Below are 57,671 nucleotides of genomic sequence, written 5' to 3'. Positions count from 1 at the left end.
CGACATGACCAGGTGCGGGCCGCCGCTGCGGGTGACCCGCTTGGCGATCTGCGGCGCCGTCAGGGAGACGAACGCGATGGGACCGGCCACGCTCACCGCCCCCGCCGAGAGGACGATCGACAGCACGACCGCCGCGGTCGCCGTCCGCCCGGGACGGGCGCCCAGGCCGGTGGAGAGGTCGTCGCCCATCTCACCGATGCTCAGGGGCCTGGCCAGAAGGGCCGCGAACGGCAGCGCGAGGATCAGCACCGTCCAGATGGTCGTCGCGTCCTCCCAGGAGCGGGCGGAGAGACTGCCGTTGATGTAGGCGGTCAGGGCGCTGGCCTTGTCGCGCTCGACCGCGTACACCACGTACTGCGTCAGCGCCGTCGCCATCGCGGCCACGCCGATGCCGGCCACCACGAGCCGGCCCGGGCTGCGGAAGCCGGTGCCGGTGGCGAGGAACACGACGGCCATCGCGACGACCGCTCCGAGCAGGGCGCCGACGGCCACCGGCAGGACGTCGGGCAGGAACAGGGCCGCGGCCGCTGCGCCCGCCCCCGCGCCGGCGCCGAGCCCGATCACGTCGGGACTGCCCAGCGGATTGCGGGTGACGGACTGGAACAGGGCCCCCGAGAGGCCGAAGGCCGCGCCGGTGGCGATGGCCACCACGAGCCTCGGGCCGCGCAGCCGGTTCAGGACGAAGGCGTTCTTGCCCGTGGCGTCGCCGGCGAGGGCCGACGGCAGGTCGGGCAGGGCGATGCCGAGCCTGCCCATCGACAGGGTGGCCACGGCGGCCCCGCAGAGCAGCAGCAGCGTCACGACGGCCGCGATCACTGACGCGCGGCGGACGGGCACGGCGACCCAGGGGCCGATCCGCAGGACCCCACGGCCCGCGCGCCGTGCCCCGCGCCTCGGCGCCACGGGGCCGTCCGCGCCGTCGGCGCTGGTCGTGGTGGCGGTCCGGTCGGCGGTCTTCATGCCGCTCCCCTCATACGACGAACGGCGAAGAGCAGGGCCGGGGCTCCGACGAAGGCGGTGACCACGCCGACCATGAGCTCCTGCGGGCGCAGCAGGACCCGGCCGATGACATCGGCGAAGAGCAGCAGCGCGGGACCCGCGAGCGCGGTGAACAGGATCTGGGCCCGGAAGTCGGCGCCCACGAGCGCCCGCACCACGTGCGGGACGGCGAGGCCGACGAAGGCGATGGGTCCGACGGCCGCCGTGGCGGCGGCGGCCAGCAGGGTCGCGGCGAGCAGTCCCGCCCCCTTGACGCGGGCCGGGCTGATGCCGAGGGAGGCCGCCTTGTCGTCGCCCATCGCCATGGCGTTGAGCCCGGGCGCGAGCAGCAGGGCGAGGAGCAGACCCGCCGCGGCGAACGGCGCGACCGCCCAGAAGGCGTCGAAGCCGCGCCCGCCGAGCGCGCCCACCACCCAGTAGCGGTAGGTGTCGAAGACCCGGGGGTTGGACAGCGCGACGGCCTGGATGAACGCGGCGAGGACGGCGGAGAGCACCGCACCGGCGAGCACCAGGCGCACCGGTCCGCCGCCGCCGCCCGCGGTGCCGACGACATGCACGACGACTCCGGTCGCGAGGGCGCCGAGGAGTGCCCACCAGATGGTCTGCTGCTGCCCCGCGGCACCGAGGAACGCGGTGGCGGCGACGATGCTCGCGGACGCGCCCGCGTTGATGCCGAGGAGTCCCGGCTCGGCGAGCGGATTGCGCGTGATGCCCTGCATCAGAGTTCCGGCGACACCGAGACAGAGGCCCGCGAGGACGCCGAGGGCGGTGCGCGGGTAGCGGCTCTCGACGACGGTACGGGTGTAGCTGTCGCCGTCACCGGTGATCACCCGCAGGACGTCGCCGAGGGACGTCGGCTTGCTGCCGAACATCACGCTGGCGAGCAGCGCGAGAGCGAGCAGGACGAGACACAGGACGGCGGCCATGACATGCCGGGCAAGGCCCCGCCGTACGACGGCGGGGCCTTGGCCGATCCGGGAGAGAGTGGTCACGCTGGGGACCCGTTGTTACTTCCCGGCCTTGGCGACGGCCTTGTCGATCATCGGGAGGTAGCGCTCGATGCTGTACGGCACCGTCAGCGGGTTGATCATCGACGAGGCGGTGACGAACGGCTGGTCGTTGCTGTAGACGAGCGCGCCCTTCTTCACGGCCGGGATCGCCGCGTACAGGGGCTGCGCCTCGATCTCCTTGCGGGACTTGTCGTCCATGTAGAAGGTGAAGGCGATGTCGCTCTTGGCGAGCTTGTTGGCGTTCTCCAGGCCGATGAGCGCCGAGTCGGTGCCGTCGGTCTCCTTGAACGTGTTCACGATCGGGTCGACCTTGAGGCCCAGCTTCGAGACCATGGACACGCGCTGCTCCTCGGGCTTGAAGATGCCGAGGGTGCCGGGGCCGGTGTTGTAGATGTACGAGAACGTGACGTTCTTGTAGTTCGGACGGGTCGCGGCGGCGTCCGCGAGCTGCTTGTCGATCTTCGACGTCAGCTCCTTGGCCTTCTCCGGCTGGCCCAGCGCCTTCGAGATGATCTCGATCTGCTGGTCCCAGTTGGTGCTCCACGCCTTGTCGGGGTAGGCGACGGTCGGCGCGATGTCCCTGAGGATGTCGTACTGCTTCTGCGTGATGCCGGACCACGGGGCGAGGATGACGTCGGGCTCGAGCTCGGTGATGGCCTCGATGTCGAGCTCCTCACCACCGTTGAACTGCTTCGGCAGCGTGGCGCCGGACTTCTTCACGGCGTCGTGGATCCAGGGCAGGTAGCCCGTCTTGTCGCTGCCCCACGGGTAGCTCTCGATGCCGACCGGGACGTTGCCGAGGGCGATGGCGGTCTCGGCGGAGCCCTGACCGAGGGTCACCACGCGCTTGGGCTTGTCCTTGATGACGGCTTCACCGAGGGCGCTCTTGATGGTGACGGGGAAAGCGCCTGCCGGGGCCTTGGTCTCCGAGCCTGCCGCGTCGTCTTTCTTCTCGTCCGAGCCGCAACCGGTCACCATCAGGCCGAGCGAGACCGCGGCGGCGCCCGCCACGAGGACGCGACGACGAAGGGGGGTGAACACAGAAGGCATGGTGGATCCTTGTCTCCGGGCAGGGATGTACTGAGGCCCCGACCGGCCCGCCCCGAACAGGGGCAGCGGCCATCGCGGCTCTTGTTAGGTGAGCCTAACCTATTAATTCCCGGGTTCGATCACCGGGAGGTCACGGTTGTGATCAGGGGCGCCGGCGCGCCTGCCCGGACGGCGCCCTTTCCAGGTGGCCGTGCACGCGACGCAGCAACGAGGCCAGTTGCTCGCGCTCCCCGGTGTCGAGCGGGGCCAGGATCTCGTCGTCCGTGGACGCGATCTCCGCGCTGAGGCTGCGGAGGGCCGCCTCGCCCTCCGGGGTGAGCCGCACGACGACACGGCGCCGGTCCGCCCGGTCGCGGACGCAGTGCGCGTGGCCGAGACGCACCAGATCGTCGACGATCTTCACCAGGTCGCTGGGGTTGATGGCGAGCCTGGTCGCGAGGGCCGTCTTCATCTGCGGGCCGAGCTCCGCGAGCAGCGTCATCACGGTGAGGTGCCAGAGGCGTAACCCCCGGGCCTCCAGCTTCTCCGCCAGTCTGCGGCGCGCGGCCCTGCCGACCGTGTACATGAGGTAGGCGTTGAGATCCAGCACGCTGGGAGGCGTCGTGCCGGGGGAGGGCGTCACGCCGGGGGAGGACGGCGTGACGCCCCGGGCGGGCGGGGCCGGCGGGGCCGCGCCCGTGAGCGGGTCGAGTGTCAGGCCGGCGTTCGCGAGCGACCGGAATACCTGCGCCCAGTCGGTCGGCATGGTCGAGATGCCGACGACGGCGAGCGTCGCCCCCGAGAGGTCGTGCGCGACACCGGAGACGACGGGCCGGTCCATCGGCTGTTCCTCGCTCACGCGGTCGTCAGGGACGGCTGGTGAGGTAGCCGCCCATGGAGGTGAAGTACTCGGTGGCCGGCAACTCGCGGCCGTCCTCCGTCCGGACGCGGGTGAGGGCGAGGCCGTGGTTGCGGCCGGTGCGGGCGTCGGCCCCGGCGACGATCACGACGCCGTCCCCCTCACGGTAGAAGACGCGCCCCGGGGTGCCGCCGTAGCGTCCCTCGGAGACCACGGCGGAGAGGACTTCGAGGCGCTTGCCCCGGTGGAAGGTGAAGGCGCTCGGGTACGGCGCGGACTGGGCACGGACGAGGCGCTCCAGGACCTCGGCGGGCCAGGTCCAGTCGATGCGGATGTCCTCCTCGGCCCGCTTGTGGAAGAAGCTGGCCTGCGACCGGTCCTGGCGGGTGAACTCGGCCTTCCCTGAGGCGATCTGGTCGAGTGCGCCGATCGTGACCGGGGCGATGAGGTCGACCGTCTTGTGGAACAGGTCGGTCGCCGTGTCCTTCGGTCCGACGGGCACCGCGCGCTGCTGGACGATGTCGCCGGCGTCGAGGACCTCGTCCATCATGTGGGCCGTGACGCCGACTTCCTGCTCGCCGTTGATGAGGGCCCAGATCAGCGGGGAGAAGCCGGCGTACTTGGGCAGCAGCGAGTCGTGGATGTTCAGCGTCCCGTGGCGCGGCAGGGTGTAGACGTGCGGCGGGATCCACGTGCGCCAGTTGTTCGCCACGATGATGTCCGCGTCCGCCTCCTTGAGGCGGGCGAACAGCTCCTCGTCGTCGGGCCTGTTGCGGATGACGACGGGGACGCCGTGCTCCGCCGCGAGGTCGGCGACCGAGTCGCTCCAGATCTTCTCGTACGCGTGCTCGCTCTTGGGGTGCGTCACGACGAGCACCACGTCGTGTTCGGAGTCCAGGAGCGCTTGGAGGGTGCGATGGCCCCAGGTCTGATAACCGAACATGACGACCCGCATCGGGTTTCCTCCTCGGAAGGCGACTGACCGTCAGCAAGTAAAGCAAGCCTTACCTAACAGTGCAACTACCTTGATTCATTTGGCTGTTGCAACTCCCTACACTTCGTCAGGTCCGTTTTGTCCGGTCGACAGCGCCGTCAGATCAGGTTAGCTTTACCTAAGTTCTGCGCGGCTGCCGCGACGTCGGCGTGCCCGATGCCCGTTCCCCCTCAGCCTCTTTCCCGCACGATGGGAGTGACATGTCGCAGGTTCTTCCTGGTGACGCACCTCTGGTCCACGACCTCATAGGCATCGGCTTCGGGCCGTCCAATGTGGCCATGGCGATAGCGCTCAGCGAGCACAACGCCCGCGTCGGAAGGCAGGAAGCGGTCACCGCCCACTTCTTCGAGCGCCAGCCCCGGTTCGGCTGGCACCGCGGCATGCTGATCGACGACGCGACCATGCAGGTGTCCTTCCTCAAGGACCTGGTGACGCTGCGCAACCCGACCAGCGAATACAGCTTCCTCTGCTACCTGCAGAGCAAGGGCCGGCTGATCGACTTCGTCAACCACAAGAACCTCTTCCCGCTCCGCGTCGAGTTCCACGACTACTTCGAGTGGGCCGCGTCCAAGGTCGACGACATGGTCTCCTACGGACACGAGATCATCTCCGTCGAACCGGTCGAGCGCGACGGCGTCGTGGAGTACCTCGACGTCACCGCCCGGTCCGGCTCCGAGACCGTGGTGCACCGCGCCCGGAACCTCGTCCTCGGTACGGGACTTCGCCCGCGCATGCCGGAAGGCGTCGAGCGCAGCGACCGGGTCTGGCACAACTCCGACCTGCTCGCCAAGGTGGAGGGCCTCGAAGGCACCTCTCCCGAGCGCTTCGTCGTCGTCGGCGCCGGACAGAGCGCCGCCGAGAACGTGGCCTACCTGCACCGCAGGTTCCCCGGGGCCGAGATCTGCGCCGTCTTCTCCCGCTACGGCTACAGCCCCGCCGACGACAGCGCCTTCGCCAACCGGATCTTCGACCCGGACGCCGTCGACGAGTACTTCACGGCCCCCGACGACACCAAGCGCAAGCTGATGGAGTACCACGGGAACACCAACTACTCCGTGGTGGACATCGACCTCATCGACGACCTGTACCGGCAGGCGTACCAGGAGAAGGTCCTCGGCACCGAGCGGCTGCGTTTCATCAACATCTCCCGGCTCACCGGCGTCGAGGACGGCCCGGACAAGGTCCGCGCCTTCGTCACCTCGCTCGTCACCGGAGAGGAGAGCACGCTCGACGCCGACGTCGTCGTCTACGCCACCGGATACGACCCCGCCGAACCGCTCGGCCTCCTCGGCCCGGTCGCCGACCGCTGCCACCGCGACGACCAGGGACGGGTCCGCGTCGAGCGGGACTACCGGCTCGCCACCGACCCCGAACTGCGGTGTGGCATCTACCTCCAGGGCGGCACCGAGCACACCCACGGCATCACCTCGTCCCTGCTCTCCAACACCGCGATCAGGGTCGGCGAGATCCTCGCCTCGGTCCTCGACCGGGCCCCGGCCACCCCCGCCGAGGCCTCCACGGCCGCCGGAGCGGTGCGGCCGATGGCCGACGGCGTCGGCACGGCGCGATAGCGCCTCTCCGCCCCACCCCCCCCCACGTACGAATGCCATTCCCGCCGGCCGGCCCTGTCGTCCCGGCGGGCGTGGCACGCACTGTGAATCCCCCGAAAGGAACGTCCGTGTCCGCTGGTGCACGTCCCGCTCTGGCGCGGTTCGCCAGATCTGCCCCCCGTGTGGCCGTCGTCGCGGTGGCGGCACTCGCCCTCGCCGCCTGCGGCGCCGGGTCGGAGAAGTCCGAGTCGCCCTCCGCCGCCACCCCGACGGCATCGGCCGACGGCGGCGGCAAGCCCGCCGCGTTCCCCGTCACGGTCGAGCACAAGTACGGCTCCACGACGATCGACAAGGAGCCGAAGATCGTCGTCACCCTGGGCCTCTCCGACCAGGACGCGGTGCTCGCGCTCGGCGTCAAGCCGGCCGGCGCGGTCGACTGGTTCAAGGAGAAGCCGTACGGCAAGTGGCCCTGGGCCAAGGAGAAGTGGGGCTCCACCCAGCCGCAGATCGTGGGTGAGCGCGACGAGTACAACATCGAGAAGATCGCGGCGCTCAAGCCCGACCTCGTCATCGCCCAGTACTCGGGGATGAAGAAGGAGCAGTACGACACGCTCTCCAAGTTCACCGAGGTGGTCGCCCAGCCCAAGGACCACCCCGACTACGGGGCTCCCTGGCAGCTGATGACCCAGCAGATCGGCAAGGCGCTGGGCAAGGACGCCGAGGCCGGGAAGCTGATCACGGACATCGACGCCCGCTTCAAGGCCGTCCGCGACAAGCACCCCGAGTTCGCCACCAAGACCCTGGCGGTCGCCGACAGCTTCGAGGCCGGCAAGTACTCGCCGTTCACGAAGACCGACCCCAAGTCGATCTTCTTCGCCGGACTGGGCTTCAAGCTGAAGCCGGAGATCGACACCCTGGCCAAGCCGGGCTGGAACGTCGCCGAACTCAGTGCCGAGAAGCTGAACGTCCTCGACGTCGACCGGCTGGTCTGGGTCACCTCCAGCACCGAGGCCGACGACCGCATCAAGGGCGAGCCGCTCTACAAGAAGCTGAAGGTCCACCAGGAGAAGCGCGACCTGTTCGTGCCCTACCAGGACCCGGACATCGGCGCCGCGTTCTCCTTCAACACCGTTCTCTCGATCCCGTACGCCATCGACGAGATCGAGCCCCTGCTCGCAGCCATCAAGTGACGACCGTCGGCTGACGTGCCATCAGCCCGGAGCCGACCCGACCGACGGCGTGGCGGAACCTCGCCACGCCGTCGGCGTCATCCGGGCCGCCCCGCCACGCATCCCCAGGGAAAGGCCACTTCGTACGATGTTTGACGTCGAGTCGGACCGGGACACCTCCGGCCTCCCCGTCACCGGCGGGCAATCCGGCATCTGGCTCGCCCAGCAGATCGAACCGGACAGCTCCGCCTACAACATCGTCTTCGCGCTCCACCTCCGCGGCGCCGTCGACCTCGACCGGCTCACCGCCGCCGTCCGCCGGGCCCTGGAAGAGGCCGAGTGCCTGCACGTCGGCGTCACCCCCGGCCAGGACGGGCCGCGCCAGACCCCCCGTACCGTCCCCTTCGACCTTCCCGTCGTGGACCTGCGCACCGCCGCCGACCCCGACGAGGCCGCCGCCGCGTGGATGGCCGCCGACCGCGAGCGGCCCGTCGACCTGGCCCGCGACCCGCTCTTCGGCCACGCCCTGCTGCGGCTCGCCGACGACCGCGTCCTGTGGTGCCAGCGGTACCACCACATCGTGACGGACGGCATGGGCGTCGCTCTGATCACCCGACGCGCCGGCGAGCTCTACACGGCCGCCGCCGACGGGGAAGGGATCCCCGCACCCCTCGACCGGTCCCTGTCCCGTCTCGTCGCCGCCGACCGCGCGTACCGCGCCTCGGAGCGGCACGCCGCCGACCGGACCTGGTGGCTGGAGCGGATGGCTGGCAGGACCGAGCCGGTCCGGCTCGTCGACCGGGCCCCGGCCCCCATGACCCGACGGCTCCGGCGCACCACCGAACTGCCCCCGGCGACCGTCGAGCGGCTGACCGCCGCGGCCCACAGCGCCGGCGTACGGCCCTCCCGCGTCCTTCTCGCGGCCGTCGCCGCCCATCTGCACCGCGCGAGCGGCGAACAGGACCTCGTCCTCGGCCTGCCCGTCGCCGCCCGCGACGACGAGACCTCCGCGCGCGTCCCCGGCATGGTCTCCAACATCGTCCCGCTGCGCCTCACCGTCAGCCCCGGCACCACCGGCCGCGCCCTCGTGACACAGGTGCGCGACACGGTCGCCGACGCCGTCGCCCACGGGCGGTACCGCGCCGAGGACCTGGCCAGGGAACTGGGCCTGGTCGACGGCGTACCGGAACTCGTCGGCCCGACCGTCAACATCCTGCCCCGCTCCGGGGACCTGCGGTTCGCGGACCACGAGGCCGAACTGCGCCCCGAGTGGCTCGGACCGGTCAGCGACCTGGCGTTCAGCTTCGCCGAGGGCCCGGCGGGCCAGGGCGTCACCCTCCACCTCGACGCCGACGCCGACGTCTGCGACGCGGCCACCCTCGCGGACCGCGAACGCCGCTTCCTCGGCCTGCTCCACACCTTCACCGAGGACCTCGACCGCCCCCTGGGCCGCATCGAGCTGACCTCGGACGCCGAACGCGACCTCCTGCTCGACCGGTACGGCACCGCGCCCCGCGAGGTGCCCGAGCTGTCCTGGCCCGCCGCCTTCGAGCGCCAGGTCCGTCGGACCCCCGAGGCCGTCGCGCTCGTCTGCGAGGACCGGGAACTGACGTACGCCGCACTCGACGACGCCGCCGACCGGCTCGCCCGCCTGCTCCGTTCCCGTGGCGTCGGCGCCGAGGACGTCGTGGGCGTCGCCCTGCCCCGCTCACCGGAACTCGTCGTCGCCCTCCTCGCCGTGATGAAGGCCGGCGCGGCCTATCTGCCGCTGGACGCCGACCACCCCCGGGACCGCATCGCCTACATGCTGACCGACGCCGGGGCGCGCACCGTCGTCACCGTGACCGGACTCGCCGGCGAACTCCCCGCCACCGGGGGCGTCACCCTGCTGCGGCTCGACGTCCCGGACACCGTGGACGCCCTCGCCGCCCCCGCCGACCCCGAGCCGTTGCCGCCGGTCTCCCTCGACCAGGCCGCGTACGTCATCTACACCTCCGGCTCGACCGGCCGCCCGAAGGGCGTCGTCGTCCCGCACGACGGCGTCGGGAGCCTCATCGCCACGGCCACCGACCGGATCGGCGTCACCGCCGAGAGCCGCGTCGTGCAGTTCGCCTCCGTCGGCTTCGACGTGACGGTGTGGGACCTGATCATGTCGCTCTGCGTCGGCGGACGGATCATCGTCGTCCCCGCCGAGCGCCGCGTCGCGGGCCCCGCGCTCACCGAGTACATCGCGCGCCACCGCGCCACCCATATGATCCTGCCGCCCTCGCTCGTCTCCGCCCTGCCCCAGGAGTGCGAACTCCCGCCGGGCGCGGTGCTGGTCGTCGGCACCGAGGCCGTCCCCGGCGAACTGATCGCCCGCTGGGACGGACGCCTCCGGGTCGTCGTCGCGTACGGCCTCACCGAGGCGAGCGTCAACTCCACGCTCTGGCTCGCCGACCCCGACCGGCCGGGCCCGGCGCCCATCGGACGCCCCGACCCCAACACCCGCGCCTACGTGCTCGACACGGCGCTCCGGCCCGTCCCCGTCGGCGCGGAGGGCGAGCTGTACGTCGCCGGGCGCGGCCTCGCCCGCGGCTACCTCGGCCGTCAGGGGCTGACCTCGGAACGGTTCGTCGCCGACCCGTACGGCGCCCCCGGCACCCGGATGTACCGCACCGGCGACCGGGTCCGCTGGGGCGCCGACGGCAACCTGGAGTTCCTCGGACGCGCCGACGGCCAGATCAAGATCCGCGGCCACCGCGTCGAGCCGGGCGAGATCGAGAGCGCCTTCATGGCCTGCCCGGGCATCGCCCAGGCCGCCGTCCTCGCCCGCGAGGACCACCGGGGCGTCAAGCGTCTCGTCGCGTACCTCGTCCCGGAGGCGACGGAGACCCACGCCGACGCGGGCACGGGAACGAACACGAGCGCGGGCGCCGTCACCGCCGCACGCGCGCGCGTGGCGGACACCCTGCCCGACCCCATGGTGCCCTCGGCCGTCGTCGTCCTCGACGGCCCACTGCCGCTCACCCCCAACGGCAAGCTCGACGCCAAGGCGCTTCCCGAGCCCCGCTGGACGTCGATGACCGGCACCGACGCCCCGGGCACCCCCGTCGAGACCGCGCTCGCCGCCCTGTTCGCCGAGGTCCTCGGCCTGCCGGCGGTCGGCGTCCACGACAGCTTCTTCGAGCTGGGCGGTGACAGCATCGTCGCCATCCAGCTGGTCAACCGCGCCCGCGAGGCCGGACTCGCGATCACCCCGCGCGAGGTGTTCCGGAACCGGACCGTGGCGGCGCTCGCCAGGACCGCCCGCGAGGAGGTCGCCGCCCCGGCGCGACGGGTCGCCCTCGACCCGGACGCGCTGCTCGTCTCCCCGCTCCAGGAAGGTTTCTTCTTCCACGCGGAGTACGACGACCGGTCCGCCGACCTCTACCTCGTCCAGGAGCTCCTCGACCTCGCGGGACCCGTCGATCCGGACCGTCTCCGCGGCGCCCTCCAGCTGCTCCTCGACCGGCACCCGCTGCTGCGCGCCTCGTTCCGCCAGCTCCCCGGCGGCGAGGTCGTCCAGCGGCTCGCCGACCAGGCGACCCTCCCGTGGCGGGAGGCCGACACCGCCACGACCGGCCTGGACGACATCCTCCGCGCCGACCGTGCCGAAACGTTCGACCTCGCTCGTCCGCCCCTGCTGCGCGCCACCCTCATCAGGGACGGCCGACGGCACCGGCTGCTGCTCACCCTGCACCACATCGTCGCCGACGGCTGGTCCGTCGCCGTCCTGCTGCGCGAACTGACCGCCGCCCTCCGGGGCGCCGAACTGCCCGCGCCCCCGACTCCCGAGCCGTACCTCTCCTGGCTGGCGGGCCGTGACCTGGACGCCGCCCGCGAGGCCTGGCGCCGGGCGCTCGACGGCCTCGCGGGCCCCACCCGGCTTCCCGCGCTCTCCACCGGGGACGGCGCCCCCCAGGCAGCCGCCCGCCCCGAGCACGTCGACACACGGCTGCCGCGGGACCTCGCCGACGCGCTGACCGGCTACGCCAGGAACCACGGGCTGACCCTGAGCAGCGTCTTCCACGGTCTGTGGGGCCTCCTGCTCGGCGGTCTGACCGGCCGTCACGACGTCGTCTTCGGCACCACCGTGTCCGGCCGGACGACGGAGGTCGCGGGGCTCGACTCGGCCGTGGGCCTGTTCATCAACACCGTGCCCGCCCGGGTGACCCTCCGTCCGGAAGAGACGCTCACCGAACTCCTCCGCCGCGTCCAGGACGAGCACTCCGCGCTCCTCGACCACCAGCACCTCGGACTCGCCGACATCCAGCGCATCGCGGGCGGCGGCGAACTCTTCGACACGCTGGTCGTGTTCGAGAACTACCCGACCGACGACACCAAGGCGGGGCAGGGGGCCGACGAGCCGCTCATCACCGGCGCCGAGGTGTTCGACGCCGTCCACTACCCGCTCGCGCTCGTCGTCGAGCCCGCCGACGCCGGTCTGCTGCTGCGGTTCAAGCACGACGCGGCCCGCCTCGACCAGGTGGCGGTGGCCGTCCTCGCCAACCGCTTCACGGCCCTCCTGCGGACCGTCGTCGCCCACCCCGGCCGCGCTGTCGCCCGGACCGATCTGCTCTCCCCCCGCGAGCGGGCGCACCTCGACGAGCTCAACGCCACCGCGCACCCTGTCCCCGACGCGACCCTCGCCGGCCTCTTCGCCACGTGGGCGGACCGCACCCCGGACGCGCCCGCCGTCGTCTTCGAGGACACCACCCTCAGCTACGCCGAACTCGACCGGCGGGCCGAGGCACTGGCCCGGCGGCTCAGGGCACACGGCGCGGGCCCCGAGCGGTACGTCGCCGTCGCCGTCCCGCGCTCGGCCGAACTGATGGTCGCGCTGCTCGGAGTCCTCAAGGCGGGCGCCGCCTACCTGCCCGTCGACCTGGACTACCCCGCAGAACGGGTGGCGTTCATGCTCGCCGACTCTGGGACGCGCCTCGTCGTGACGAGCGCCGAAGCGGCCGGGCGCCTGCCCCGCGTACCGGATCTGGAGCACCTCGTCATCGGCGCGGAGGAGCCGGGCGACACCGCTCCCGGCACCCCGGTCGACGCGGCGGAGCCCGGGAACACCACTCCCGGCGGTCCCGACAGGGGTGAGGCGGCGGCGCTCCACACCCCGCTCAGGCAGGCGGCGCCCGACCACCCGGCGTACCTCATCTACACCTCGGGCTCCACCGGCCGCCCCAAGGGCGTCGCCGTCACCCACCGGGCCGTCGTGAACCGGCTCGCCTGGATGCAGAGCGCGTACGGGCTGACCGCGGACGACCGCGTCCTGCAGAAGACGCCGTCCAGCTTCGACGTGTCGGTGTGGGAGTTCTTCTGGGCCCTCACCGAGGGCGCGACCGTCGTCCTCGCCCGCCCCGACGGCCACCGCGACCCGGCCTACCTGGCCCGTCTGATCGCCGACCGGCGCGTCACCACGACCCACTTCGTGCCGTCGATGCTGGCGGCCTTCGTCCAGGTCATGGAGGCCGACGCCGGTGCGGGGCCCGACTGGGCGGCGAGCCTGCGCCGGGTGTTCTGCAGCGGCGAGGCGCTCACCGGCGCCGACGCCCGCCGCTGGTGGGAGCTGACCTCCCGCCAGGGGCACGCCCCCGTGCCGCTGCACAACCTGTACGGCCCCACCGAGGCGGCCGTCGACGTCACCTTCTTCCCGTACGAGGGCGGCACCGAGCCGGCCGTCCCGATCGGCCGTCCCGTCTGGAACACCCGCCTGTACGTCCTGGACCCGTTCCTCCGCCCGGTCCCGGAAGGCGTGCCGGGCGAGCTGTACCTCGCGGGCGTCCAGCTGGCCCGCGCCTACCACGACCGGCCCGGCCTCACCGCCGAACGGTTCGTGGCCGATCCGTTCGCGGGAGCGGGAGCGGGGGCGCGCATGTACCGCACCGGCGACCTGGTGCGCCGTCGCGCCGACGGGGCCGTCGAGTACCTCGGCCGCACCGACCGCCAGGTCAAGATCCGCGGCAACCGGATCGAGCTCGGCGAGATCGAGACCGCCCTCGCCGCACTGCCCGGCGTGGCCCGCGCGGCCGTCGTCGTCCGCGAAGGCGCCCTCGTCGGCTACGCCGTCCCGGCCCCCGGCGCCGCGCCCGCCGCTGACGACCTGCACGCGGCGCTCGGCGGGGCGCTGCCCGCCGCGATGGTGCCGAGCGCCGTCGTCGTCCTCGACGAACTGCCGCTGACCCCCAGCGGCAAACTCGACCAGAACGCCCTGCCCGCCCCCGGGCCCGCGCCCCGCGCGGGCGGCCGCGCACCCCGCGACGCACGCGAGCAGGCCCTGTGCGAGATCTTCGACGAGGTCCTCGGTGTACCCGGGACGGGCGTCGACGACGACTTCTTCGTGCTCGGCGGCGACAGCCTCAGCTCGATCACCGTCGCCACGCGCGCGCGTGTCCGGGGGCTGACGCTCAGCCCCCGCGACGTGTTCGAGTGCCGCACGCCCGCCGCCCTCGCCGCCGCCGCGACCGTCCCCGGGGACGCCGGTACACCCCCGGCCCCCGACTCGCCCCAGACACCCGAGGTACCCGTGCACCCAGACGGAGTGACCGTCTCCGCCTCCGACGCCGGGCAGGCCGCCGCCGCCCTCCAGGCCGTCCTGGCGCTCCAGCAGCAGTCCGGCGCCGCCGTCGACCCCGCCCTCAAGGCGCTGCTCGACCAGCTGACCGCCGCCGCGCCGCCCGAGCCCCCCGCGCCGGAGCCCCCGGCGCCGCTGGGCGGGCTCGACCTCACCCCCGAGGAGACCGCGCGCGTCCACGCCGCCGCCGGGCTTCCCGTCGCGGACGTCTGGCCGCTCTCCCCGCTCCAGGAGGGCATGTACTTCCACGCCACCTACGACGCCGGCGACGCACTCGACGTCTACCAGTCCCAGGAGACCCTGGACCTCGACCGACGGGTCGACGCCGACCGGCTCCGCGCCGCCTGCCGGACCCTCCTCGACCGCAACACCGGGCTCCGCGCCGGGTTCACCAGTGACGGCCTGCCCCGCCCCGTGCAGTTCATCGCGGACGGCGCCGAGATCCCCCTCGTCGAGGCCGACCTGTCCGACCTGCCCGCCGAGGAACAGCGGACCAGGACGGAGGAGCTGCTCGCCGCCGACCGCAGGCAGCGCTTCGACCTGTCCGCGGCGCCGCTCTGCCGGCTGCTCCTCATCCGGCTCGGCGACGGCCGTGACCGGCTCGTCGTCACCCACCACCTCATCCTCTGGGACGGCTGGTCCGCCTGGCTGTTCCTGGAGGAGCTGTTCACGCTGTACGAGCGGGCCGGTGACCCCACGGGCCTGCCGCTGCCCGGCTCCTACCGCGACCACCTCGCCTGGCTCGACGCCCAGGACACCACGGTCGCCCTCGACGCCTGGCGCCGGGCGCTCGCCGGCTTCGACGAGCCGACGCTGCTCGCCCCCTCGGGACGCGACACCGGTCCGGTCATCCCGGTGGACCTCGACGCCCTCCTCACCCAGGAGACCGGCGAGCGGCTGCGGGCCGCAGCCCGCCGGCACGGGCTCACCCTCAACACCGTCCTCAACGCGGCCTGGGCGCTGGTGCTCTCGGCGATGACCGGCCGCAGCGACATCGCCTTCGGCACGGCGGTCGCCGGCCGACCGGCGGACGTCCCGAACGTGGCCGGCATCATCGGCATGTTCCTCAACACGATCCCCGCCCGCATCACCTTCACCCCGGACGAGCCCGTGCTCGACCTGCTCCGCCGCGTGCAGTCCGAGCGCGCCGCCGTCATGCCGTACGAGTACGTGGGCCTCGGCGCCCTCCAGCAGGAGTCCGGACACCGCCGCCTCTTCGACACCCTCTTCGTGCTCCGCTCGGCCGACGGCGAGGACCGGGCCGCGGCGCTCCGCGAACGCCACGGCATCACCGCCGTGGCGAACGTCGACGGCACCCACTTCCCGCTCACGCTCATCGTGACGCCCGGAGCCCGGCTGCGGATCACCCTCGCCGCCAGGCCAGACCTCTTCGACGCCGAGGCAGCCGCCACGATCCTGGCCCGGTTCACCACGGTCCTCGACCGGCTCGGCACGGCCCTCGACGGGCCCGCCGCCGGGGCCGCCCGGACCGTCGGCGTGGACCTGCTGCTCCCCGCCGAGCGCACCGCCCTGACCGACGGCCGGGAGGCCACCCGCGAGCCGGTGCCGGACGAGACCGTCGCCGACATGCTCACCGCCCAGGTCGCCCGTACCCCTGACGCCGTCGCCCTCGTCTTCGGCGACCGCGCCCTCACCTACGCGGAACTCGACGCGCAGGTCAACCGGCTCGCCCGGCTGCTGCTCGCCCGGGGCGCGGGCCCCGAGAAGGTCGTGGCGCTCGCGCTGCCCCGCTCCATCGAGATGGTCGCCGCGCTGTTCGCCGTCCTGCGGACCGGCGCCGCCTACCTGCCGCTCGACCTCGACCACCCCGCCGACCGGCTGCGCCTCATGGCCGAGGACACCGGCCCGCTCTGCCTGGTGTCCACGACCGCCGTCGCCCCGACGCTGCGGCGCGCCGACGGCCCCGTCGCCCCCGAACTCCTCCTCGACGACCCGGCCGTGACCGCGGAACTGGCCGCCCTGTCCGGCGACGAGGTCACCGACGCCGAACGGCCCGCGTTCGCCCACGGACTGGCGGACCGCCTGGACCACCCGGCGTACGTCATCTACACCTCCGGCTCCACCGGCCGCCCCAAGGGCGTCGTCACCCCCTACAGGGGACTGACGAACATGCAGCTCAACCACCAGAAGGAGATCTTCGACCCGGCCATCGCCTCGGCCGGCGGCCGACGCCTGCGCATCGCGCACACCGTCTCCTTCGCCTTCGACATGTCGTGGGAGGAACTCCTCTGGCTCGTCGAGGGCCACGAGGTCCACGTCTGCGACGAGGAACTCCGCCGCGACGCCGAGGCACTGGTCGCCTACTGTGACGAGCACCGCGTCGACGTCGTCAACGTGACGCCCACCTACGCCCAGCTCCTCATCGAGGAAGGCCTCCTCGACCAGGACGACACCACGGGCAGGCACCGGCCCGCGCTCGTCCTGCTCGGCGGCGAGGCCGTGTCCGACACCGTCTGGACCCAGCTGCGCCGCACCGACGGCACCTACGGCTACAACCTCTACGGCCCCACCGAGTACACGATCAACACCCTCGGCGGCTCCACCGCCGAGAGCGCCACGCCCACCGTCGGCAGGCCCATCCGCAACACCCGCGCCCACGTCCTCGACGCCATGCTGCGCCCCGCGCCGCCCGGCTGCCCCGGCGAGCTGTACATCGCCGGAACCGGCCTGGCCCGCGGCTACCACGACCGCGCCGCGCTGACCGCCGAACGCTTCGTCGCCGACCCGTTCGGCGCACCCGGCGAGCGCATGTACCGCACCGGGGACCTCGTACGACAGCGCCCCGACGGCCTGCTCGACTTCCTCGGCCGCACGGACGACCAGGTCAAGATCCGCGGCTACCGCGTCGAACTCGGAGAGATCTCCACCGCCCTGACCACACACCCCGAGGTGGCCCACGCCGCCGTCGTCGTCCACGAGACCGCCGGGACCAAGCGCCTGGTCGGCTACGTCGTACGGGAGGAGGGCGCCCCGGCCGACGACGCGCTGCCCCAGCGGCTCCGCGACCACCTCAAGCCCCTGCTGCCCGACTACATGGTCCCGTCCGCCCTGGTCACCGTCGCGACCCTGCCGCTGACCGTCAACGGCAAGCTCGACGTCAAGGCCCTGCCCGCCCCCGACCTCACCGGCACGGGAACGAGCCGCGCCCCGCGCACACCCCACGAGGAGACCCTGTGCGGGCTCTTCGCCGAGGTCCTCGGCCTCCCCGAGGGAAGCGTCGGCATCGACAGCGACTTCTTCGACCTCGGCGGGCACTCGCTCCTCGCGACCCGGCTCGTCAGCCGCGCCCGCACCGCCCTCGACGCCGAACTGGCGATCCGCGACCTGTTCGAGGCACCCACCGTCGCCGAACTCGTCGCCCGCGCGACCGCCTCGCACGGCACCGACCGCCCGGCGCTCGTCGCCGCGGAGCGCCCCGCCGAGCTGCCGCTCTCCCACGCCCAGCAGCGCCTGTGGGTCATCCAGCAGATCGAGTGCACCTCGGCCGCGTACAACTTCCCGCTGGTCATGCGGCTGCACGGCCCCTTCGACCGGGAGGCGTGGCGCGCCGCCCTCGCCGACGTGACCGACCGCCACGAGGCCCTGCGCACCCTCTTCGCCGAGCGGGACGGCCAGGCGTACCAGCGGATCCTGCCCGCCGGATCGGCCGCGCCCGTCGTGGAGCACCTGCGGGCCACCGAGGACGAGGTCCCCGGCATCGTGGACACCGCCGTCCACCGGCCGTTCGACCTCGCCGCCGAACTGCCGCTGCGCGCCACCGTCGTGGAGCTGGCACCCGAAGAGCACGTCGTCGTGCTGCTGCTCCACCACATCACCACCGACGAGTGGTCCGACCGCCCGTTCCTCCAGGACCTCACCACCGCCTACGCGGCCCGCCTCGAAGGCGCCGCACCCGACTGGGAGCCGCTGCCCGTCCAGTACGCCGACTACGCCCTCTGGCAACAGCGGCTCCTCGGCGACCCGGCCGACCCGGACAGCCTCGCCGCCCGGCAGCTGGAGCACTGGCGGACCGCCCTGGCCGATGCCCCCGAGGAACTCGACCTGCCCACCGACCGGGCGCGTCCCGCCCGCCCCACGTTCAGCGGCGCCGAACTCGACATCACCTTCGACCGCACGGTCCACGAGGGCCTCAGGCGCCTCGCCCGGGACTCCGGCGCCAGCATGTTCATGGTCGTGCACGCGGCCGTGGCCGCTCTGCTCCACCGCCTTGGCGCCGGCACCGACATCCCCCTCGGCGCGCCCATCGCGGGACGCGGCGACGAGGCCCTCGACGACCTGGTCGGCTTCTTCGTGAACACGCTCGTGCTCCGCACCGACCTCGCGGGCGACCCCACCTTCACCGAACTCCTCGCCCGGGTCCGCGAGACCGACCTCGCCGCCTTCTCCCACGCAGACGTGCCCTTCGAGGCCGTCGTCGAGAAGCTCAACCCGACCCGCTCCCTCTCCCGGAACCCGCTGTTCCAGGTGATGGTCGGCCACCACGTCCGCACGGAAGGATCACTGAGCCTGCCGGGGCTCCGGGCCGACTACCTGCCGCACCGGATCGGCACCGCCAAGTTCGACCTCGTGTTCAGCTTCACCGAGCACACCACCGCCGACGGCGCGGGCGACTCCCTCGGCTGCCGCCTGGAGTTCTCCACCGAACTCTTCGACCGGGAGACCGCCGAGCGCGTCGGCGACCGCCTCCGCAGGCTCGTCGGAGCCCTCGTCGAGGCCCCTGACCAGCCGCTTTCCGGTGCCGCTATCCTCACCGAGGAGGAACACCGCCTCGTCCTCGAAGGCTTCAACGGCCGGCCCCGCGAGGTCGACGAGGATACCCTGCCCGCGCTCTTCGCCCGCCGCGTCGCCGAGCGCCCCGACGCGGTCGCCGTCGTCGACCGCTCCCGTCCGATGACGTACGCCCAGCTCGACGCCCGCGCCAACCGCCTCGCCCGGCTGCTCGCCGCCCACGGGGTCGGGGCCGAGAGCGTCGTCGGCGTGGCCGTGCCGCGCTCGGCGGACATGGTCGCCGCCGTCCTCGCCACCCTGAAGCTGGGCGCCGCCTTCCTGCCGCTCGACCTGGTCCACCCCGGCGACCGCCTCAGCTACATGATCGAGAACTCGGGCGCGGCCGTCGTGGTCGGAACCGAGCCCGTCGCCGGCAAGATCCCGGACGTCCCCGGCGTCACCGTGCTGCTCCTCGACGCCCCCGACACCGCCGCCGCACTCGCCACGCTGCCCGGCACACCGCCGCCCGGCGGACCGGCCGCGCTCGACGGGGCCGCGTACGTGATCTACACCTCCGGCTCGACCGGCCGCCCCAAGGGCGTCGTCGTCCCGCACGAGGGCATCGCCAGTCTCGTCGCCACCGCCGTCGACCGGATGGGCCTCCGGCACGACAGCCACGTCCTGCAGTTCGCGTCCATCGGCTTCGACGTCTTCGTCTTCGAACTCGCCATGGCGCTCTGCCACGGCGGACGGCTCGTCCTCGTCACCGACGAGGCCCGCGTCGCGGGACCCGCCCTCACCGACTTCCTCGCGGACCAGCGGATCACCCACATGATCCTGCCGCCGTCCCTGGTGTCGGCCCTCCCCGCCGAGTGCCGGCTGCCCGAGGGATCGACCGTCCTGGTCGGCACCGAGACCGTGCCCCCGGACCTCTTCGAACGCTTCGGCGCCACCGCCGACCTGATCTGCGCGTACGGACTCACCGAGGCCACCGTCAACTCCACCCTGTGGCCCGCCCGCGAACACGGCGGACGCGCCACCGGCCGGGTCCCGATCGGCCGCCCGGACCCCAACACCCGCTGCTACGTCCTCGACGAGCACCTGCGCCCCGTGCCGCCCGGCGTCGTCGGGGAGCTGTACGTGGCCGGGCGCGGCCTCGCCCGCGGCTACCTCGGACAGCCCGCGCTCAGCTCGGAACGGTTCGTCGCCGACCCGTACGGCACACCCGGCAGCCGCATGTACCGCACCGGCGACCGTGCCCGCTGGCGCACCGACGGGAACCTCGACTTCCTCGGCCGGGTCGACACCCAGGTCAAGATCCGCGGCTTCCGCATCGAACTGGGCGAGATCGAGGCCGCCCTCGCCGGGCACCCGTCGGTCGCCCAGGCCGCCGTCCTGCCCGACCGCGCAGGCGACATCGTCCGCCTCGTGGGCTACGCCGTACCCGAGCCGGGCACCGGCACGGCAGGGGAACTCGACCCGCAGGCGCTGCGCGCCCACGTCGCCGCGCTGCTCCCCGAGTACATGGTCCCCGCCCTCGTCGTCCCGCTCGACGGCCCGCTGCCGCTCACCCCCAACGGCAAGCTCGACCACAAGGCGCTGCCCGCGCCCGACTGGTCGGCGATGACCGGCGACGCCCGTCCCGCGACGGAGACGCAGGCCCGAATCGCCGCGCTGTTCCGCGAGATCCTCAGGCTCGACACGGTCGGCGTGCACGACAGCTTCTTCGCCCTCGGCGGCCACTCCATGGCCTCCATGCGGCTCCTCGGCCGCATCCGCGCCGAGTTCGGCGTCGAGCTGAGCATCCGCGACGTCTTCGACGCGCTGACCGTCGCCGGAATCGCCGGCAAGCTGGACGGCGCCTCCGCCGCACGGCCGCCGCTGCGCGCCGCCGAGGGCCCGGCCGCCGCAGGCACCGAGCCGCCGGCGGCCCCGGTACAGCGGTGGCAGTGGCAGGCGTACCGCCGGAGCCCCGGCTTCGACCACGCCCTGGTCCTGCGCTCGCCCGGCGGCCTCGACGCGGACGCCCTCACCGCCGCCCTCGCCGACGTCACCGCCCGACACGAACCCCTGCGCACGGCCTTCGCCGAACGGACGGGAGACCTGGTCCGCCGGGCCGTCGCGGCCCCGGCCCTGGCCGTGGAGCAGTGCGCGGACCTGGACGCCCGGCTCGCCGAACTCGCCCGCGCCGCGCCGGACCTGGAGCGGGAGGCCCCGCTGCGGGCCCACCTGCTCACCGGCCCCGACGGGGACCAGGCGGTCCTGCTCACCCCGCACTACCTGGCCGTCGACGAGTGGTCGGTGGTCCCACTGCTCCGCGACCTCACGACGGCGTACGGCGCGCGTACGGCCGGCCTTGCGCCCGACTGGCGGCCGCTCCCCGTCACCTACGGCGACTACGCCCGCTGGGCGCGCGAGGTCCTCGGCGACCTCGCCGATCCCGACAGCAGGGGCGGCCGGCAGCTGGCGTACTGGCGCCGGACGCTGGAGGGCGCGCCGCGTGAGCTCGCCCTGCCGACGGAGCCGGGAGCGATCACCGGCGAGGGCGGCCGCCAGGCGGCGGGAGTCGTCGAGTTCGTCCTCGACGAGCGGCTCCACACGGACGTGGACCGGCTGGCGAGGGCCACCGGCACCAGCATGTTCATGGTGCTGCACGCGGCCCTCGCGACTCTGCTCACCGCCCACGGATCCGGCACCGACCTGCCCATCGGCACCATGGTCGCGGGACGCGACGACGACCAGCTCGCCGACCTCGTCGGATGCTTCCTCAACACGGTCGTGCTGCGCACCGACACCGCGGGCGACCCCGTCTTCACGGAGCTCCTGACCCGTGTACGGGAGACCACTCTGAGCGCCCTCGACCGGCAGGACGTCCCCTTCGACGAGGTGGTCCGCGCGGCCGGGCTGCGGCCGGAGGGCCCTCAGGTGATGGTGGTCCACCACGAACAGGCGGACCTCGAACGCCTCGAGGGCGGCATGGGCACGCTCCTGACCGTCCCGACCGGTGCGACCCGGGCCGACCTGACGCTCGGCTTCCACGAGCCCCGGGGCGAAGGGCCCGTGCACTGCGGCCTGATCCACGCGACGGACCGGCTCGGACCGGCGAAGGCCCGGGCACTCGCAGAGGAGTTCCGGACCCTGCTGCGCGCCGTGACGGCCGACCCCGAACAGCCCCTGTCCCAGCTGTCCCGCGGGACACACAGGTGACAACCCACTGCGGACGACGCAGCATTGTCGAACGCCGGCACATGACGAACGAGAACGCATGAGGAGTGAGAACGCATGAGCACCAACCCGTTCGAGGACCCGCAGGGCCGCTTCCTGGTTCTGGTCAACGACGAGAACCAGCACTCGCTGTGGCCCTCCTTCGCCGAGGTCCCCGCCGGATGGCGGACCGTGTTCGGCGAGGACACCCGTGAGGGCTGCCTGGCCTACGTGGAGAGTCACTGGACCGACCTGCGCCCGGCGAGCCTCATCGCCCGCCAGGACTGACCCACCGGCAGCGGTAGGGGGCGGCACGACGTGATGTCGTGCCGCCCCCTACGTGCGCGCGGGAGCCTTCCTACACGGTCGGCGCGACCGGCGCGTCCGCGTCCGCGTCGAAGCCCGAGTCCGCATCCGGGGCCGGGTGAGGCACCTTCTCGCCGGGCTCCCTGCGGCTGGCGGACCAGGCCGCCCACAGGTCGGCGTACCGGCCGCCCGCCGCCACCAGCTCCTCATGGGTACCGGTCTCCACGACCCGGCCCTGGTCGAGGACCACGATCCGGTCGGCCGCGGCGGCCTGCGGCAGCCGGTGCGCGACGAGCAGCCCCGTACGGCCCTCCAGGGCGCGGGCGGCAGCCTCCTCCAGGACCCGCGCGCCGGCGCTCCCCGCGTCGGCGGTGGCCTCGTCGAGGATCGCGATGGGCGGATCCGCGAGCACGAGCCGGGCCAGGGCGAGATGCTGCGCCTGGGTGACCGTCAGCCGGTGACCGCCCTCCCCGACGACCGTGTCCAGGCCCTCGGGCAGCGCCCGCGCCCATTCGAGCGCCCCGACCCGGTCGAGCGCCGCACGCAGGGCCTCGTGGTCGGCCTCCGGCCGGGCCAGGCGCAGGTCGTCGGCGAGGGTCCCGGCGAAGACGTGCACCTCCTGGCTGATGAGGGCGACCGCGCGCCGGACCCCGGCCGGGCCGAGTTCCCCGGCATCCACCCCGCCCAGCCTGATCGAGCCGCCGGTGGGGCTGTGGACGCCCGCGACGAGCTTGGCGAGGGTGGTCTTGCCGGCCCCGCTCGCGCCCACGAGGGCGACCCGTTCCCCGCTCCGCACCCGGAGGTCGACCTCGTGCAGCACGGGGGCCCCTGAGCCGTACGCGTGGCTGAGCGCGGACACCTCGACCGAGCCGTCCGCGAGCGTGTGGTGGTCGGCGGCCGCCCGCTCCGCCGGCAGGTTCGAGACCCCGACCAGGCGGGCGAAGCTGGCCCCCGCCGACTGGGCGTCGTCCAGGAGGAACAGGGTCGCGTTGATCGGGTTGAAGAGGCTGTGGAAGTACAGCGCTGCGGCCGTGGCCGTACCGATGCTGACCGCACCCCGGTCGACCAGGACGAACCCGGTGCCGAGCATCGCGGCGAGCCCGATGAACTCGGCCAGGTTGAGCCGCGAGAAGAAGCCGGTGACGATGTGGATGCCCCGCAGTCCCAGGTCGCGCGCCGCCTCGGAGCGCCGCTCCAGGAGGTCGGTGTGCGTCCCGTTCAGGCGGAACGCCCGTACGGTCCGCACCCCGCCGACGCTGTCGAGCAGCTGGTGCTGCAACGCGCCCGTGGCGACCCGGTGTTCGCCGTACACGGGGGCCGCCCGACGCAGGTACCAGCGGACCGACAGCACCTGGACCGGCGCGGCGAGCAGCGCCGCGAGCAGGAAGCGCCAGTCGAGGACGGCGAGTCCGACGAGGGTGAGCACGATCGTGAGGGCGGAGCGGCTGAACTCCGGCAGTGCCTGCCGCACCGACTTCCCGATCATCGACACGTCGCTGGTGACGCGGGAGACGAGGTCGCCCGAACCGGCCGCCTCGACGCGGTCCAGCGGCAGCCGGAGCGCCCGCTCGATGAACTGCTCGCGCAGGGCGGCGAGCACGGTCTCGCCGAGCCGCGCCACGAGGGTGCTGCCGACGGTCGCGGCGGCGCCCCGCGCCACCGCGACCACGACGAGCAGGACCAGCGGCAGCGTCAGGGCGGGCGCGCCCGTGCGGTCCACCACGAGGTCGACGATGTGCCCGAGGAGGGGAGCGGTGAGGAGTCCGACCCCCGTTCCGGCGACCAGGACGGTGATCGCCCCCACGGCGAGGAGCCGGTGGCCGTGCAGCATGGCGCGCAGCGCCGCGAGGGACTCGGCGCCGGTGGCCGTCGGCAGGAGCACACGGTCGGGGCGGGTACCGCTCATGGACTGTTCCGTCCCTTTCGTGTCCGTCTCTCGCGTACGGCCTTCGGACTCTCGCGTACGGCCTTCGGACTCTCGCGTACGGCCTTCGGACTCTCGCGTACGGACTTCGGAGGCCCGCTCCGGGCCCTCGGGACTCGTCACGTCGGCGGTCGTCATGCCAGCACCGCCGCACGGTACGCCGCGTCGGCGGCGAGGAGTTCGGTGTGGTGCCCTGCGGCCCGTACGGCCCCGTCCTCCAGGACCACCACCCGGTCGGTCACCGCGAGGAGCGCGGGGCTCGTGGTCACCAGGACCGTGGTGCGGTCCCGGCGGATCTCGCGCAGCCGGTCGGCGATCCGTGACTCGGTCACGGTGTCCACGGCGGTCGTCGGGTCGTGCAGCACCAGGACCGGCCGGTCGGCGGCGAGCGCGCGGGCGAGCGCGACGCGCTGGCGCTGGCCGCCCGAGAGCGACCGTCCGCGTTCGGCGAGCAGGGTGTCGCCGCCGTCCGGCAGGAGCCGGGCGACGTCGTCGGCCGCCGACGCCCTGAGGGCCCGCTCGACCGACGTGGTGCCGCCGTCCGCCCCGGCCCGGACGTTGTCGAGCAGTGTGCTCTCGAACAGGTCCGCGTCGTGGTGGGCGACAAGCACGACCCGGCGCAGCGCGTCGGGATCGAGCGAGGTCAGCGGTGTGCCGTCGAGTTCGATCGCGCCCTCGGCGGGGTCCGCCTCCCGGGCCAGACAGAGGAGGAGGTCACGGGCGGCCGCCGGGTCCTGGGCGACGATCCCGGTCAGGCTGCCGGCCGGGAGGTCGAGGTCGACGCCCCGCAGCGCGCCGAGCGTCACCCCGCGCAGGGCCAGCCCTCCGGCGGCCCGGTCGGCGGGCACCTCGTGCCCGGCCTCGACGGTGACGGGCGCCGCGAGCACCTCGGCGATCCGCCGGGCCGAAGCACGTCCCTGGGCGAGTTCGGCGTTGACGTAGGTGAGGAGCTGGAAGGGACCGAGGAGGAACTGCGCGAGGCCCACCGCGGCCACCAGGTCACCGACGCTGATGCTGCCGTCCATGGCGAGGTACGCGCCCACCACGGCGATCACGGCGATGAAGACGCCGGTGAGCGCGAGGACCGCGCCCTCGTGCCCGGCCCGGCTGCGGGCGGCCCGCAGCGCGGCGGCCAGCGACTCCTGACTGGTGGTCCGGTAGCGGGCCACGGCCGCCGACTCCGCGCCCATGCCCTTGAGGACGCGCAGCCCCGAGACGAGGTCGGCGGCGACGCCCGAGGCGTGGGCGGCCCGCTCCTGCTCGGTCTCGCTGCGCCGTTCGAGCGGTCGGCTGATGCGGTGCCCGAGCCAGAGGAGCGGGGGGATGCCGAGCAGGACGAGCAGCCCGAGCGGGACGGAGATCCTGAGGAGCGCGACGGCGCTGATCACGAGGGCGGCGACCGCCGACACCCCGTACGAGATGACGGTGGCCACCGAACCGACGCGGCGGGCGTCGTTGGTGGCGATGCTGGTCAGCGCGCCGGGGAGCCGGTCGGCGTCGGCGCCGCCCCGGGGGTCGAGCACCCGCGCGGCCAGATCGAGCCGCAGCCGGTGCGCGGCGATCTCGCCGGTGCCCTCGGTGATGCGGGCGCTGGTGCGGTAGCAGGTCGACAGGAGCAGGAAGAGCACCGCGAGCACGAGCAGCAGGCGCAGCAGCTGCTCGGAGGAGCCGGTCGCCACCGCCGTGTCGATGGCGGCGCCGATGACCACCGGCACCAGGGCCTCGCAGCCCTGATGGGTCATGCCGAGCAGGGATGCCGCGATGACGCGGCGGCGTTGTCCTCTGATCGCTCGGCGGAGGACAAGTCCCCCCGTCGGTCCGCCCGTTGGCATGTGACTCCTTCACGGAGGTGAGCGAATGGTTAGGTAAGCCTACTCTGACCGGAGGGCTCGGGGTGAGGTCCGCGACGAGTCGTCCGCGAGGGCGTGCGGGGGGTCTCGTCCGGGCCCTGCCGGGCGCGTTGACCGCTCGATTCGGTTCGGTTAGCCTCGCCTAAGTAGCGATCCGTCGGTCCGTGTGCAGTGGGGCTCTCGTCGTACATCTGAACCGCCGCCAGGGGGAGTTGTCGTTGTCCGTCGAATCCCGGGTGGTGTCGGGACAGCAGCCCCGTCCGGCGGAAGGGGCCCCCGATCCGGCCGCACCGCCTCCGACGGGCCGCACCGGCGCCGCGTTCCGCGGCTTAGGCCTGGTCCTCGCCCTCGCCGCACTGGTCCTGGTCGGGCTCCTCAGCATCTGGGTGGGCACGCGGGGCATCCCCTTCACCGCCACCTGGAACGTCCTGTGGAGCCCCGACGGTTCGGAGACCTCGGTGATCATCCACGACTACCGCATCCCCCGGACGGTCCTCGGCCTGCTCGTCGGCACCGCGCTCGGCCTGGCGGGGGCCCTGATGCAGGCCCTGACGCGCAACCCGCTCGCCGACCCCGGCATGCTCGGCGTCAACCTGGGCGCCTCCGCCGGAGTGGTGGTGGCCATCGCCTTCTTCGGCATCGCGGCCCCCCTCGGCTACGTCTGGTTCGCCCTCGCGGGCGCCGCCGCCGCGTCCGTCGGCGTCTTCCTCCTCGGCTCCTCCGGCCGGAAACTGGCCTCCCCCGAACGGCTCGTCGTCGCGGGCGCCGCCGTCACCGCCGTCCTGTACGCCTTCAACTGGGCAGTACTGCTGCTCAACCCGAGGGCCTTCGACCAGTTCCGCTTCTGGACCGTGGGCTCCCTCGCGGGCCGCTATCACGACATCGTCCTGATGTCCCTGCCGTTCATCGCCGTCGGCCTCGTCGTCGCCCTCGTCCTCGCCCCGTCGCTCAACGCCCTGGCCATGGGCGACCAGATGGGCCGGGCGCTCGGGGTGAACGTCGGCCGGACCCGCGCCCTCGGCGCCGTCGCCGTGATGCTCCTGTGCGGGGCCGCCACCGCCGCGGCGGGACCCATCGGCTTCGTGGGCCTGGCCGTACCGCACATCGCCCGGTTCGTCGTCGGCCCCGACCAGCGCTGGGTGTTCGCGTACTCGATGCTGATCGCCCCCGTCCTGCTCATCGGCTCGGACGTCCTGGGCCGGGTGCTCGGGGCCCCCGGCGAGGTGCAGGTCGGCATCGTCACCGCCTTCATCGGCGCCCCCCTCTTCATCGCCCTGTGCCGCCGCCGAAAGCTGGTCATGCTGTGACTGCCGTACGGGAGGCGAAGGCCTCCGCGCCCGAACCGTCGCCCGGCTCCCGGCCCGGGCCCGCGACCGCCCAGGACCCCCCCCGCGTCGTCACCGGCCGGGTCGTCCGCACCCGCTCCGGCGGCGTCTCGCTGCTCGTACGGGGCCGTACGGTCGCCGCCACCGCGGCCCTCCTCGTCGCGCTCGTCGCCGTCATGGGCGTCACCCTGACCACCGGCGACTTCGACCTGACCATCGGGGAGGTCCTCCAGGCCCTCACCGGCGACGGCACCGGAATCGCCGACTTCGTCGTCAACACCCTGCGCATGCCCCGGCTCGTGACCGCGCTCTGCGTCGGCGCGGCCCTCGCCGTGAGCGGCGCCATCCTGCAGAGCATCACGGGCAACCCGCTGGGCAGCCCCGACATCATCGGCTTCACCAACGGCTCCGCCGTGGGCGCCCTCGTCGTCATCGTCGTGCTGCACGGCAGCATGACCCAGATCGCCCTCGGCGCGCTGGTCGGTGGCCTCGCCACGGCCCTCGCCGTCCACCTGCTCATGATCGGCCGGGGCATCCAGGGCTTCCGCCTCGTCGTCGTCGGCATCGGCGTCAGTGCCCTGCTCCTCGCCGTCAACTCGTACCTGATCACCAGGGCCACCTTCCAGGAGGCCCTCGAAGCGCAGGCCTGGCTGATCGGCAGCCTCGGGAACCGGCTCTGGACGCACGCCCACGCCATCGGCATCGCCGTCGCCGTCCTCCTGCCCCTCGCGTTCCTCCTCTCCCGCCGCCTCTCCATGGTCGAGATGGGCGACACCACCGCCATGGCCCTCGGCGTCGACGTGACCCGCACCCGCACGGTGCTCCTCGTCATCAGCGTCGCCCTGGCCGCGTTCGCCACCGCCGTGACCGGCCCCATCTGGTTCATCGCCCTGGCCGCGCCCCAGGTCGCCCGCAGGATCACCGGATCGTCCGGGCCCGCGCTGCTGCCGTCCGCCCTCATGGGCGCCGTCATGCTCGCCCTGAGCGACCTCGCCGTACAACGCCTCTTCGCCCCCGCACTGCTCCCGGTGGGCACGGCGACCGGCTGCGTCGGCGGCCTCTACCTCATCTGGCTACTGGTCACCGAGTCGCGAAAGAGCCGCGCATGACAGCAACGAACCGTCCGGCCCCCCGCCCCGCCACCCGCCTGCGCGCCGAGAACCTCACCCTCTCCTACGACCAGCGGACCGTGGCGACCGGCCTCGGCGTCGACATCCCCGACCACTCCTTCACCGTGATCATCGGGCCGAACGCCTGTGGCAAGTCCACGCTGCTCACCGCCCTCGCCCGGATGCTCAAGCCGCGCGCCGGTCAGGTCTACCTCGACGGCGCGGCCATCGCCTCGTACCGCTCCCGCGAGGTAGCCCGCCGGCTCGGACTGCTCCCACAGTCCTCGACCGCGCCCGGCGGCATCACGGTGGGCGATCTGGTCGCCCGCGGCCGCTACCCCCACCAGGGCCTCCTGAAGCAGTGGTCCGCCGACGACGAGGCCGCCGTGGTCGAGGCGATGCGCCAGACCGGCGTACTCGAACTGGCCGACCGGCCGGTCGACGACCTGTCCGGCGGCCAGCGCCAGCGCGTCTGGCTCTCCATGGTCCTCGCCCAGCAGACCCCGATCCTGCTCCTCGACGAACCGACCACGTTCCTCGACATCGCGCACCAGGTCGAGGTCCTCGACCTGTGCGCCGAACTCCACGCACGCAAGGGCCACACGATCGTGGCGGTCCTGCACGACCTCAACCAGGCCTGCCGCTACGCCACCCACCTCATCGTGATGCGGCCCGGGGGAGTGATCGCGGCCGAGGGCGACCCGTCGACCGTCATGACCGCCGAGCTGGTCGAGGACGTCTTCGGCCTGCCCTGCCGGATCATCGACGACCCGGAGACGGGAACGCCGCTGATGGTGCCCGCGGCACCCAAGCGGTACCCGCCGGCCGATGCCGACTCCTCGGACATCGTGATGGCCAAGACCTCCTGACCACGGCGACAGCGACCGACGACAGCGACAGCGACCCGGGAACGGACTGCCCATGCTCTGTACGAGGCTGACGAACGCGCGCTTTCTCACCATGGACCCGGACCACCCGGTCGCCCACGACCTCGGCATCTGGCGGGGACGCGTCGTGGGCCTGGACGAGGCCGTCACCTCACTGCCCGCCCGCGAGGTCGTCGACCTCCAGGGAGCCACCGTGCTGCCCGGCTTCATCGACAGCCATGTCCACCTGGCCTGGGCGGGCCTCAAGGCGAACACCGCGAGCATCGCGCCGTGCGAGCGCGTCGAGGACGTCCTCGCCGTCGTCGCGGACGCCGTCTCCCGGCAGGCCGCGCCCGGCGCCTGGGTGGACATCGCGGGCTACGACCAGCGTGCCCTGGGCCGCCATCTCACCGCCGCCGAACTCGACCGGGTCAGCCGGGGCCGCAAGATCTTCCTCATGCACGACTCCGGGCACGCCTGCGTCGTCAACAGCGCCGTCCTCGACCTGCTCCCGGCCGAAGTCCCCCACGAGAACGGCTTCCTCGCCGAGAGCGCCATGACCGCCGTCCGGCGACTCCGGCTGCCGTACTCCCAGGACGAACTGGCCGACGCCATCGAGCGCGCCGGCCGCACCTGCCTCGCCGAAGGGATCACCGCCTGCGCCGAGGCGGGCATCGGCGGCGGCCTCCTCGGCCACAGCCCCGTGGAACTCGGCGCGTACCAACTCCTCAGGGACCGGGGCCGACTGCCCCTGCGCGTCCAGCTCATGGCCGCGGGCGACACACTCCGGCCGCGCGCCGCCCACCGCGACGACGGTATCCCGCGCGCCCTCGACCTCGGACTGCGCACCGGCTTCGGCGACGACTGGCTCTCCCTCGGCGCCCTGAAGATCTACACCGACGGCGGCATGATGGCGCGTACGGCGGCGCTCACCGACCCGTACGAGGGCATGTCCCACACCGGACAGTTCCAGGACGACCCCGAGCGGATCGCCGAGCTCGTCGTCGACGGCCACCTCGCCGGATGGCAGCTCGCGGTCCACGCCATCGGGGACCGGGCAGCCGACCTCGCCCTGGACGCCCTGGAGCGGGCCCAGGAGCGCCGGCCCCGCCCCGACGCCCGGCACCGCGTGGAGCACGCCGGCCTGATCCGCCCGGACCAGCTGCCGCGCTTCGCCCGGCTCGGCGTCAGCGCCGTGGTCCAGCCCAACTTCCTCCGCTACTTCGGCGACGACTACGCCGACGTCATGGGGGAGCGGCGGGCGCCGTGGATGTACCGGGGCCGGGGGTTCCTCGACCACGGCGTCACGCTGGTCGGCAGCTCGGACCGGCCGGTGACGGACGGCTCGCCGCTGCGGGCGATCCAGTTCATGGTCGAACGCGCCTCCACGTCCGGCCGGCTGATCGGACCGGACGAGGGGGTCACGGTCGACGAGGCCCTGTACGCATACACCGTCGCCGGCGCCCACGCCTGCCACTGGGACGACAGCGCGGGCAGCCTCACCCCGGGCAGGCGTGCCGACCTCGTGGTCCTCGGGGACGATCCCCGGCGGGTCGACACCGCACGGATCGGGGACATCGAGGTCGTGGCGACGTACGTCGACGGCCGCACCGAGAAGGGAACCCCGTGAGTACGGGAGAAGAGAAGGAACTCACACCGTTCGCTGCCCTGTGGGACACCCCGGAGTCGCCGCCCCGGTGGGTGATCTGGCACCCGGACGCGGACACCATGGTCTTCGACACGGAGTCCAACGTGCCCGTGGACGTCGACGACGCGTCCCTGGACGAGGTCCTGCGCCGGATGCGCGAGGCCGGCGTGCCGGAGAGCGCCGACTACCCGGGACGGGCGTGCGGATAGCGGCGCGGCCGCGGGCGGCCGCGGTGTGCCCGCCGCCCGCGCCCCGGGACTCCCCTCCCTACGTCTGGGCGGCGTCGAGGACCGCCGGGAGCGCTTCGACCAGCTCCCCGACCTGACGCGCCGAGACCGTGAGCGCCGGAGCCAGCCGTACGGTTCCGGGGCCCGCGGCGTTGACGAGGAACCCGGCCTCCTGCGCCGCCCCCTGGACCCGGGCGGCGACGGGCTCGGTCAGCACGACGCCGAGCAGCAGCCCCGCACCCCGTACCTCGTCCACCAGAGGGTGCTTCAGCGCCGCCACGCCGTCCCGCAGGAGCTCACCCATGCGCGCGGCGTGCCCGAGGAGCCCCTCCGACGCGAGGGTGTCGAGGACGGCCGAACCGGCCGCGCAGGCCACCGGATTGCCGCCGAAGGTCGTCCCGTGGTGCCCGGGGCCGAGCAGCTCCGCCGCCGCGCCGAACGCCACCGTGGCACCGATCGGGAGGCCGCCTCCCAGGCCCTTGGCCAGGGTCACCAGGTCCGGGTCCACGCCCGCCTCCGCCTGGTGCGCGAACCAGTGCCCGGTGCGGCCGATCCCGGTCTGCACCTCGTCGAGGACGAGGAGGCTTCCCGTCGCGCGGGTGATCGCGCGGGCGGCCCGCAGGTAGCCGTCGGGAGCGGGGATCACGCCCGCCTCCCCCTGTACGGGCTCGACGAACACCGCCGCGGTGTCCCGCGACACGGCCGCGCGCAGGGCCTCGACGTCCCCGAACGGCACGTGGGTCACCACCCCGGGCAGCGGCAGGAACGGCTCGCGCTTCGCGGGCTGCCCGGTGAGCGCCAGGGCTCCCATGGTGCGGCCGTGGAAGGCGCCCTCCATCGCGACGACATGGGTCCTTCCGGTGCGGCGGGCGGCCTTGAAGGCCGCCTCGGCCGCCTCCGCACCGGAGTTGGAGAAGAACACCCGCCCCGTTCTGCCGAAGAGCCCGAGGAGCCGTTCGGCCAGCGCGACCGGCGGTTCGGCGGCGAACAGGTTCGAGACGTGTCCGAGCCGTGCGACCTGGTCGGTGACGGCGGCGACCACGGCCGGATGGGCGTGCCCGAGGGTGTTGACCGCGATGCCGCCGGTGAAGTCTGTGTACGCGCGACCGGTCTCGTCCCAGACCGTGCAGCCCTCGCCGCGGACCAGGGCCAGCGGGGGAGTGCCGTACGTGTCCATCATGACCGCCCGCCAGCGGTCCCTGAGCGGTGGAGCGGGCAGCGGGGCGGTCATGCGCGGATCTCCTGGTCGTTCGGGGCGCGGTCCGCCGAGTCGTCGGTAGCGCCGTCCGTCGCGCAGTCGGGCAGGACCGTGGTGCCGGGGTTCTCCTCGGTGAGGACGCCCCGCAGGACGGCGTGCGGCGTCCGCCCGTCGAGGACGTGGACGCGCCCGACCCCGGACCTGACCGCGCGCAGACAGCCCTCCATCTTCGGCAGCATCCCGCCCGTGAGGCCGGGGAGCAGCGCGTCCAGTTCGTCGGCCGTCAGACGGGGGATCACCTCGGTGCGGCGCGGCCAGTCCGCACAGAGCCCGGGAACGTCCGTGAGCATCACGAGCCGGTCGGCGCCGAGGGCGACGGCGAGCGCCGAGGCCGCGAGATCGGCGTTCACGTTGTAGATCTGCCCGTCCGTGCCGCGCGCGACGGGCGAGACGACCGGGATACGGCCCCCGGCCAGGAGGTCCCGTACGGTCCCGGGGGCCACGGCCACGATGTCGCCGACGAGGCCGATGTCGACGGCCCGGCCGTCCACCCACGCAGGGCGCCGCTCGGCGGTCAGCGTGTGGGCGTCCTCGCCGGACATGCCGACGGCGAAGGGCCCGTGGGCGTTGATGGCCCCGACCAGCTCGCGCTGCACGCGACCGGTGAGCACCATACGGACCACGTCCATGGCCTCCGGAGTGGTCACCCGCATCCCCGCCTCGAACCTGACCTCCAGGGCGAGGCGGTCGAGCATCTCGCTGATCTGGGGGCCGCCGCCGTGCACGACGACCGGGTGCAGCCCGGCGTGCCACAGCTCGACGACGTCCTGCGCGAACGACCGCCGGAGCGCGGGGTCGATCAGGGTGCTGCCGCCGCACTTGAGGACGACGGTCCGGCCCTGCAGCTCCTCCGACCAGGGGACGTCCCTGGCCGGCAGGTCCACGGCGGCCACGGCGGTCGCGCCCTCCACGCCGTCGGTGACGGTCGTCCTCATCCCCGTTCCTCCTCCGCTCATGAGCTGTAGGCGCTGTTCTCGTGCACGTACGCGGCCGTCAGGTCGTTGGTCCAGATCTCGGCCGACGCCTCTCCGGCGCGCAGGTCGACCGTGATCGTGACGTGGCGGCCCGTCAGGTCGGCCTTCTCCCTCGGCTCCCCGGCCGCGCCGTCCCGGCAGACCCAGATCCCGTTGACGGCGACGTCCAGGCGGTCGGGGTCGAAGACCGCGTCGGTCGTGCCGATCGCCGAGAGCACCCGGCCCCAGTTCGGGTCCTCGCCGTGCAGGGCGCACTTGAGGAGGTTGTTCCTGGCAACCGAGCGGCCCACGGTCACGGCGTCCTCCTCGGAGGCGGCGCCGACGACCGCGATCTCGATCTCCTTCGACGCGCCCTCGGCGTCCGCGATCAGCTGCCGGGCCAGGTCGAGGCAGACGGCGTGCACGGCCTCGGTGAGGTCCGCGGCCGAAGGGGTGACACCGGACGCGCCCGAGGCGAGCAGGAGAACGGTGTCGTTCGTGGATATGCAGCCGTCGGAGTCGACCCGGTCGAACGTGGTGCGGACGGCCGCGCGCAGCGCGGTGTCGAGCAGCGGTTCGCCGGCCACGGCGTCGGTGGTGAGGACCACGAGCATGGTGGCGAGGCCGGGCGCGAGCATGCCGGCGCCCTTCGCCATACCGCCGACGGTCCAGCCGGACCGGGACACGGCCGCCGTCTTGTGCACGGAGTCGGTCGTCCTGATGGCCACGGCCGCGTCCCGGCCCCCGTCGGACGTCAGCCGCGACGCCGCGAGCGCGATGCCCGCCGTGACGCGGTCCATGGGCAGCGGGACACCGATGAGCCCGGTCGAGCAGACGGCCACGTCCTCCGCGGCGATCCCGACGGCCAGCGCGGTCTGTCCGGCCATCGTCCGTGCGTCGTCGGCTCCGGCCTGGCCCGTGCACGCGTTGGCGCCGCCGGAGTTCAGGACCACCGCGGAGACGGTTCCGCGCGCGAGGGCCTGCCGAGACCAGCGGACGGGCGCGGCCTGGATCCGGTTGGAGGTGAAGACTCCCGCGGCGGCCGGTGCGGGTCCCCGGTTCACCACCAGGGCGAGATCGGGATCGCCGGACGTCTTGATGCCGGCGGCCACCCCGCTGGCGAGGAATCCCCGGACGGCGGTCACGGTCACGGAGCCACTCCATTCATGGGCAGGCCGAGCCCTTCGGGCAGGCCGAGGGCGACGTTCATGCTCTGCACCGCACCACCGGCGGTGCCCTTCGTCAGGTTGTCGATCGCGCTCACGCAGACGAGACGGCGGGCGGCCGGATCGACGGCCACCTGCACCTGCACCGTGTTGGATCCGAGCACCGAGGCCGTGGACGGCCACTGACCAGCCGGTAGCAGCCGGACGAACGGTTCGTCGGCGTAGGCGGCCTCGAACACCTCGCGGACCTCGTCCACTCCGCCGTCGGCGGCCACGTGCGGGCGGAGCCGGGCGGAGCAGGTGGCGAGGATGCCCCGGGCCATGGGGGCGAGGGTGGGCGTGAAGGAGACGGTCACGGGCTCGCCGGCCACGAGGGAGAGGTTCTGTGTCAGCTCGGGGGTGTGCCGGTGGCCGCCACCGACCCCGTACGGGCTCATGGAGCCCATCAGCTCCGAGCCGAGCAGGTGCGGTCTCACGGCCCGCCCCGCCCCCGACGACCCGCTGGCCGCGACGACCACGACCTCGGGCTCCACCAGCCGGGCGGCGTGCGCGGGCCAGAGCGCCAGGGTGACCGCGGTCGGGTAGCAGCCGGGTACGGCGATCCGGGTGGTTCCCTTCAACTCGTCGCGCGCCCCGGGTAGTTCGGGGAGCCCGTAGGGCCAGGTGCCGGCGTGGTCGCTGCCGTAGAAGCGCCGCCACGCGGCCGGGTCCCGTAAGCGGAAGTCCGCACCGCAGTCCACGACCAGCACGTCGTGGCCCAGCTGCCGGGCCAAGGCGGCCGACTGCCCGTGCGGCAGGGCGAGGAACACCACGTCGTGCCCGCCGAGCGCCTCCGCCGACGTCTCCGTCAGTACGCGGTCGGCCAGTGAGGCCAGCTGGGGATGGGACCGTCCGAGGGTGCTTCCGGCGCTGCTGTGCGCGGTGAGCACACCCACTTCGGCGCCGGGATGGTTGGTCAGCAGGCGCAGGATCTCCCCGCCGGCATAGCCACTGGCTCCGGCCACCGCGACCCGTAAGGTCATGTTCTTCCGTCTCTCCTGATGAGTGGGGACGTGGCGCACACCCGGGTCGGCACACCCCAGGTCGGCACAGTGGAACTTAACTTAGCCTAACCTAAGTATCAAGAGGGCGGGATCGCCGAACAGTCGCTACGCCGCCGGGGCGAGCGACCGCAACTGCTCATCAGAGAAGTCGAGTTGAGGAAGCCGGCTCAGGCCTGCGAACCCCAGGCCGCCGTCAGGCCGTCCAGCCAGGCGGGCGGAAGCTCGGCGGCGTCCCACTCCTCGTGCAGGGCCGAAGGCGCCGCGGCGAGGCGTTCCAGAACGGCGACGCTGGTGGGGGAGTGGACCAGGGAGTACCGCCCGTGGACGGCGATCGGGGCACCGGGCCCGTACGCCGCGAACAACCGCTCCAGCTGTGCGCGGTGGGCCGTGGCGAACTCCGCGAGACGGCCCGGGTATCCGGCCCGCTCCCGGGGGCTCATCGTGCGCAGCACGGCGCCGAGCACCTGGTCGGTGACCTCCGGATCCAGGTCGGAGACCTCGGAGAACGAGAGGTGCAGCGGTGTGACCGCCACCTTGGCCCGCTCCATCTCCGCCCTCCGGACGGGGGAGCGCTCGTCGGGTGCCGAGGCCGAAGGGCCGGCGGTGACGGCACGGACCAGGGCCTCCTCCGCGAGAGCGCCCAGTGCGTCCACGGCGTCCCGGGCGCCGTCGGACCAGCCGGACGCGTAGAGCGGCCCCTTCTCCTGAGGGGCGTCCCGTGGGCTGTCGCCGATCTCCGCGTGCGCCAGGGCGAGGGCTCCGGCCTCGACGAGTCCGATCAGCTCCTCGGCGTCACCGGTGTAGACCCCCGCGCGGGCGAGCAGCTGCAGCAGTGTGCTCTTCGCGTTGAGCACACTGGCCGCGTCGAGCCGCTGCCGTCCCTCGTCGGCGGTGTTCATGGGAGGTCCTCCTCGTCGTACGGACTCGCGGTGCGGGCGTGCGGAACGCTCCGTCGGAGCCTACGCAACGCCCGTTCCCCGAGAGGCCGCCTCCCCCTCGTGTTCCCGATCCGGGCCGGGTGCCGCGGCCCGGCCGCACCGCGCGAGGGGTCAGGACCGGTACACGCGCAACTCCGCCACCTCGTACGACATCTCCGACGTGTCGGGATCGGGCGCCGGGTGGTAGCGGCCCGCGCACACCGACAGGTTGACGATGAGATGGGCCCGCCAGGAACGCCCCACCCCGCGCCGGTCGTCGAAGACCTGTGCGCCGTTGACCCACCACACCACACCGCGCGCGCCGAACTCGACCCGGAGGTCGACCCACGCCCCGGGCTGGATCGCGGGGTCCCGGAAGTACAGGTGACGTCCCCGGACGCGGTTCGACAGTTCGAGGAGGTCAGGGTTGTCGGGGTGGTACTCGAAGACGTCGATCTCCTGTCCGCCGTCGAGCCAGGTCCAGATCGCCGGCCAGGCGCCCGCCTCCACCGGCAACCGCACCCGCGCCTCCAGGACGTCGCCCGCCCGCACGAGGAAGCCCTCGGGGCTGCCCTCCGTCGTGAGCAGCCCCGCGTCCCAGTCGCCGTCCGCCCGGCGGGTCGCCCGGAACACGCCCGTCCTGCTGTACGACGGGTCCGCCGTCAGGTGGTCGAGCTTGTTGTCGCCGGGATTGGTCGGGCCGCCATCGGGATACGCCCAGGACCGGCCAGCGGTCCACTGCTCGGCGGAGGAGAAGTCGGCGTCGAGGACGAGCGTCCCCGGCGGCCGCGTGGGCGCGCTCCGGCCCGCTCCACCACGTCTCAGCAGCCGTTCGAAGAAGTCGGACAGCATGGCACGCTCCTTTCTCGCGGGACGAAGGACCGGCCCGCGAGCGATGCTGCCCACCCCGCACCGCCCGTACGCGGCAGATCGCCCATTGGCGACAAGTCGTCATGTGTGCCGCGCAGCCGGCGCCGAGGGGGGAGGGGCGAGGCGCGGCGTGAGCACGGGCAGGCATGTCCCGGTGGCGCACGCGACGATCACCGGCCGGGCTCGTTGATCGTTCCGTGAACCACGACACCAGTCCCCGGCCGCGTCGGCTCCTCGCCGCCGGCGTCACCGCCCTCCTGCTCGCGATCACGGGCGCCCAGAGCACCCACGCGAGCCCGCCCGATCCCGGCTGCCCGGCGGCGGAGATCTTCGCGACCGACAACACCTCGGTCATCACCGACCCGGACGACCCCCGTCTCGAGACCCGCCTGACCCGGTTCGACCACGAGGTACGCGCGATCATCCGCGCCCACGGTGCCCGGCCGGCTGCCTCCACCCTCCTCGACGGCGTCTTCTGGTCCGCCGACCTGCGCCAGGCCACGTACGAGCGGTCGCGCGCGTTCGACGTCGACAGAGTGGGCCGCGACGGGCTCCACCACATCGCGGGCGTGATCGCCAAGGAGTACGGCCAGGAGGCCGTGCTCACCTTCCGCTGTCTGCCCCGCACGTCACCGGAGACCGACGCGGTCGAGATCGAGGTGCCCGGAGTGGAGGCGAGTGGCCTCCGCGAGGCGCTCGTCGCCGACCCCGAGGCCCGCGAGAAGCTCGGCGGCGGCTCGGTGACCCTCGACGGCAGGCTCGTTCTCGTCGCCCCGCTCGCTGACCTGCCGCTGGCGCGGAGGTTCACGGTGGCACTGGGCGCCGACTGGGAGGAAGCGCAGGTGCGCTACGGCGACCGCGAGTTCGTGAGCTGAACCGGCGGTACGCGCGTGTGAACGGCGACGGTCCGGTCCCGGCCCCGAGGGGAGCCGGAACCGGACCGGGGCTGCCGGAGCTATCCGGCGTAGGTCTCGAACTCGGCGACCCGGGGGGTGCCGGACGAGCTGACGATCTGGAACGTGAGCTTCTGGAGGGTGGTGCGGGGGATGGTGATGACGCCGGCACCGCTGCCCGACGTCAGCACGGCCCCGGTGTCGCCGTTGAGGACCTTCCAGGACCCGATGGCGCCCGTCGCCCCCGCCGCCTCACGGATCGCGAGGGAGGAGACGGTGGTGGCGGAGCCCCACTTGATCGACACCGATCCGGTCGTACCGGCCGGCGACCAGTAGGTGCTCAGGTTGCCGTCCCGGACGTTGCCGTAGCTCGTCCCGTCGGCCTTGCTCGAACCGTCGGAACCCGCGCCGATGCTGAGGTTCGTCCCGCCCGGCTGCGTCGGTCCGGGGGTGGGCGTGGTGGGACCCGGGGTCGGGGTGGTCTGCGTCGGGGTGGGGGTCGGGGTCGTCTGCGTCGGCGTGGGGCTGGGCGTCTGCGGCGTGCAGCTGCCGTCCGACACCAGAAGTCCCTTGGCGGCGCCCGCCGTCCGGGCGATGACATCCGGCACGCAGCTCGCGGAGTCGAGGGTGAAGGCGTACGGGATGGAGACCGTGGTGTTGGACTGCGGGTTCGGCCCCGCCGGGTTGTTGTCGGAGGTGCGCGCGGACCAGGTCACGTTGTCGAAGACGTTGCCGCCGACCTGCCAGTAGCCGGCCGCGGTCGTGTAGAAGGTGCCGAGGACGTCCTTGGAGTCCTCGAAGTAGTTGTTGTCGACCTTGGCGCGGGCCCCCGCACGGGAGTTGATGCCGGACTCGTTGATCTTCCGGTAGTGGTTGTTGTACATGTGGGCGATGCCGCCGCGCAGCAGCGGTGCGCGGGAGTCGATGTTGTCGTACAGGTTGTGGTGGTACGTGATGAAGCCGTTCGAGAGCTCGGTCTCGCTGGAGCCGACGAGGCCGCCACGGCCGGAGTTGCGCAGGATGCTGTAGGACAGCGTCACGTACTTGGTGTCGTCCTTCATGTCGAAGAGGCCGTCGTAGCCCTCCGATTCGCCGCCCGACGCCTCCAGGGTGACGTGGTCGACCCAGACGTTGCGGACGCCGCTCTCCATGCCGATGGCGTCGCCGCCGTTGGAGACGGGCGAGCCCGACTTCTTGACGTTCTTGACGGTGACGTTCTGGATGATGATGTTGCTGGACTCGCGTATGTGGATGCCGAGTTGGTCGAAGACGGCGCCGGCGCCGACTCCGACGAGGGTGATGTTGCTGATCTGCTTGAGCTCGATCACGCCGTCGGCGGTGTTGCAGCTGGTGCCCGACACCTTGGCGGTGTTGGCGTGGTTGACGGTCCCCTCGACCTGGATGATGAGGGGAGTGCTGCTGGTGGCGCGTCCGCACAGGGCCGCGTGGATCTGGGTTCCGGTGGTGGCCCGTACGGTCTGGCCGCCCGCGCCGCCGGTGGTCCCGCCGTTCTGTGTCGCGTAACCGGTGGCGCCGCCGGTCGCCGCCGATGCCTGGGGCATCGACAGGACCACGCCGGTCCCGGCCGCCAGGGCCATGGCTGCCGCTGCCGCGTGGAGTCGGAATGCGACTGGTCGCTTCATGCTCGCCGTCCTTCTTGTCTTCGAACGATGGGGGGGGTGGGGATTGCCGGTCAGTGCCGGTCAGTGCCGTTCAGTCCAGAAGAAACCGCCCGTGGGCAGCCCTCGTTAAGGCCGACCGCAGACGGATGGAAAGCGCTTTCTGCCCGGGACAATAGGGTGGCCCCAGGGGCGTGGCAATACTTCGCGCAGGGACTTCCCGAGGTGGCGGCGGAGGCGGAAGGGAGCGCTCCCACCCCCCTTGCCGTCCGGCTCTTGATCACGTACTGTCCTTCGACGTGAACACCGGACCGGCGACTCGACGCCACACACAGACGGGCCATCCGGTGGACGACTGACCGCTCGGCGGGTGCCCACGCGGCACCCCCGCGGTTCGGCGCGCGGACCTCCCCAGTGCTCGAGCACTGCGAGTCCACTCCCGTGTCGAATCAACAGAGCGAGGTTATCCACATGGCAGTCACGTTCAACCACACCATCATCGCCGCCAAGGACCGCCACGAATCGGCGAGGTTCTTCCGGGAGTTGCTGGAACTCCCCGAGGCGCCGTCCTGGGGCCCCTTCGTCAACGTCCAGCTCGCCGACGGCGTGCTGATCCAGTTCGCCGAACCCCCGGTCGAGATCCAGATGCAGCACTACGCGTTCCTCGTCGACGAGGAGCTGTTCGACCGCGCGTACGGGCGGCTCCGTGACAAGGGCGTCGAGCACTGGGCCGACCCGCAGATGCGGCGCCCCGGCGAGACCAACACCGAGCACGGCGGGCGCGGGGTCTACTTCAAGGACCCCGCCGGCCACGCGTTCGAGCTGATCACGCGGCCGTACCTCTAGAGATGGCGGGCCGGGCACCCGAGAGGGGTGCCCGGCCGGTCGTCGGCGAACCTTGAGGGGGATGACGGGCGGTCAGGGTCTGTACGGTCAGGGTCGGTCAGTCGAGGAACTCGCCGTCCCTGGCCACCACCGCGCCCCCGTGCACCACCAGGTCCCGGCGAGGCATGTCCACCACCACCTGCGGCAGGCATTCGCCCCGTACGAGGACGAAGTCGGCCGGGGCGCCGGCGGTGAAGTCGGCGCGCGCCAGGCCCATCACGTCCGAACCCCCGTGGGCGGCCACGTCGTAACAGTCCGTCAGCTCCTCGTCCAGGCGCACGTCCCGCACCCACCCGAGGATGTGCGCGCGGTGCATCATGTCGGCGTTGCCGAACGGGCTCCAGGAGTCGCGCACGCCGTCCGAGCCGAGCCCGACCCGCACCCCGTGCTCGCGCAGCCGGGCGATCGGCAGGACCAGGGAGTCGGACGGCGCGACCGTCGTGAGGGCGATGTCCTGGTCCCCCAGATCCGCTGCGATGGAACCGAGTTCACGGTCCGCCAGGCCCGGCAGGCAGAAGACATGGCTGACCGTGACCTTCCCGGCGAGGGAGAGCGCACGCGTACGGTCGACGATGCCACGCATGGCCCGCATGCCCTTCTCGCCCCGGTCGTGCAGATGGATGTCCACACCGACACCGTGGCGGTCCGCGATGCCGAAGACGATGTCCAGCTGCTCGTCGAGCGCCTGGTCGAAGCCGATCGGGTCGATGCCGCCGATCATGTCGATGAGGCCCTCGCGCGCCGCCTCCTCCAGCAGCTCCGCCGTACCCGGTGTGCGGATGACGCCGTGCTGGGGAAAGGCGACGATCTGCACGTCGAGCGCGTGGCGCAGCCGCTCACGGGCCTCGGCCACGCCCTCCACCCCGGCCAGGCCGTAGGCGGGCGCCACGTCGGCGTGGGCGCGCATCGCCCGGGTGCCCCGGGAGACGGCGTGGGACATCAGTCCGTACGCGCGCTCGCCGACGGGCCGGCGCTGGCTGCGGAACAGCTCCACGTCCTGGGCGACGTAGTCGGCGATGCCGCTCGCGGGCCTGCGCGACACCCAGGGGCCGCCCCAGGTCGTCTTGTCGGGGTGGATGTGGGCGTCCACCAGCGACGGCAGCGCGATCCGGCCGTCACCGTCGACGACCTCGGCACCCCGGGGCGCCGGACCGCCCGAGATCCGACCGTCGACGACGACGAGGTCCGTGGCCTTCGCCGCGCCGAACGGACGCACGTCGCGGAAGACCACGGTCCGCGCGCGACGCCGCGCGGCGGCCCCGGACCCGGCGGCGGCCCCGGACCCGGCGGCGGCCCCGGACCCGGCGGCGGCCCCGGACCCGGCGGCGGACGCGGTTCCGGCGGCGGACCCGGACCCGGCGGCTGAGGTCGCGGCCTGGGCGGGTACGCCCGTCGCGGCCGCCGTCGCCGTCGTACCGGCCAGCGCGGCGGCACCGGCCAGCATCGTGCGGCGGGAGAGCGCACCGGGGGAGGACGCGGACGGCTGCATGGAGTCTCCTTCGAGGGGACGGGGGTGTGCCAACGACGTCCTCGTTTTGTATACCAATCTTGATGCAGTGAACAAGGATGCGGATTGAAGGATTCCCAGAAAGTCGCCCACGTACTGAAATCAGTGGCGGGAGGTGTGGGTCGACCACCTTGGTATACCAAGTCGCCTCAGGTGTCGCCGAAGAGCGAGCGCAGCGCGACGGCCCTGCTGTCCCGTACGTGCAGCAGGGTGCTCGCCGCGGCGGCCTCCGCGTCCCCGGCCGCGATGTGCCGGTACATCTCGGCGTGCTGCGCCCGCATGTGCGCGGGCTCCTCGCGCAGGCCGAACACGAGCCGCAGCTGCCAGCTCAGCTGTTCCAGGGTGCGGGCGAGCAGCGGGTTGCCCGACATGGCCACGACGCACTCGTGGAACGCCGTGTGCGCCGCCACCTCACGGGTCGCCTCGTCCGCCGCCGCGGCCGACTCGGCCTGATGGAGCGTCGCTTCGAGGGCGTCGACGCCCCGGCAGTCGCCCGCCGCGCACGCCCGCGCCGCGAGCCGGGAGGCCTGTACCGCCAGCGGTTCCCACACCTCGTAGAGATGCTCCACGTCGGCGCGTTCGAGGCGGCGCACCCGTACACCGCTGTGCGGGAGCAGTTCGAGCAGCCCCTCGGTGACCAGCGCGCGGAGAGCCTCCCGTACCGGCACGCGGGACATGCCGAGCTCCTCGGCGACCTCCCGTTCGACGAGCCGGGCGCCCTGCGGGTACCGCCGGTCGACGATCCGCTGGAGCACGGCCTCCCGCGCGCGCGTACCGAGGGGGAGGTCCGGGCCCGGGGCCGCGTCCGGGTCCGGCACCGCCGCGGCGGACCTCCTCGTGCCGCGCGCCAGGGCGCCTCCGCCCCCGGTCGTCGAGCCGGTCCCGCGTCCGTCCGTCACCTGTGCCGACCTCTTCCGTCCTCTTCCGCCCCGCGTTCGGGGTGCCCCGGGGGCCGAGGATACGTCGGCCCGTCGCAGGGCATCGGTCCGGCCGTGGAGGTCTGTTGGTCCCCGAAGTCCGGCCCTGTCTGTGGTACTGCCTTACCAGGACATCGTCACATGTGCCATGAAAAGCCGATTTCAAATGGTTTCAGACGGTCGTACCACCGTGAAAGGTGTCATCTTTTGCAGGAAGACCAGAGGCCGGACGTCCCCGGGGCGGGCGGCGCGCAGGGTGGCGGCAGAGAGGGGCGGGTGGTGACGGCCGACCTGCCCGGCCGCCCCGACCAGCACCGCCGCGCCCGTACCGACCGGATCGTGTTCGGGGTCACCGCCGTCCTCACCGTGGCCTTCGTCGTCTGGGGCGCCACGGCCACGGAGAGCCTGGAGAGCACGTCGAGCAGGCTCCTCGAAGGGCTGATCCGGGACGGCGGCTGGGCGTTCATGCTGGCCGCGTCCGGCTTCGTCGTCTTCGCCCTCTGGCTGGCCGTCAGCCGCTACGGCCGGATCACCCTCGGCCAGGAGAGCGAGGGCCCGGAGTTCCGGACGGTGTCGTGGATCGCCATGATGTTCAGCGCGGGCATGGGCATCGGCCTGATGTTCTACGGCGTGAGCGAACCCCTCGCCCATTACGGCGCCCCGCCGCCCGGCACCCACCCCGTCGACTCGGCGGAGCGGATGCAGACCGCCATGGCCACCACGCTGTTCCACTGGACGCTTCACCCGTGGGCGATCTACGCCGTCGTGGGGCTCGCCATCGCGTACTCCACGTTCCGCAGGCGGCGCCGCCAGACCATCAGCGCCGTCTTCGTCCCGCTGATGGGCGAGCGGCGGGCCTACGGCGGGCCCGGCCGCGTCATCGACATCCTGGCCATCTTCGCCACGCTGTTCGGCTCCGCCGCCTCGCTGGGCCTCGGCGCGCTCCAGATCGGCAGCGGCGTCGAGGAACTGGGCTGGCTGGAGAAGACCGGCACCGGGCTGCTCGTCGCGATCATCGCGATCCTGACGGTGGCCTTCGTCTTCTCCGCCGTGTCGGGTGTGGCGAAGGGCATCCAGTGGCTCTCGAACATCAACATGGTGCTGGCCGGGGTGCTGGCCCTCTTCGTGTTCGTGGCGGGCCCCACCATCATCGTCCTCGATCTGCTGCCCACCTCGATCGCCGCGTACATCGGCGACCTGCCCCAGCTGGCCGGCCGTACCGAGGCGACCAGCGGCGCGAACATCCATGAGTGGCTCGGCGGCTGGACCGTCTTCTACTGGGCCTGGTGGATCTCGTGGACGCCCTTCGTCGGGATGTTCATCGCGAGGATCAGTCGGGGCCGGACCATCCGCCAGTTCGTCGGCGGGGTCATCCTGGTGCCCAGCACCGTCAGCCTGGTGTGGTTCGCGATCTTCGGCGGCACGGCGATGAAACTGAGCGAGCAGGGCGATCTGGCGGGGGAGACGACCCCCGAGGGGCAGCTCTTCGCCGTGCTCCAGGAGTTCCCGATCTCCGGCGCCATGAGCCTCCTGGTGATGATCCTCGTGGGGATCTTCTTCGTGTCGGGCGCGGACGCGGCCTCGATCGTCATGGGCACGCTGTCCCAGCGCGGCGCCTTCGAACCCACCCGGCCCGTCGTCGTGTTCTGGGGCGTGCTGACCGGAGCGGTCGCCGCCATCATGCTCCTCATCGGGGACGGCCAGGGCGACGCCCTCGCGGGCCTGCAGAACCTCACGATCCTGGTCGCGGCGCCGTTCGTCCTGGTGATGATCGGCATGTGCGTGGCGCTGATGCGGGACCTGCGGAAGGACCCGCTCATCGTCCGGGGCGAGGTGGGCGTGGAGGTCGTCGAACTCGCCGTGATCGCGGGCCACGAGAAGTACGACGGCGATTTCGAGTTGAGGATCGGCCCCGGCTCCCCGGACTCGGGAGGCTGAGCGCCGGGTCCCGCTCACGCCCTTCCGGCGGCCTTCTGGCTCCGGCGGGACAGGGAGTCGACGACGACGGCGGCCAGCAGCACCGAGCCCGTGATCATGAACTGGACGGCGTTGCTGACGCCCATGATGTTCATGCCCGACTGGATGGAGCCGATCACCAGAGCGCCGAGCAGGGCGGACCAGACCGAGCCGCGTCCGCCGAAGAGGCTGGTGCCGCCGATGACGGCGGCGGCGATGACGTTCATCAGGAGGTTGCCGCCGCCGGAGGTCTGGCTCGCGGACTGGATCTGGCCCGCCAGGAAGATGCCGCCGATCGCCGCCATGGTCCCGGCGATCGAGAAGACGGACATCCGGACGAACGGCACGCTGATGCCGGCCCGTCGCGCGCCCTCGATGTTGCCGCCGACCGCGAAGATCCGCCGGCCGTACGTGGTGCGCCGCAGCACGAAGTCCAGGAGCACCAGGAGGATCAGGAAGATCAGGAGCGCGAGCGGCAGCCCCTGGTACTGGTTGAGGATGTACGCGGCGGCGAAGGCGAGCGCGGCGATGACGACCGTACGCAGCACGATCTCGGCCACCGGACGGGACGGCACCCGGGCGGCCCTGCGGCGCCTGGCGTCCAGGAGCGAGGCCGCGAGGAACAGCGCGACCCCGGCGGCCGCCGTCCCGTAGGCGGCGGCCGGACTGTGGTAGATCGTCGAGTAGAGCCTGGAGACGATGCTCTCGCTCGGGATGTTGACCGTGCCGCTGGTGCCGAGCACCTGGAGCATCAGGCCGTTCCAGGCGAGATTGCCCGCGAGGGTGACCACGAACGCAGGGACGCCGACCTTCGCGAAGAAGAACCCCTGGATCAGGCCGACGACCGCGCCTCCCGCGATGGCGACCAGGAGCGCCAGCCACTCGTTCATGCCGTTCAGGACGTTGAGGACGGCGAAGATCGCGGCGCACAGACCGCTCACCGATCCGACCGAGAGGTCGATCTCCCCGAGCAGCAGGACGAAGACGATCCCGACGGCGATCATGCCGGTACCGACGATCTGCTGGCTGAGGTCGGAGAGGTTCTGGGCCGAGAGGAACGTGCTGTTCAGACTGCCGAACACCGTCCAGATGATGATCACGGCGAGCACGACGGGCAGCGATCCGAGTTCTCCGCTGCGCAGCTTGCGCCGGAACTCGCCCACGTAGCCCCTGATGCCCTCCTCGCGGACGAGGAGGCGGGTGTCGACGGCGGGCATGGCGCCCCGTGCCGGCTCCTGGCCGGTGCTGCCGTCGCCCGTCCCGCCGCCGGTGCCGGCGGGGTCGGCCGGAGGGTCGGCGCGGCCTGGGTCGTGGCTCATCGCTCCTCCTCCTCGCGCCTGCGGGCCTGACGGCGGGTGACGGCGCTGTCGGTGGCCCCGGTGATGGCGGAGATGATCTCCTCGGTGGTCGTGGAGCGCCTGTCGAAGAAGCCGTTGTTCCGGCCGAGCCGCATCACGGCGATCCGGTCGGCGACCGCCATCACGTCCACCATGTTGTGGCTGATCAGGATGGTCCCGAGACCCTGCTCGCGGAGCCGCTCGACCAGGTCGAGGACCTGCGCGGTCTGCTCCACGCCGAGCGCGGCGGTCGGCTCGTCCAGGATCACGACCTTCGGCGCGCCGATCAGGGAGCGGGCGATGGCCACCGTCTGCCGCTGACCGCCGGAGAGCGAGGCGACGGGGATGCGGACGCTCGGGATGCGGATGGACAGCGTGTCGAGGAGCTCGTGGGCCCGCTGGTCCATGCGGACCTCGTCGAGCACGCCGAAGCGGCGCAGCTCCCGTCCGAGGAACAGGTTGGCGACCACGTCGAGGTTGTCGCACAGGGCCAGGTCCTGGTAGACGGTGGCGATGCCGAGGTTCTGGGCGTCGTGCGGACGGTTGATGGAGACCGGCCTGCCCTCCCACGTGATGACGCCCTCGTCGGGCGGGTTCACCCCGGCGATCGCCTTGACGGCGGTGGACTTGCCGGCGCCGTTGTCGCCGACGAGCGCGACCACCTCACCGGGGTGTACGTCCAGGTCGAACCCCTGGAGCGCCTGGACCGCGCCGAACCGTTTGGAGACGCCCCTCAGGGTGAGTACGGGTGACTCCGACACAGGAACCGCCTCCTCGCCACCGGGATGGAAGACCGCGCGGCTACTCGAGTCCGGCCTCCTTGCAGGCCGCGGCGTACGTCGGGGTGCAGATCTCCTGGACCGTGTAGAGGCCGTCCTTCACGACGGTGTCCTTGATGTTGGTCTTGTCGACCACGACCGGCGTCAGCAGGTTGGCCGGGACCTTCTCGCCGCTGCCGCTGGTGACGGTGGTGGGCGTCAGGTCGGCCGGGAGCTCCTTGCCCTCGGCGAGGTTGACGGCCATCGTGGCCGCTATGTCGGCCTCCGGCTTGTACGGCTTCTCGACCGTGATCGTCTGGGTGCCGAGCAGGATCCGCTGGATCGCGTCGAGCTGGGCGTCCTGGCCGGTCAGGGGCACGTTCATGCCCGCGGCCTTGAGGGCGGTGGAGATGCCGGCGGCCAGTCCGTCGTTGGCCGAGTAGACACCGACGATCTTGTCCTTGCCGAGGGCGCTGATGGCACCGGACATCTGCTGGTTGGCGTTGTTCGGGTCCCAGTTCGGCGTGTCGTACTCCTTGCCGATCTTCACCTTGCCGTCCAGGACCGAGTGCGCCCCGGCCTTGAACTCGGCCGCGTTCGGGTCGGTCGGCGAGCCGTTGTGCATCACGATCTGACCGCTCCCGGCCTTGTCGCCGAGCGCGTCGAGGAGCGCCTTGCCCTGCAGCTCACCCACCTTGCGGTTGTCGTACGAGACGTACGCGTCGACCGGGCCTTGCGCGAGGCGGTCGTACGCGACGACCTTCACGCCCGCGTCCCGGGCCTTCTCCACGGACGACTGGATCGACTTCGCGTCCACGGCGTCGAGGATGAGGACCTTGTCGCCCTTGGCGAGCGCCGTGTTCACCTGCTGTTGCTGGGTGGTGGCGCTTTCGGCGGCGTTGTAGTAGTCGATCTGGGCGTCCGGGGCCAGTTCCTTGATCTTGGCCTCGATGTACGGCCGGTCGAACTTCTCGTACCGCGTGGTCTTGCTCTCCGGGAGCAGGAGGCCGATCCTCACCTCGCCCTGAGCCGCCGACGCCGGCTGGGTCGCCCCGCTGGTCGCCACCGCTCCCAGGCAGAGGGCCGTCGCTCCGGCCAGGGCTATCGCGCCGCGCAATGTACGGGTCATGGGAGGCTCCTTCCGTACGCTCCCGTCCCGCCGCCTCCGCGAGCCGCTGGGATCGAGGGCGTGCATGTGGCCATATATCGACATTAGCGTCAACCTGAGCACCGGCAAGCGGGTGACGCGGCCCCGGCCACGTGGTGCTCAGTACACGTCCCGGACGTACCGCCTGTCAGCGGCCAGCTGCTTGACGTACACGCCCGCCGACTCCTCGTCCAGACCGCCGTGGGCGACGGCGACGTCGCGCAGCGCCCGGTCCACGTCCTTCGCCATCCGGGCCGCGTCCCCGCACACGTAGAAGTGCGCACCGTCCCTGAGCCAGGCCCACAGCTGCGGTCCGTGCTCCCGCATCCGGTCCTGTACGTAGACCTTGGCGCGCTGGTCGCGGGAGAAGGCCGTGTCGAGGCGGTCCAGGGTGCCGTCGGCGAGGAGGGCCGTGAACTCCTCCTCGTAGTAGAAGTCGGTGGCGCGGTGCTGCTCGCCGAAGAACAGCCAGTTGGGCGCCCGGTGGCCGAGCGCCCGGCGCTCTTCGAGGAAGCCGAGGAAGGGCGCCACGCCCGTGCCGGGGCCGACCATCACCATCGGCGTCGTGGGGTCCGCCGGGGGCCGGAACCGCGGGGCGCGCTGAACGAACACCGGTACCTCGGCGCCGGGTTCGGCATCGGCGAGGAACGGCGAGCAGACGCCCTTGCGGGGACGGCCATGACGGTTCTCGTAGCGGACGACGGAGACGGTGAGGGACACCAGGTGCGGGTCGGTGAGCGGGCTGGAGGAGATCGAGTACAGGCGCGGCTTGAGCCGGCCCAGGACGTCCGCCCACTCCTGCGCAGCGGCACGGACCGGGTGCTCGGCGACGACGTCCACGGCCTGCCGGCCCCAGGTCCACTGGGCGAGACCGTCCCTGTTGTCGGGCCGCAGGAGCCTCTTCAGGTCCCGGTCGCCGGTCTGCTCGGTGACGAAGTCGAGGAGGCCGGAGGAGACCCGGGTGATGTCGAGGTGACGGTGCAGCGCCTCGCCGAAGGGAACCCGGCCGAGACCGGGGAGTTCGACATCCGCGCCCGCGTCGAGACCGGTGACGGCCAGCCACTCGGCCACGAGCTCCGGGCAGTTCACCGGCCGCACGCCGAGAGCGTCCCCGCTCTCGTAGCCGAGCGGCGTCCCGGTCCCGCTGGTGTCGAAGGTGAACCGGCGGACCTCCTTGCCCGCGCCCGGCAGGCTGAGCAACCGGTTCCCGACGAGCCGTGCGGGCGTGGCGGTGGGCGCGGAGCGCCGTACGGGGGCCGGGGAGACAGGGGTGGGCGCCGCCGCGGAAGCCGGTGGCGCGTCGGACAGACCGGCGACGACCTGGTCGAGCCAGGCGAGGGCGGACGTCTCGAAGTCGGGTTCGCAGTCGGCACGGGGAGCGAGCCGGACGCCCCCGAGTTCGTCGAGGCGACGGTCGAGACGCCGTCCGTGCCCGCAGAAGTCGCCGTACGAGGAGTCCCCGAGCGCGAGCACGGCATAGCGGCGCCCGTCCAGGCGGGGGGTGTCGGGCGCGGCGAGCGCGTCCCAGAACCCGGAGCCGTTGTCGGGGGCGTCCCCGTCCCCGAACGTACTGGTGATCAGCAGCAGGTCGGCCCCGGGCGGCAGCGCCCCGAGGTCGGTCTCGTCCATGCCCGCGAGCGCCGCCCGGTGGCCGGCCGAGAGCAGCCGCTCGGCGGTGGCGGCGGCGAAGTCCTCGGCGTTGCCGGTCTGCGAGGCCCACAGCACGACGACCTCGCGGCCGGTCGCGCCGATGCCACCGGTCGCGGGGGCCTGGGGCGCGCGGGAGTACAGGCCGGCCAGGACCCCGTTCACCCAGCGGGCGTGATCATCGCGGAACGGCGCTCCGGACGGCAGGACGGGCACTCCCGGCGCGCCGGTCTCCAGGCCGGCGAGGAAGCCGACGAGGTACTGCCGCTCCTCGGCGGTCAGGACGGGCGGCGGGGCCGGTTCGAGCCCGAAGGCGGCGGCGTGCCCGGCCGTCGGGCCGCCGCTCGGGATGACCACCCCGGTCGTCAGGGGGGTGGCCTGTGCGGGTGCCGCGGAGGCAGGGACGAGAGCCGCCGGGACCGCCGACTTCGTCAGGGCCACCGCGCACACCTTGAGCTCGGGCTGGAAGGAGAGGGGATCGACGGCGTCGTTGGTGACGGCGTTGACGCACAGCTCCGCGCCGAACAGGTCGTTCCAGTGGAAGGGGGCGAAGCAGCCGCCCGGCGCGACCCGGTCGGTGACCACAGCGGGGAGTACGGCCCTGCCGCGCCGCGAGGCGATCTCCACGGGGTCGCCCTCCGCGACGCCGAGCCGCAGGGCGTCCTCGGGATGCAGTTCGACGAACGGCGCCGGGTTCAGCTTGTTGAGCTTGGCGACCTTCCCCGTCTTGGTGAGGGTGTGCCACTGATGTTGCAGACGCCCGGTGTTGAGGAGGAACGGATAGGCGTCGTCGGGCATCTCGGCGGGGTCGATGTGCGGCCGGGCATGGAAGACGGCCCGGCCGCTCGCCGTGGGGAAGACGGGCCCCGTGCCGTCGCCTGTCACGTACCGGATCGGGTTGCGGGCGGGGCCTCCGGCCGCCGCGGGCCACTGGACGGGGGTGTCCCGCAGCCGCTCGTACGACACCCCGCCGAGGTCGTAGCCGGTCTTCGGGTTCCCCGCGCGCCTGATCTCCTCGAAGACCTCCTCGGCGCTGTCGTACGTGAACGCCTTCTCGTACCCCATCGCGCAGGCGATCCGGGCGATGATCCGCCAGTCGGCGAGGGCCTCGCCGGGCGGGTCGACGGCCGGCCGGGTGAGGGTGAGGCCGCGTTCGCTGTTGATGAGGACGCCCTCGGTCTCGGTCCAGAGGGCGGCGGGCAGGACGACGTCCGCGTACGCGTTGGTCTCGGTGTCGGCGAACGCGTCCTGGGTGATGACGAGTTCGGCGGCCCGCAGGCCCTCGACGACGGTGGCCCGGTTGCCGACCGAGGCGACCGGGTTGGTGCAGATGATCCAGCAGGCCTTGATCTCCCCGTCCGCCATGCGCCGGAAGAGGTCGACGGTGCCCTGTCCGGAGCCGTCCGCGCGGAGCGTGCCGGGCGGCAGGTCCCAGAGTTCCTCGGTGAAGGCCCGGTCCTCGGCGACCAGGACCGAGCGCTGTCCGGGGAGGCCGGGTCCCATGTAGCCCATCTCGCGTCCGCCCATGGCGTTGGGCTGGCCGGTCAGGGAGAAGGGGCCCGATCCGGGGCGGCAGATCGCGCCGGTCGCCAGGTGCAGGTTGACCAGGGCGTTGGTGTTCCAGGTGCCGTGGGTGGACTGGTTGAGGCCCATGGTCCAGCAGCTGGTCCACTCGGCCGCCGTGCCGATCCACTCGGCGGCGGTACGGATGTCGTCCTCGGGTATGCCGGTGATACGGGCGACCTCGGCCGGCGGGTAGTCGGCGAGGAAGGCCGGCATCGCCTCCCAGCCCTCCGTGTGCGCGGCCATGAAGCCGGGATCCGTGTGCCCGTTCTCGTGCAGCAGGTGAAGGAGTCCGTTGAGGAGCGCGAGGTCCGTGCCGGGCCTGATCCGCAGGAAGAGGTCGGCCTTGTCGGCGGTGGCGGTACGCCGGGGGTCGACGACGATCAGCTTCGCCCCGGCCTTGACCCGCTCCATCATGCGGAGGAACAGGATGGGGTGGCAGTCGGCCATGTTCGAGCCGATGACGAGGAAGACGTCGGCCTTGTCGAGGTCGTCGTAGGAGCCGGGCGGGCCGTCGGCACCGAGGGACAGTTTGTAGCCGGTGCCGGCGCTCGCCATGCAGAGCCGCGAGTTGGACTCGATCTGGTTGGTGCCGATGAAGCCCTTGGCCAGCTTGTTGGCGAGGTACTGCGCCTCCAGGCTCATCTGGCCGGAGACGTACAGCGCGACGGCGTCGGGCCCGTGCTCGTCGACGATCGCCCGCAGCCGGCGGGCGGTCTCCGCGACGGCCCGGTCGGTGTCCGTGGCGACGGGGGCCGCGCCGCGCTCCTCGCGGAGGAGCGCGGTGGCCAGGCGGCCCGGGGCGGCGAGCAGGTCGGCGGTGGTGGCGCCCTTGGTGCAGAGCCGCCCCCGGTTGGCGGGGTGGTCCTTGTCGCCCGTCGCCCTGAGGACCGTACGGCGTCCGTCGGGCCCCGCGCCGATGTCGAGGAGCAGCCCGCAGCCCACACCGCAGTACGAGCAGACGGTCCGCACCTGATCGGCCGTACCGCCCCGGGGGTCCGCCGTGTCCTGTGGGGTCACCGGGGCGCCTCTCTGTGGAACCGTTCGAGCCCCGACCGTACGAAACGCCCGTTACACCCGTGTCAACCAGGCCGATCATGGTCCGTAACACCGGTCACACAGCGGCCCCCGGCACCCTGTGAGGCCCCTGCCCGCGCGTCAGGAGATCGCCAGCGGGGCCTCCGGGGCGAGCGCGGCGGCGATGCGCTCGGCGACCTCCTCGGCCGTGTTGCCGTCGGGCGTGGTCGCCGTCTTGGTCGTGGAGACCGCGAGGGCGAGACGCCTGGACGGAAGGTACGCCTGGATGGCCGCGTACCCGGAGAACGACGGGTTCTGCAGGACCCACCCGTTGATCACGATGACGCCGAGACCGAAGTGCTTGGCCTCGGTCTGCTTCAGGCAGATCGTGGCGGGACACCTCGCGGTCCCGCCCCCGAGCCCGACCGTGCCGGGGTCGAGCAGCGTGCGGTACGAGCGGGGGGAGAGCAGCTCGCCGCTCCCGATGGCCCGCGCCGAACGGGCCAGGTCACAGATGTGGGTGGTGATGACCGCGCCGGGGGCGGTGGTCCACGACGGGTTCCAGAAGGTGGACTCCTCGTAGAGGCCGCGGTCGGAGGTGAAGGCGTGCAGCGTCGGACGCGGGATGTCGGGGGTGAGGTCGCTCCGGGTGTTCCGCAGCTCCAGCGGACCCGTGACCTGCTCCTTCATGAGCGCGTCGATCCGCATGCCGGTGATCTTCTCGAGCGCGGCGATCAGGAGCAGGTAGTTGCCGTGGGAGTAGCTCCAGCTGGTGCCCGGCTCGTACCAGAACGAGTGGCGGAGCGGGTACGCGAGCAGCTGCCGGGGGGTCCATGCGCGGAAGGGGCTCGCCTCCAGTTCCTTCCCGAACGCGGGATCCGTGACGTAGTCGTGCAGGCCGGAGGTGTTGCTCGCCAGCATGCGCAGGGTGATCCTGTCGGCCTTGGGCAGGTCGGGCAACCAGCGCTCGACGGTGTCGTCGAGCCGGACCCGCCGCTGTTCGACGAGCCGGAGCAGGGCCGTGCCGATGTGCGCGAAGGCCACCGATCCCGCGCGGAAGTGCATGTCGGGCTCGGCCGGTACGCCGGTCATCGACTCGCCGAGCGCGTCGGTGACGACCTCGCGTCCGTCGACGGTGACCCGCAGCTGTACGGCCTTCAGCCGGAGGTCCTTCTTGGCCTTGCGGGTGATGTCCAGGATCCGGCGGGCCTCGCCGGTGGGCGGACCCTCGGTCCGTACGCAGTCGGATCCACCGTGGCCGCCGGGCCCGTCGGCGAGCGCCGGTGCGACGGCTGCCGTCTGGACGGTGAGTGCGAGGAGCGCGGCGCAGAGGAGGGCCCTGCGGGAGCGCGCACGCGTACGCGTGCGCGCGGTGAGGGGGGTGTGTGCCATGCCCGCACTATGTCCGGGGCGCCGCCGTCCGCCCGGCGGAACACTCCGCGGCCCGCCGCCGACCGCCCGTGCGGGCCAGTCGCCGGGACCTCTCTGCACGCCCGTCCGTTGAGGGTGCCATCGAGTCGCGATGGTGCACATATCGGGACAAGATTGCATTTTGTGACCCTGGAGAGGTCGTACGGGTCTCTCCCCCAGAGGGCCGAAACGAACGTCCGGCGCGCCGCCGCCGCGACAGGAGGCGGGAATGTCCGAGCTCATCGTCATCGGATACGACGACCCTGCGGTGGCCGGGCAGGCCTTCGCCACGGTCCAGGATCTGCAACGGGACTACGTGGTGCACCTGAACGGCCTCGCCGTCGTCTCCGTGGACGCCGAAGGCGGGACCCACGTCGACACCAGCAGCCGGATCGTCGGCGTCTCCGCCGCCTCCGGGGCCCTGTGGGGAGCGATCTTCGGCATCCTCTTCCTGCTGCCTGGCGTGGGGCTCCTCACCGGAGCCGCCCTCGGCGGACTCGTCGGCAAGCTGAGCAAGTCCGGAGTCGACGAACAGTTCCGCCGGCAGGTGGAGGACCTCCTCAAGCCCGGATCGGCCGCCGTCGTGATCATGGCCTCGAAGATCACCGACGACAAGTTCACCGTGGCCATGCGGCCGCACGGGGGCACCGTCCTCAAGACCTCGCTCAGCGACGAGGACGAGAAGGAACTGACCGACCAGCTCGCCGGTCCCCGGTGACCGGCCGCGCTGCTGAACCGCCCCGTGAACCCCGCCGGAACCCGCAAGGAAGGCTCCCCCATGGACCCCGTCCTCAGCAGTGACGTGCTCGCGAAGCTGCGACAGCCCCGCCCCTATCCCGCCGTGTCCCTCCTCATGCCCACGCACCGCCGCGAACCGGAGAACGCCCAGGACCCCGTACGCCTGCGCAACCTCGTGGCCGCGGCCGAGAAGGCGATCCACGACGATCCGGCGGTGACCCGCGAGCGGCGCGCCGACGTCCTGGACCAGCTGCGCCGGGCGGTGGCCGAGATCGACCTCGCGCACGCCGAGGACGGCCTGGTGATCTTCGTCGCCCCGGGGGAGCACCACGTGTGGTCGGTGGCGAGAACCGTGCCCGAACGCGTCGTCCTCGCCGACACCTTCCTCACCCGGAACCTCGTCGCCGCCCGCGCTGCCGAACAGCCCTCCTGGACCCTCACGGTGGCGGCCGACCGGGTCTCCCTGTGGAGCGGCGGCCCCGAGCGGGTCACCGAACACACCGGAGACGGCTTCCCGTTCACCCGCGACCTCGACGACCCGGACGCCGAACGCGAGGAACGCGTCGGAGACCTCCCCAGCACCTATCAGGACGAGGCCACCCGCCGTTTCCTGCGCGAGGCGCACCAGGCGCTGCGCGCGGTCCTCGCCTCCCGGCCACGGCCGCTGTACGTGGTCGGGGCACCCGCGGCCCTCGCGCTCCTCGAAGACACGGGACCGCTCCTGCCCGGCACGACACCCGTCCGCCGCGGCGGGCTCGCGCGGGGACCCGCGCCTGCGGTGTGGGAGGCCGTCGAGCCCGCCCGTACCGCCCGTGAGGCCGCGGCGGCGACCACGGTCGTGGCCGAGCTCGACGCCGCCCGCGGCCGGCGCGAGTTCGCCGGCGGGATCGACGAGGTGTGGCAGGCCGTGAAGGAGGGCCGGATCCGGCTGCTCGCCGTCGAGGACCACTACCGGACCGTCGTACGCGACCACGGCGGCCATCTCGAACCCGCGGAGCCCTCCGAGGCCGAGGCACGGGACGACATGGTCGACGAGATCGTCGAGCGGGCCCTCGACACCGGGGCCGAGGTCCAGTTCGTACGGGACGACACCCTGCTCGACATGGACCGCATCGCCGGCGTCCTGCGCTACTGAGCCACCGCGGCCGGAAAGACGAGAAGACGACGAGAAGACGACGAGAAGAAGACGAGAAGAGGACGCATCCTGTGAACTCCACATCGGTGGGCGCGCGGCGGTCGGCCCGCGCCCGGGCGATGAGCGCGGCGGCCGCCGTCGTCGTCACCGCCCTCGGCGCGGTCGGCCTCGTGTCCTGTGACACCGGGAACGACGACACCGGCGCCCCCGCCCTCAGCCCACGTCCCACGGCCCCCGACACGGCCGGCTTCTCGGGCGAACCGCCCTCCGCGCTCGCCTCGTCGGCCGCGGCGGCCGTCGAGTCCGCGCGCGCGTCCGCCTCGTCGGCTGCGGCCTCCGCGTCCGCCAGGGAGGCGTCCCGCAAGGCGTCCATCGGGACCGAGATCGAGCGTTCGCGCCAGGCGGCCGAGGATGCCCTGAAGGGCGTCGAGGGCCGCGGCAACGCGCTGGGCGAGGTCGCGATGACCGGCAAGCCCAGGGCGGACACGGCAGGCTTCCTGACCGTCCTCCTCACCATCACCAACAAGACGGACGAGGAGGCCTCCTACGCCGCGCAGGTCGACTTCCTCGACTCGTCGGGCAAGGTCGTCGAGACCCAGTTCGCCGGTGCCGAGGACCTCGAACCGGGCGAGCGCGCACAGCCGTTGGTCATCAGCAGACAGCCCACCGAGCCGGTTCTCACCGCCAAGCTCGTCAAGGCGCAGCGGTACTGACACAGGAGGAGAGCGAGATGTCCGAACTCATCGTGCTCGGATACGACGACCGCGCCGTCGCGAACCGGGCCTTCGCCACGGTCCAGGAGCTCGAACGAAGCCATGTGGTCGAACTGACCGGCATCGCCGTCGTCACCGTGGACGCCGACGGCGAGACGCACGTGGACACCCCGGCCAGGAGAGAGGGACAGGTGGCCCTCTCGGCCACCGCCGGAGCCCTCTGGGGGATGGTCTTCGGCATGATCGTCCTCACGCCGGGGATCGGCGTCGTGGGTGCCGCCGTCGGAGGGCTCATCGGCAAGCTGAACCAGATGGGCGTCGACAACAAGTTCCGGGACAAGGTCCGTTCGCTGCTGGAACCGGGCTCGTCGGCGGTCGTGATCATGGCTTCGAAGGTCACCGAGGACAAGTTCGCCGCGGCTCTGGAGCCGTTCGGCGGGACCGTGCTCACGACCTCGCTCTCCGAGGAGAGCGAACGGGAACTCGCCGAACAGCTCGCGGGCCCCGGCGCCACGGACTGATCCGGCCGACCGCGACGCCGAACCGGCCACCCCTCCCAGGGGGTGGCCGGTTCCGTAGGCGCGAGAGACGTGCGAGAGACGTGCGAGAGGCGTCGCTCAGAACGCGACCGCGTCGCGGATCAGCGGGCAGGTCATGCAGTGGCCGCCGCCGCGCCCCCGGCCGAGTTCGGCACCGACGATGGTGATGACCTCGACACCGGCCTCGCGCAGCAGCGTGTTGGTCTGGGTGTTGCGGTCGTACGTGAAGACGACGGCGGGTTCGAGGGCCACGGCGTTGTTGCCGCTGTCCCACTGCTGCCGTTCGGA

General features: G+C 72.6%; 38 protein-coding genes (2 of these 38 running past the window's edge). 16 read left to right on the top strand and 22 right to left on the bottom strand.

What is annotated here, in order from left to right; genetic code table 11:
- The 5 genes from ACIA8N_RS23045 to ACIA8N_RS23025 form a co-directional block, all read right to left on the bottom strand.
- Positions 1-960, bottom strand: the 5' portion of a protein-coding gene (locus tag ACIA8N_RS23045; RefSeq protein WP_365779120.1) for an iron chelate uptake ABC transporter family permease subunit. Its footprint begins 153 nt before the window's first position; the window shows 960 of its 1,113 coding nt (coding positions 1-960); its start codon is at positions 958-960; its stop codon lies beyond the left edge, outside the window.
- Positions 957-1,991, bottom strand: a complete 1,035-nt coding sequence (locus ACIA8N_RS23040; protein WP_399416767.1) for a FecCD family ABC transporter permease — start codon at positions 1,989-1,991, stop codon at positions 957-959. Before ACIA8N_RS23040 ends, ACIA8N_RS23045 begins: the two co-directional genes overlap by 4 nt.
- Positions 1,992-2,006: 15 nt before the next feature.
- Entirely contained in the window at positions 2,007-3,059 is a 1,053-nt protein-coding gene (locus ACIA8N_RS23035; RefSeq protein ID WP_365779118.1) for an iron-siderophore ABC transporter substrate-binding protein, read from the bottom strand.
- Between the two features lie 142 nt (positions 3,060-3,201).
- Positions 3,202-3,879: a MarR family transcriptional regulator gene (locus ACIA8N_RS23030; protein WP_365779116.1), complete on the bottom strand. Its 678-nt coding sequence runs from the start codon at positions 3,877-3,879 to the stop codon at positions 3,202-3,204.
- 25 nt (positions 3,880-3,904) lie between these two features.
- Complete coding sequence (locus ACIA8N_RS23025) at positions 3,905-4,852, bottom strand: methionyl-tRNA formyltransferase (RefSeq protein ID WP_365779114.1); 948 nt, start codon at positions 4,850-4,852, stop codon at positions 3,905-3,907.
- 239 nt (positions 4,853-5,091) lie between these two features.
- On the opposite strand from ACIA8N_RS23025, the gene ACIA8N_RS23020 reads away from it, so the two are divergent.
- From ACIA8N_RS23020 to ACIA8N_RS23005, 4 genes are all read left to right on the top strand, one after another.
- Positions 5,092-6,462, top strand: a complete 1,371-nt coding sequence (locus ACIA8N_RS23020; protein WP_365779112.1) for a lysine N(6)-hydroxylase/L-ornithine N(5)-oxygenase family protein — start codon at positions 5,092-5,094, stop codon at positions 6,460-6,462.
- A gap of 107 nt (positions 6,463-6,569) precedes the next feature.
- On the top strand, positions 6,570-7,631 hold the full coding sequence (locus tag ACIA8N_RS23015) for an iron-siderophore ABC transporter substrate-binding protein (protein ID WP_365779110.1): 1,062 nt from the start codon (positions 6,570-6,572) through the stop codon (positions 7,629-7,631).
- 127 nt (positions 7,632-7,758) lie between these two features.
- Entirely contained in the window at positions 7,759-22,143 is a 14,385-nt protein-coding gene (locus ACIA8N_RS23010; protein WP_365779108.1) for an amino acid adenylation domain-containing protein, read from the top strand.
- Between the two features lie 75 nt (positions 22,144-22,218).
- A complete protein-coding gene (locus ACIA8N_RS23005; RefSeq protein WP_030208860.1) occupies positions 22,219-22,428 on the top strand; it encodes an MbtH family protein in 210 nt (69 codons plus the stop codon).
- Positions 22,429-22,498: 70 nt separating this feature from the next.
- On the opposite strand, the gene ACIA8N_RS23000 is transcribed toward ACIA8N_RS23005, so the two are convergent.
- Positions 22,499-24,352 carry an ABC transporter ATP-binding protein gene (locus ACIA8N_RS23000; RefSeq protein ID WP_365779105.1) on the bottom strand — a complete coding sequence of 618 codons (1,854 nt, stop codon included), beginning with the start codon at positions 24,350-24,352 and terminating at the stop codon, positions 22,499-22,501.
- 152 nt (positions 24,353-24,504) lie between these two features.
- Entirely contained in the window at positions 24,505-26,202 is a 1,698-nt protein-coding gene (locus ACIA8N_RS22995) for an ABC transporter ATP-binding protein (protein WP_365779103.1), read from the bottom strand.
- Between the two features lie 230 nt (positions 26,203-26,432).
- On the opposite strand from ACIA8N_RS22995, the gene ACIA8N_RS22990 reads away from it, so the two are divergent.
- Genes ACIA8N_RS22990 through ACIA8N_RS22970 form a run of 5 tightly spaced genes read left to right on the top strand, consistent with a single transcriptional unit; the run spans position 26,433 to position 31,377 of the window.
- Positions 26,433-27,527, top strand: a complete 1,095-nt coding sequence (locus tag ACIA8N_RS22990) for an iron chelate uptake ABC transporter family permease subunit (RefSeq protein WP_365779100.1) — start codon at positions 26,433-26,435, stop codon at positions 27,525-27,527.
- Entirely contained in the window at positions 27,524-28,654 is a 1,131-nt protein-coding gene (locus tag ACIA8N_RS22985) for an iron chelate uptake ABC transporter family permease subunit (protein ID WP_365779098.1), read from the top strand. Before ACIA8N_RS22990 ends, ACIA8N_RS22985 begins: the two co-directional genes overlap by 4 nt.
- Positions 28,651-29,523: an ABC transporter ATP-binding protein gene (locus tag ACIA8N_RS22980; protein WP_365779096.1), complete on the top strand. Its 873-nt coding sequence runs from the start codon at positions 28,651-28,653 to the stop codon at positions 29,521-29,523. Before ACIA8N_RS22985 ends, ACIA8N_RS22980 begins: the two co-directional genes overlap by 4 nt.
- Positions 29,524-29,575: 52 nt before the next feature.
- Positions 29,576-31,150: an amidohydrolase gene (locus ACIA8N_RS22975; RefSeq protein ID WP_365779094.1), complete on the top strand. Its 1,575-nt coding sequence runs from the start codon at positions 29,576-29,578 to the stop codon at positions 31,148-31,150.
- On the top strand, positions 31,147-31,377 hold the full coding sequence (locus ACIA8N_RS22970) for a hypothetical protein (RefSeq protein WP_365779092.1): 231 nt from the start codon (positions 31,147-31,149) through the stop codon (positions 31,375-31,377). Before ACIA8N_RS22975 ends, ACIA8N_RS22970 begins: the two co-directional genes overlap by 4 nt.
- 58 nt (positions 31,378-31,435) lie before the next feature.
- Here the strand turns inward: ACIA8N_RS22970 and ACIA8N_RS22965 are convergent, their stop codons facing one another.
- From ACIA8N_RS22965 to ACIA8N_RS22940, 6 genes are all read right to left on the bottom strand, one after another.
- Positions 31,436-32,626, bottom strand: a complete 1,191-nt coding sequence (locus ACIA8N_RS22965; protein WP_365779090.1) for an acetylornithine transaminase — start codon at positions 32,624-32,626, stop codon at positions 31,436-31,438.
- Positions 32,623-33,588: an acetylglutamate kinase gene (argB, locus tag ACIA8N_RS22960; RefSeq protein WP_365779088.1), complete on the bottom strand. Its 966-nt coding sequence runs from the start codon at positions 33,586-33,588 to the stop codon at positions 32,623-32,625. Before argB ends, ACIA8N_RS22965 begins: the two co-directional genes overlap by 4 nt.
- 17 nt (positions 33,589-33,605) lie before the next feature.
- Entirely contained in the window at positions 33,606-34,757 is a 1,152-nt protein-coding gene (gene argJ, locus ACIA8N_RS22955) for a bifunctional glutamate N-acetyltransferase/amino-acid acetyltransferase ArgJ (RefSeq protein ID WP_365779086.1), read from the bottom strand.
- Positions 34,754-35,794: an N-acetyl-gamma-glutamyl-phosphate reductase gene (argC, locus tag ACIA8N_RS22950; RefSeq protein ID WP_365779084.1), complete on the bottom strand. Its 1,041-nt coding sequence runs from the start codon at positions 35,792-35,794 to the stop codon at positions 34,754-34,756. The genes argJ and argC overlap by 4 nt, the downstream gene beginning before the upstream one ends.
- A 188-nt stretch (positions 35,795-35,982) precedes the next feature.
- A complete protein-coding gene (locus ACIA8N_RS22945) occupies positions 35,983-36,714 on the bottom strand; it encodes a hypothetical protein (RefSeq protein WP_365779082.1) in 732 nt (243 codons plus the stop codon).
- Positions 36,715-36,864: 150 nt separating this feature from the next.
- Complete coding sequence (locus ACIA8N_RS22940; protein WP_365779080.1) at positions 36,865-37,584, bottom strand: beta-glucanase; 720 nt, start codon at positions 37,582-37,584, stop codon at positions 36,865-36,867.
- A 215-nt stretch (positions 37,585-37,799) separates the two neighbouring features.
- Here ACIA8N_RS22940 and ACIA8N_RS22935 point away from each other — a divergent pair, with 215 nt between their 5' ends.
- A complete protein-coding gene (locus ACIA8N_RS22935; RefSeq protein WP_365779078.1) occupies positions 37,800-38,477 on the top strand; it encodes a hypothetical protein in 678 nt (225 codons plus the stop codon).
- A gap of 80 nt (positions 38,478-38,557) precedes the next feature.
- Here the strand turns inward: ACIA8N_RS22935 and ACIA8N_RS22930 are convergent, their stop codons facing one another.
- Positions 38,558-40,138: a pectate lyase gene (locus tag ACIA8N_RS22930; RefSeq protein ID WP_365779076.1), complete on the bottom strand. Its 1,581-nt coding sequence runs from the start codon at positions 40,136-40,138 to the stop codon at positions 38,558-38,560.
- Positions 40,139-40,585: 447 nt separating this feature from the next.
- Here ACIA8N_RS22930 and ACIA8N_RS22925 point away from each other — a divergent pair, with 447 nt between their 5' ends.
- Positions 40,586-40,960, top strand: a complete 375-nt coding sequence (locus ACIA8N_RS22925) for a VOC family protein (RefSeq protein ID WP_365779074.1) — start codon at positions 40,586-40,588, stop codon at positions 40,958-40,960.
- A 97-nt stretch (positions 40,961-41,057) separates the two neighbouring features.
- Here the strand turns inward: ACIA8N_RS22925 and ACIA8N_RS22920 are convergent, their stop codons facing one another.
- The gene (locus ACIA8N_RS22920) at positions 41,058-42,488 is read right to left on the bottom strand and encodes an amidohydrolase family protein (protein ID WP_399416766.1); all 1,431 of its coding nucleotides are present in this window, start codon (positions 42,486-42,488) and stop codon (positions 41,058-41,060) included.
- Between the two features lie 167 nt (positions 42,489-42,655).
- Positions 42,656-43,405: a GntR family transcriptional regulator gene (locus tag ACIA8N_RS22915; protein ID WP_399416765.1), complete on the bottom strand. Its 750-nt coding sequence runs from the start codon at positions 43,403-43,405 to the stop codon at positions 42,656-42,658.
- 225 nt (positions 43,406-43,630) lie between these two features.
- Here ACIA8N_RS22915 and ACIA8N_RS22910 point away from each other — a divergent pair, with 225 nt between their 5' ends.
- The gene (locus ACIA8N_RS22910; RefSeq protein ID WP_399416763.1) at positions 43,631-45,361 is read left to right on the top strand and encodes a BCCT family transporter; all 1,731 of its coding nucleotides are present in this window, start codon (positions 43,631-43,633) and stop codon (positions 45,359-45,361) included.
- A 14-nt stretch (positions 45,362-45,375) separates the two neighbouring features.
- Here the strand turns inward: ACIA8N_RS22910 and ACIA8N_RS22905 are convergent, their stop codons facing one another.
- The 5 genes from ACIA8N_RS22905 to ACIA8N_RS22885 all read right to left on the bottom strand — a co-directional run bounded on the left by ACIA8N_RS22905 (position 45,376) and on the right by ACIA8N_RS22885 (position 54,240).
- Complete coding sequence (locus ACIA8N_RS22905; protein WP_399416762.1) at positions 45,376-46,698, bottom strand: sugar ABC transporter permease; 1,323 nt, start codon at positions 46,696-46,698, stop codon at positions 45,376-45,378.
- Positions 46,695-47,477, bottom strand: coding sequence for an ATP-binding cassette domain-containing protein (locus ACIA8N_RS22900; RefSeq protein WP_365779070.1), 783 nt, complete (start codon positions 47,475-47,477; stop codon positions 46,695-46,697). The genes ACIA8N_RS22905 and ACIA8N_RS22900 overlap by 4 nt, the downstream gene beginning before the upstream one ends.
- Before the next feature lie 40 nt (positions 47,478-47,517).
- Positions 47,518-48,603 (bottom strand): substrate-binding domain-containing protein, encoded by a 1,086-nt coding sequence (locus ACIA8N_RS22895; RefSeq protein ID WP_365779068.1) that lies wholly within the window; start codon positions 48,601-48,603, stop codon positions 47,518-47,520.
- A 138-nt stretch (positions 48,604-48,741) separates the two neighbouring features.
- Positions 48,742-52,803, bottom strand: a complete 4,062-nt coding sequence (locus tag ACIA8N_RS22890; protein ID WP_365779219.1) for a bifunctional nitrate reductase/sulfite reductase flavoprotein subunit alpha — start codon at positions 52,801-52,803, stop codon at positions 48,742-48,744.
- A 186-nt stretch (positions 52,804-52,989) separates the two neighbouring features.
- A complete protein-coding gene (locus ACIA8N_RS22885; RefSeq protein WP_399416761.1) occupies positions 52,990-54,240 on the bottom strand; it encodes a serine hydrolase domain-containing protein in 1,251 nt (416 codons plus the stop codon).
- A 247-nt stretch (positions 54,241-54,487) separates the two neighbouring features.
- On the opposite strand from ACIA8N_RS22885, the gene ACIA8N_RS22880 reads away from it, so the two are divergent.
- The 4 genes from ACIA8N_RS22880 to ACIA8N_RS22865 all read left to right on the top strand — a co-directional run bounded on the left by ACIA8N_RS22880 (position 54,488) and on the right by ACIA8N_RS22865 (position 57,365).
- Complete coding sequence (locus tag ACIA8N_RS22880) at positions 54,488-54,976, top strand: DUF1269 domain-containing protein (RefSeq protein WP_365779064.1); 489 nt, start codon at positions 54,488-54,490, stop codon at positions 54,974-54,976.
- Between the two features lie 60 nt (positions 54,977-55,036).
- The gene (locus ACIA8N_RS22875; protein WP_365779063.1) at positions 55,037-56,131 is read left to right on the top strand and encodes a chemotaxis protein; all 1,095 of its coding nucleotides are present in this window, start codon (positions 55,037-55,039) and stop codon (positions 56,129-56,131) included.
- A gap of 119 nt (positions 56,132-56,250) precedes the next feature.
- Positions 56,251-56,844, top strand: a complete 594-nt coding sequence (locus tag ACIA8N_RS22870; protein ID WP_365779217.1) for an FxLYD domain-containing protein — start codon at positions 56,251-56,253, stop codon at positions 56,842-56,844.
- Between the two features lie 17 nt (positions 56,845-56,861).
- Positions 56,862-57,365, top strand: coding sequence for a DUF1269 domain-containing protein (locus tag ACIA8N_RS22865; protein ID WP_365779062.1), 504 nt, complete (start codon positions 56,862-56,864; stop codon positions 57,363-57,365).
- 96 nt (positions 57,366-57,461) lie between these two features.
- Here ACIA8N_RS22865 and ACIA8N_RS22860 read toward each other — a convergent pair whose 3' ends face one another.
- Positions 57,462-57,671 carry the final stretch of an arginine deiminase gene (locus ACIA8N_RS22860; protein ID WP_365779061.1) on the bottom strand. It continues 1,053 nt past the right edge of the window, so the window shows 210 of its 1,263 coding nt (coding positions 1,054-1,263); the start codon falls outside the window, past its right edge; the stop codon is at positions 57,462-57,464.

Origin of the sequence: Streptomyces sp. NPDC051822, assembly GCF_044452745.1 — a bacterium.
In the GTDB taxonomy this organism is placed as follows: Bacteria; Actinomycetota; Actinomycetes; order Streptomycetales; family Streptomycetaceae; genus Streptomyces.
The sequence above is the reverse complement of the archived record's forward strand: the minus strand, read 5'-3'. Positions and strand labels throughout refer to the sequence as shown.

Coding starts and splice junctions, on each gene's coding strand:
- ACIA8N_RS22885 (WP_399416761.1), bottom strand. CDS start 54,240: ATGGCACACACCCCCCTCACCGCGCGCACGCGTACGCGTGCGCGCTCC.
- ACIA8N_RS22925 (WP_365779074.1), top strand. CDS start 40,586: ATGGCAGTCACGTTCAACCACACCATCATCGCCGCCAAGGACCGCCAC.
- ACIA8N_RS22940 (WP_365779080.1), bottom strand. CDS start 37,584: ATGCTGTCCGACTTCTTCGAACGGCTGCTGAGACGTGGTGGAGCGGGC.
- ACIA8N_RS22905 (WP_399416762.1), bottom strand. CDS start 46,698: ATGAGCCACGACCCAGGCCGCGCCGACCCTCCGGCCGACCCCGCCGGC.
- ACIA8N_RS22980 (WP_365779096.1), top strand. CDS start 28,651: ATGACAGCAACGAACCGTCCGGCCCCCCGCCCCGCCACCCGCCTGCGC.
- argC (WP_365779084.1), bottom strand. CDS start 35,794: ATGACCTTACGGGTCGCGGTGGCCGGAGCCAGTGGCTATGCCGGCGGG.
- ACIA8N_RS22920 (WP_399416766.1), bottom strand. CDS start 42,488: ATGCAGCCGTCCGCGTCCTCCCCCGGTGCGCTCTCCCGCCGCACGATG.
- ACIA8N_RS23035 (WP_365779118.1), bottom strand. CDS start 3,059: ATGCCTTCTGTGTTCACCCCCCTTCGTCGTCGCGTCCTCGTGGCGGGC.
- ACIA8N_RS22945 (WP_365779082.1), bottom strand. CDS start 36,714: ATGAACACCGCCGACGAGGGACGGCAGCGGCTCGACGCGGCCAGTGTG.
- ACIA8N_RS22865 (WP_365779062.1), top strand. CDS start 56,862: ATGTCCGAACTCATCGTGCTCGGATACGACGACCGCGCCGTCGCGAAC.
- ACIA8N_RS22965 (WP_365779090.1), bottom strand. CDS start 32,626: ATGACCGCCCCGCTGCCCGCTCCACCGCTCAGGGACCGCTGGCGGGCG.
- ACIA8N_RS22870 (WP_365779217.1), top strand. CDS start 56,251: ATGAGCGCGGCGGCCGCCGTCGTCGTCACCGCCCTCGGCGCGGTCGGC.
- ACIA8N_RS22875 (WP_365779063.1), top strand. CDS start 55,037: ATGGACCCCGTCCTCAGCAGTGACGTGCTCGCGAAGCTGCGACAGCCC.
- ACIA8N_RS23025 (WP_365779114.1), bottom strand. CDS start 4,852: ATGCGGGTCGTCATGTTCGGTTATCAGACCTGGGGCCATCGCACCCTC.
- ACIA8N_RS23010 (WP_365779108.1), top strand. CDS start 7,759: ATGTTTGACGTCGAGTCGGACCGGGACACCTCCGGCCTCCCCGTCACC.
- ACIA8N_RS23005 (WP_030208860.1), top strand. CDS start 22,219: ATGAGCACCAACCCGTTCGAGGACCCGCAGGGCCGCTTCCTGGTTCTG.
- ACIA8N_RS22895 (WP_365779068.1), bottom strand. CDS start 48,603: ATGACCCGTACATTGCGCGGCGCGATAGCCCTGGCCGGAGCGACGGCC.
- ACIA8N_RS23020 (WP_365779112.1), top strand. CDS start 5,092: ATGTCGCAGGTTCTTCCTGGTGACGCACCTCTGGTCCACGACCTCATA.
- ACIA8N_RS22995 (WP_365779103.1), bottom strand. CDS start 26,202: ATGCCAACGGGCGGACCGACGGGGGGACTTGTCCTCCGCCGAGCGATC.
- ACIA8N_RS23030 (WP_365779116.1), bottom strand. CDS start 3,879: ATGGACCGGCCCGTCGTCTCCGGTGTCGCGCACGACCTCTCGGGGGCG.
- ACIA8N_RS22930 (WP_365779076.1), bottom strand. CDS start 40,138: ATGAAGCGACCAGTCGCATTCCGACTCCACGCGGCAGCGGCAGCCATG.
- argB (WP_365779088.1), bottom strand. CDS start 33,588: ATGAGGACGACCGTCACCGACGGCGTGGAGGGCGCGACCGCCGTGGCC.
- ACIA8N_RS23000 (WP_365779105.1), bottom strand. CDS start 24,352: ATGAGCGGTACCCGCCCCGACCGTGTGCTCCTGCCGACGGCCACCGGC.
- ACIA8N_RS22880 (WP_365779064.1), top strand. CDS start 54,488: ATGTCCGAGCTCATCGTCATCGGATACGACGACCCTGCGGTGGCCGGG.
- ACIA8N_RS22975 (WP_365779094.1), top strand. CDS start 29,576: ATGCTCTGTACGAGGCTGACGAACGCGCGCTTTCTCACCATGGACCCG.